The organism is Agromyces sp. CCNWLW203, assembly GCF_036576125.1.
Lineage (GTDB): Bacteria > Actinomycetota > Actinomycetes > Actinomycetales > Microbacteriaceae > Agromyces.
The window spans coordinates 1-54,885 of the sequence record NZ_JAZHYX010000005.1 but is presented as its reverse complement, the minus strand read 5'-3'; the positions used below and the strand labels follow the sequence as shown (position 1 = coordinate 54,885).

Genomic DNA, 54,885 nt, shown 5'->3' with positions numbered 1-54,885 from the left:
AGCTCGCCGAGCTGCGCGGGCGCCTGCTCGACGGGCTCGGCATCGACCGCCACGGCGCCGCCCGAGGCATCGAGACGACCACGACCATCCCGCACTACCCGTTCTGACCGGCGCCCACAGCAACCGCGCCACCGCAACGAACCCGCCACCAGAGAAGGAGTCCCCCGTGACCCGCACCCCGTTCTTCCGCACCGCGCTCGTCGCGGGCGCGACAGCCGCAGCGGCGGCCCTGCTGCTCTCCGGCTGCGTCGCCGGCGAAGGCCAGGCCGCCGAAGCCGAGCCCGCCGCGAGCGGCGAGGCCGTCTCACTCGAGGGCCAGACGCTCAACATCGACTTCGCGACGTACAACCCGCTGAGCCTCATCATCAAGGACCAGGGCTGGCTCGAAGACGCCGGCCTGACGGTCAACTGGGTGCAGTCGGCCGGCTCGAACAAGGCCAACGAGGCGCTTCGCGCCGGAGCGATCGACGTCGGATCGACCGCCGGCTCGGCCGCGCTGCTCGCACGTTCGAACGGTTCGCCCATCCAGGTGATCGACATCTACTCGCAGCCCGAGTGGGCCGCCCTCGTAGCGCCCGACGGCTCGCCGATCACCTCGGTCGAAGACCTGAAGGGCAAGCAGGTCGCGGCGACGAAGGGCACCGACCCCTACTTCTTCCTGCTGCAGTCGCTCGAGGCCGAAGGCCTCTCGGCCGATGACATCGTCGTGCAGAACCTGCAGCACGCCGACGGATGGGCGGCGCTGCAGAACGGCTCGGTCGACGCGTGGTCGGGCCTCGACCCGATCATGGCCGGCGCCGAGGAGCAGGGCGCGACCCTCTTCTACCGCAACGTCGACTTCAACAGCTACGGCTTCCTGAACGCGACCGAGACGTTCATCGCCGACAAGCCCGAGGTCGCGCAGGCCGTCGTCGACGCTTACGAGCAGGCGCGCGCATGGGCCGCCGAGAACCCCGAGGAGACGGCGCAGATCCTCGCGGACGTCGCCGGCCTCGACCTCGCCGTCGCCACGAAGGTCATCGACGAGCGCTCGAACCTCGACGTCGACCCGGTGCCGGGCGACGCGCAGGTCGAGGTGCTCGAGAAGATCGGCCCGATCTTCGTCGAGCTCGGCGACGTCGCGACGCAGGCCCAGGTCGACGAGGCGCTCGAGACGATCATCAACGACACCTTCGTCACGAAGGCCGACGCCGGCCGCTTCGAGTAGGCGATCACGATGACGGATGCCTCGCAGCGGACGGATGCCCCACCGAGGGCGTCGTCCGTCGACAGCGAGTTCGCCGCCCCGGTCTCGCAGGAAGGCCTCGCGGTCGCGGTCGCCGGCCCCTACGGGTCGTCGAGCATCGATCGCCGGCCGAGCAGCGGCGAGCGCGAGGCATCCGTCACCACCACCGGCGGGCGCCCGCGCGCCCGCCTCGTCGACCGCCGCTGGTTCCGCATCGTCGGCGGCGCGATCATCCCGCTCGCACTGCTCGCGATCTGGCAGTGGGTCTCGACGTCAGGGCTCGTGCCGCTCTCGCAGCTGCCCTCGCCCGAGATGGTGTGGCTCGCCGCGGTCGACCTCGCCGAGCGCGGTGTGCTCGGCCTCTACGTCGCGATCTCGACCCAGCGGGTGTTCCTCGGCTTCGCCTTCGGCGCGGCGATCGGGCTCGCACTCGGCGCGGTCGTCGGCCTCTCGCGGCTCGCCGACGTGCTGCTCGCCCCGACGCTCGGCGGCATCCGCGCCGTGCCATCGCTCGCCTGGATCCCGCTGCTCATCCTCTGGTTCGGCATCGGCGAGGACTCGAAGGTCATCCTCATCGCGATCGGCGCGTTCTTCCCGGTCTACACGATCGTCTCGGCATCGCTGCGGCACGTCGATCGCCAGCTGATCGAGGCAGGCCGCGCATTCGGACTGCACGGGGTCGCGCTCTTCGCGACGGTGCAGTTGCCCGCGGTCGTGCCGTCGGTGCTCTCGGCCCTCCGCCTGGCCCTCGCCCAGTCGTGGCTGTTCCTCGTCGCGGCCGAGCTCATCGCGTCGTCGATGGGGCTCGGGTTCCTGCTGAACGACTCGGGGCAGAACGGACGCATCGACCGCATCTTCCTCGCGATCATCCTGCTGGCGCTCCTCGGCAAGCTCACCGATTCGGTGGTCGCGCTCATCGAGCGATGGGCCGTGCGCCGCTGGGCGTGACCGCTGCCCGGCATCGCTTCAGCACGCGCACGCTGGCATCATGGAGCGATGACCGACGTTCGCCTCATCCCTAAGACCGATGCCGAGACCGCCGAGTGGTTGCCCGTCGCGATGGCGGCGTACGAGGAGGCGCGGCGCTCTGCCGGCGACAGCGCCGAGCTGGCGGCCACCGCACGCCGGGCGTCGCAGGACCAGTTCTTTCCCGATGGGCGTCTCATCGACGGACACCTGCTCTTCACCGTCGACGCCGACGGAGAGGACGCCGGCTGGCTCTGGATCGGCCCGATGACCGACTCGGCCAATTGGTACGTCTGGGACGTCGCCATCCACGAGTCGCATCGCGGCCGCGGGCTCGGGCGACGAACGATGGAACTCGCTGAAGAGGTGGCACGCGAGCATGGTGCCCCGAACCTGCGCCTGAACGTGTTCGCATACAACGAGCCCGCGATCCGGCTCTACACGAGCCTCGGTTACACGGTGGGCGCGATGCACATGGGCAAGTCGCTCTGATCGGCGCGGCCGATCACTCCAGGCGCTTGCGCATCCTGATCGACGTCGTCTCGTACCCGAGCGATTCGTAGAGCCGGTGCGCCGCGGTGTTGAACCCGAACACATGCAGGCCGATCGAGTGCGCGCCCTGCGCCCGCGCGTACTCCTCGCCGAGCCGCATCGCCTCGCGCCCGAGGCCGCGACCGCGTTGACCGGGCTCGACGAGCACGTCCCAGATCCACCAGGAGCTCTCGTCGCCGCTCGTGTCGGGCCCGATCCAGAGGTAGCCGACCACGGCGTCGCCGTCCATCACGTCGAAGACAGCGTGGCCCGGCGAGAGCTCGCCGTTCGGGAACGACTCGGCCATGCCCTCGGCCGCCTGGCGAGCCGCCTCATCGGCCGACTTGCCCGTCGTCACGAGATCTGCGGCGTACTCGGCGGCACTGCGATCGATCCACGCCGGCAGGCGGTCGAGGTCGATCGGTCGGAGCGAAGCGGTCATTGCCGAAGCCTGTCACACACGATGAGCGGATGCCGCGGCATCCGCTCACCCGATCGCCGGCGTCTCACCAGGGCTCGTCGGCGCGGGGCAGCAGCGCTCGCATCTTAGCCACGCTGTCAGGGAAGCAGGCGTCGAGGATCTCGGTCGCCGAGAGTTCGTCGCCGTAGTCGCCCGTCAGTCGAAGGCCGACGACCGCGTTGATGAGCATGCCGGTGGCCATGAACCGCCGGGTCTCCTCCTCCGAGAGTCCGGCCTCCTCACGCGCGAAGCTCCAGATCTCGCTGAAGCCTCGGCGGGCGACCCTTCCGATGACCGGCTCGCCGCCGAGCGTCGTCGACCCGGCGATCACGGGCAGCATGCCGCGTTCCGCGAGCAGTTCGGTGTACGCCGTTCCCATGCGCTCGACGCGACCCTCGACGGGCCCGGGCAGCGCGGCACGGAATTCGGCGAGAAGCCGGGCGTACGCACGCTCGATGACCTCGACGAAGAGCTTCTCCTTCGTGCCGAAGAGGCGCACGACATAGGGCTGGCTGACACCGGCGGCGCGGGCGACCTCGTCGGTGGTGGTGCCGACGTAGGTCTTCGCCCCGAACACGGCCGTTGCGGCCTGGAGGATGAGCTCGCGGCGGTCGGCCGCCTTCATGCGCGGAGCCGTGGGAGCCGATTCGACCGTCATGGTTGACATGTTATCAGTCGATTACTACAGTTCGATGTAATCATCCGATAACAACAAGGAGCTCGGTCGTGTCCACCACTCTCGATGCCGCAGTGTCCGTCTCGCCGCGCACCGGCGGCACCCGACGACCGAGCCCGATCTGGCTCGTGCTCGTCGCCACCGCGCTGCCGATGTTCATGGCGACGCTCGACAACCTCGTCATGACCAACGCACTGCCCGTGCTGCACTCGGAGTTCGGGGCCTCCGTCGAAGAGCTGCAGTGGTTCATGAACGCCTACACGCTCGCCTTCGCGAGCACGATCCTCATGGCCGTCGCCCTCGGCGACCGGTTCGGGCGACGCACCGTCTTCATCATCGGCATCGTCGTCTTCACCCTGAGCTCGGCTCTCGCGGCGCTCGCCACCGATCCGGGCCAGCTCATCGCGGCACGCGCCGCGCAGGGCTTCGGCGCTGCGGCGATCATGCCGCTCTCGCTCACCCTGCTCGCCGGCTCGGTGCCGATCGCGCGCCGCCCGCTCGCGATCGGCATCTGGGGCGGCGTCTCGGGCCTCGGCGTCGCCGTGGGCCCGCTCATCGGCGGCGCGATCATCGAAGGCTGGGCCTGGCAGGCGATCTTCTGGGTCAACGTGCCCATCGGCGTTGCCTCGATCGCGCTCGCGCTCCTCGCCCTGCCGAACAGCTTCGGCGCTCGGCTCCGCGCCGACGTCGTCGGCCTCGTGCTCTCGGGCGTCGGCCTGCTGGGTCTCGTCTACGGCATCGTCCGCGGCAACGACGCGGGCTGGTCGAGCCTCGAGGTGCTCGGCAGCCTCATCGCGGGCGGCGTGCTGCTCCTCGCATTCCTCGCGTGGGAGTCACGCGCCTCCGCGCCGCTCCTGCCGCTCCGGCTCTTCCGCGACCGCAGCTTCAGCGTGGCGAACGTCGTGGGCTTCGGGTTCAGCTTCGGCGCATTCGGATCGATCTTCCTGCTCATCCAGTTCCTGCAGGTCGTGCAGGGCTCCAGCCCGTTCGAGGCGGCGCTGCAGACGTCGCCGTGGACGCTCGCGCCGATGATCGTCGCCCCGCTCGCGGGGGCGTTCGCCGGTCGCATCGGCACGCGCACGCTCATTGTCGCAGGGCTCACGGCGCTGTCGGGCGCGCTCTTCTGGCTCTCGCAGCTGCTCGACGCCGCCACCCAGTTCTCGGCCTTCGTCGCGCCGTTCATCCTCGCGGGCGTCGGCATGGGGCTCGTGTTCGCGCCGTCGGCGACGGCCGTGCTCGCGACCATGAAGCCGAACGACCACGCGAAGGCGAGCGGCACCAACTCGATGCTGCGCGAGGTCGGCGTGGCACTCGGCATCGCCGTCTCGACGGCGGTCTTCACGGGCGCGGGCGGCTCGCTCACGCCGGCGGACTACGGCGTCGGCGCACAGCCGGCGGTCATCGTCGGCGCAGCCGTGCTGCTCGCGTCGGCGCTCGTCGCCCTGCTGCTGCCCGCCGGCCGCACTGCGCCGACCATCGCTGCACCCGCGCCCGTGCGCGAGCCCGTCCCCGCGGCCTGACTCGGGGGCGAACGACGAAGTCCCCGCCGGCGAACCGGGCGGGGACTTCGTGCGAGTCGGTCCGAATGACCTAGTAGGTCGAGATGTTCGGGTTCGACGCGATCACCGAGGCGAACACGATGAAGAGAATGATGCCGAGCACGATCGAGGCGAAGCCGATGATGATCGCGGCGATCGCGAGGCCGCGGCCGCGCTCACCGGTCTTCTTCACCTGGCTCAGGCCGATGAAGCCGAGCACGATCGCGACGATGTTGAAGCCGATGATCGACAGCACGAAGCCGACGATCGAGAGGACGTTCCACTTCTCGGCGGGCGCCGACGGTGCAGGCACGGGGGCGGGAGCGGGAGTGGTCATGAGTGAGGTTTCCTTGCTGTTGGAATCGACGAGTTGCCGAACCGCATCCTGACAGCGACCGTGAGCGCCTGTCAATGGTGAGCACTGCCCGTATTGCGGCATGCGACGCGGAGTACGCGCTCAGTGCGCCGACCGGGGCACACAAGAGGCCCCGGCGCTCGGCCGGGGCTTCGGCGAACGCGCCCCTCAACGGAGGCGCTCGGATGATGCGCCGTGCTCGAGCTCGAAGTGCCGGCGCTGCGCGTCACTCGCGCTCAGCGCGGCAGCGTACTTCGCGAGGCGCTGCCCCTGTACGTCGGCCGGCGACGGGCCGACCTCGGCGCGGGCCTCCGACTGCTTCGCGGTGCGGATCACCTCGACGGACAAGGCCGCCTGCACCGACGTGGCGGCGGCGCGGAGTTCGGCGCGCATGGCAGCGGTCTCCTGCCGTACCGATTGCTGCAGCTCGTGCTGCGACTGCGGCAGGTTGGCGGGCTGGGCATCGTTGCCGCGCAGGCCGGCGCATGCGGTGAGTGCGACGAGGAGGGCCACTGTTCCGATGGCGACGGCTCCCGTCTTCGTGGTGGACATGATCTGGTTCCTTCCATTCGTGAACTGAATATCCCTCACGTTATGGAAGCGCCGACCGGGCGCCATCCGGACCCGCACCGGTCTCGCAGCCGAATCCGGCGCCCCTCCGAACACGTGCTCGCACCGGCCCGGCTCAGTGGCAGCACCCGCTCCAGCCTCGAAGAACGACCACGGCGAGGGCCGATTCGACCCCGCTGCGCGCGATGGCGATCTCTGCCGCGAAATCTTGCGCCCACGCAAGATTCCCGCGCCGGGGCACAACCAATCGCGGAGCCTCGGCTCGTAGCCTTGAGGAGCACGGCGATTCGCGCCGCGCACATTCCAGACGCACTCACCCCTCATCGAGGATCGGAGGTTCACATGTCGAGCAACACCACGATCGACGCCATCATCGGCGAACCCGAGGTTCTCGAGGACGCCGTGACCGCCGCCGACCTCGCACTCGCCGAGGGCGTCGAGACGGATGCCGCGTGGCTTCGCCTCAAGGAGTCGGCGACCGCCCTCCAGTCGTTGCAGGTGAAAGACGGCTCGGTGCCCGAGGCGAGCGACCGCGACGCCGCATCCGAGCTCGTCGACGCGATCGTCGAGTCGATCGAGGCGCTCGCTCCGCGGTTCCCGCACGAGGCCGAGTACCTCGCGGCATCCGTCGTCGACTTCCGCCGTTGGCAGGCCGAGGGCTTCGGCGTGCCCGACTTCCTCGACTCGCTCGTGGTGTTCCAGCCGCAGCGGCACCGCATCGACGGCATCCGCCACCTCGTGGTGTTCCCGATGGTCACGCAGAACGGCTCGCCCGACCGGCACGTCGAGGCGCTCGTCGTCGAGACGATCTGGCCCGAGTTCATCGCAGAGCTCGAGGCCGGCGACTACGGCAACAAGCTCTTCGTGAGCCTGCGCCTCGTCGACTTCACGCCCGGTTACGACACGAACTCGGCGGTGCTCTTCCCCGAGACGGTCGCGATGCGCGAGATCCCGCCCTTCACATGGGGCGCGATCTTCCAGGACCGCGAGGCGGCGCGCTACCGCAGGGTCGTGCGCGCGGCATCCGAGATCACGAAGCTCGAGCTGCCCGCCGACGCGGCGGCGCTGCTCGATGACCAGGAGCTCGCCGAGCGCACGTTCGTGATGTGGGACATCATCCACGACCGCACGCACATGCGCGGCGACCTGCCGTTCGACCCCTTCATGATCAAGCAGCGCATGCCGTTCTTCCTCTACTCGCTGGAAGAGCTGCGGTGCGACCTCACCGCGTTCCGCGAGTCGGTGAAGATCGAGCGCGGCCTGCGCAAGCGCGCCGACGCCGGCGAAGAGCTCACCGAGGTCGAGCAGCAGCTGCTCGAGCACGGCAAGCTCGTGCAGTACGCGGTGATCTTCGACCGCATCTTCCGCTTCGCGATCACGGGCTCGCGCGTGCGCAACTACGACGGGCTCGGCGGCCAGCTGCTGTTCGCGTGGCTGCACCAGAAGCACGTGCTCGACTGGACGGACGTCTCGCTGAGCTTCGACTGGGACGCCGTGCCCGATGCGGTCGTCGAGCTCGGCGATGCGATCGACGAGCTCTACTGGAAGTCGATCGACCGCCCGAAGACGGTGCACTGGCTCGCCGCGTACGAGCTCGTGACGAGCGTCGTGACGCCGAACCCGGCGTCGGTGTGGGCCGAGGGCCTGCCCCGCGAGGTGCTGGCCGGCCCGCCGAAGGGCTACACCGACCTCGTGATGGACGACGAGTTCCCGCTGTCGATGTTCTACGAGGCGCTCGACAAGAAGATGAAGCCCGTCATCGAGTCGACCGTCGGCATCACCGCCGCCGACGCCTGACGAGCGATTCACCCGCCGGTCGAGTAGCCGACGAAGGAGGCGTATCGAGACCCCGTAACGTGGTCTCGATACGCTTCGCTACTCGACCGGCCGGTAGCTTCGCTACTCGACCGGCGGAACTCGAAGAGGAGCAAACATGACCGACCTCGCGAATCGCACCGTGCTCATCGCGGGCGCGACGAGCGCCTCGGGCCGAGCGGTCGCCCGCGCCCTGCTCGACGCCGGCGCGCGCGTGGTCGCCGTGGGCAGCGACGAGTCGCGCATCGAGGCCCTCGAGGCCGAGCTGCCCGGAGTCATCGGCGAACACGCCGACCTCACCGACGGCGACGACGTGCTCGAGCTCGCGATGCGCGTGCACGCCCGCGTCGGCGACGTCGACGGCGTCGTGCACCTCGTCGGCGGCTGGCGCGGCGGCGGAGGCATCGCCGGCCAGACCGAAGAGGACTACCGGGTGCTCGAGCGCTCGTTCACGGCGCTCCGATACGTCAGCCGTGCGTTCTGGGACGACCTCGTCGCCTCCCCAGCCGGCCGCATCGCGATCGTCTCGTCGACCACGGTCGAGCGTCCAACGGCGGGCGGTGCGAACTACACCGCGGTCAAGGCGGCGAGCGAGTCGTGGATGCGCTCGCTCGCGCAGGGCTTCGGCAAGGCGGGCGACACCGCCGCGGCCGTCACCTTCCGCGTGCAGTCGCTCGCGGGCCTCGAAGGTCGGCTCGCCGAGGCAGTCCTCGAGCTCTGGGGCACGGATGCCGCTGCGCTGAACGGCCGCGTCGAGACGCTGTCGGCCGAGGCCTGAGTCGTCTAGCCGCCGAGCGGACCGATGCGCAGCGTGGACGTCCCGTCGGCGCAGACCGGGATCGACTGCGCCACCGCGACGCCCGGCCCGGCCCCGTCGGACGTGATGTACGCGCGAAGCGTCGTCGACGTCGTCGCCGGGCAGCCGTATGGCCCCGGCTGGCCGCCGTGCAGTTCGGAGACGGCCATCCCGCCATGCGCCGTGAGCACGACCAGCGACGACGTCGCTCCGAACGCTCGGGCGGGCGCGCCGAGCCGCACGCCGTCGGCGCTCTGCGCGATGAGTCCCGGCCACCCGTCGAAGGAGCAGTCGGCCGCCGAGGTGTTCGTGAACACGAGGTCGCCCATGAAGCTGCCGGCGCCTGAGTCCTGCGGACGCTCCCGGTACGCGAGGGCGAGCTGCTCGTCGATGCAATGCGTCGGCATGGCGACGGCCTCTGGCGCCGGCACAGGTGCCTGCCGAAGCTCGGGTGACGGCACCGGTGCCTCGATGATCTGACCGACTTCGAGCCTGATGTCGGTGTCATCGACGCTCGATGCGACGGCATCGGGAACGGGCGTTGCGGCGGAAGCGCCGGATGCGTCGGGCGCCCGTGTCGCCCGCGGCGTCGGCGCTGCAGCGGTCGCCCCTGCCGCGACGGTCTCGGCCGTCGGGTCGGGGTCGGTTCCCGTGCATCCCGCGAGCGCTCCGCAGAGGAACACGCCCGCAACGGCTCCCGCAAAGAACCTGTTCTGCCGCATGACGCGCTCCGCCCTCCGCACGAATTGCGCGGTCGGCACAGGCTATCGGCCGCCGTTCGGTCGCGACAGAGGGAAAACCCTGATGTGGAGACTTCGACCGGCGTCTCGGGATCAGCCTTCAGGGACCGTCGCTTCGGGCACCGTCGCATCGGGCGCCTCGGTCTCGGCAGGCGGAGGCGGCGGAGCCGCCCCGGGCGGCACGACCGGGTTCGCCTGGTCCTCGCGAACGGCCTCGCCGAGGCATCCGTCGTTCTCGCCGTCGCCCTCGAGCGCGAGACGCCAGGCGATCTCGCCGTCTTCAGTGAGCCCGTCGGGCATCGCCGGTGCCGTCGAGGTCGGGTCACGCGGCTCGGTGGTCCACCACTCCCACTCGCGGTACTCGTGACCCGCCGTGACCATGCACTCGCGCACGAGCTGCTGGAAGCCGAGCCAGGCCTGCTGCTCGTCGGGCGTGGGCATCGGGTCGGCCACCGGCGGGTGCGAGGTGCTCGGCGGGGGCGTCGGGGCGGGGTCGGGGCGTTGCGACGCGCTCGGCGGAGTCGTCGGACTCGGCAACGGTCCGTCGTCGCTGTCGGCGCCGTCGGCCGGCACGTGCTGGTCGCCGCCCTGCGCCCGCCCCTCGTCGACCTCGAAGCCGGCGGCACCCGTCGCGACGGGCTGCGGCGAGCGCGCGTCGTAGAGCACCGGTGCGCCGGTCGTGGCGGCTGCGACGCCGATGAAGATCGAGCCGACGAAGAGGGCCGCGACGGCAGCGCTGATGAAGACGGTCTTCCGCATCGGGCACCTCCCGCCGCGATTCGGGAACGACCGCTCGGTCGCTCGGGCGTGTCCGAGCCATGCTACACGCCCCCCGAACGGGGGGGAGCTGCGAACGACTCCGGTCAGCCGACCGGTGGCCCCGCCTCCGTGATCTCGTCGGGGCCGTCGCGCGACTCGCCCGTCGCGACATCCGCCGGCGAACCCTGTCGACGGCTCAGCCACAGGAACGGCACGGCGAGCGCCTGGATGCCGCCGCTGACGACCAGCGATCCCGGATAGCCCCAGAGGTCGGCCGAGCGGCCGAGCACGGGCTGGATCACGGCGCCGCCTGTACTGCCGAGCAGTGAGTCGAACGAGAGCACGGTCGCGCGCTGCTGCGACGGGATCATGTCGTTCAGGTACGCCTGCTGCACCGGCCCGGCGGCCGCGTCGACGAGGCCCCAGACGGTGAGCAGCACGAGCGCGATCCAGAAGTTGCGGTTCACGCCGAGGGCGAGCAGCACGAGGGTCGAGACGACGAGGCTCAGGATGATGGTCGTCGTGCGCTTGCGGAAGCGCCGGCGCACCCACGGCGCAACGAGTCCGCCGATCACCTGCGAGCCCGACAGGATCGCCGCGGCGAGTCCCGCGATCGAGTAGGCGCCCGTGTCGCCCCAGAGTTCGACGAGGTAGGGCTGCAGTGCGTAGAAGACGTAGAAGCCGACGCCCGACGTGAAGAACGAGGCGAACATGACGTAGCGCACGGGCCGCCGCCCGAGCCCGTACTTCAGCGAGGCGTTGAAGACCTCCTTCGTCGCCCGGATCGGGTGTGCGCGGCCCGCGGGCGTGAAGCCGAGGTCGTGCATCACGAGCGCGGCGACGACGAACATCACGACGAGGATGCCGGCGCGTATGAGAAACGGCACGCCGAGGTTCGTGGCCTGTGCGACCACGCCGCCCGCGATGGAACCGAGGAACATCGCAGCCCCCGAGAAGGCGAGGCCCCGCCCGAAGACCTTCTCGAGCCCGCCCGTGTATCCGGTCGCGGCGAGCGCGTCGACGAGCCACGCCTCGACGGCGCCCGAGAAGAACGTGAAGCCGAGCCCGAGCAGCACCGAGACGATCGCCCACATCCAGAACGGCGAGTGCGCCACCCAGAGCAGGTAGTAGAGCACGGTCGTCACCGCGAGCGTGATGGTGCCGAGCAGGTACGAGACGCGCCGCCCGAGCGTGTCGGCGACGACCCCCGTCGGCACCTCGAAGATCACCATGCCCACCGAGAAGAAGGCGTTGGCGGCGAACGCCTCGAAGTTCGAGAGGCCGGCGTCGAGCAGGAAGAGCGTGTTGACGCCCCAGATGAACGAGGCGGCGAGCGTGTTCCCGATGAGCAACGTGAAGTAGGCCGCCTGCACCCGGCGCGCCGCCGGGTTCGGTGCCGTCTCCTCACGCGTCGCACGTTCGGCCATGCGACATATCTTGCTCGCTTCGCGCCGGCACCGCCACGGTCGCCCTTGAGGTGGAAGCGAGCGGATGCGGCTGCGGCGCGCTGCTCGACGCGGCATCCGTTGCCCCGCTACGCTCGCGGCATGATCCGCTTCCTCATCCGCACGGCGATCTCCCTCGTGACCGCCGCCCTCGGCCTGCTCATCGCGTCGTGGATCCTCCCCGACTTCCACATCGAGTGGGGCGGGTTCCTCGTGGCGACCCTCGTCTTCACGATCGCCCAGGCGGTGCTCGGCCCGTTCATCTTCAACGTCGCCCGGCAGCACGCCTCTGCGGTGCTCGGCGGCATCGGCCTCGTCTCGACATTCGTGGCGCTGCTCATCGCCTCGCTCTTCCCGGGCGGCATCACGATCGACGGCTGGGTGACCTGGATCCTCGCGACGCTCACGGTCTGGATCGTCACGGCGCTCGGCACGTGGCTCCTGCCCCTCATCTTCCTGAAGGAGAAGGTCAAGGGCGCCAAGGCCTGAGCTGCGGCATCCGCTGAGCTCAGCTCGCGCTGGCGCTGCGGGCGCGGCTCAGTGCATGTTGTCGTTGCCCGACTCGTGCACGGCCCGGCCCCAGCAGCCCGCGTCCTCCCAGCGATAAGCGGCTCCCCCACCGGAGTTGCCGTGCAGCGCGAGGGTCCACTCGGCGCGCTCGGCCTCACTGAGATCGAGCGGCTGGGCCTCCGACCCGTCGGGGTTCCACCACTCGAAGTAGAGGTACTCGTGCCCGGCCTCGGTCATGCAATCGCGCACGCGCTGCTGGAACTCGAGCCAGATCTCGCGCTCGGTCGCCGCTTCGGGGTCGACCGGCGTCTCCGTGGCGCTGAGCGGCTGCCCGGCTGCGCGCGCCGCCGCCTCGGCCTCGTCGCCCTTCGTGGCGCAACCACCGCCGGGGTTGTAGATGTCGGGGCCGTAGAGCGCCTGCGTCCAGAGGATCGAGGTCTCGTAGTCGAGCCCGGTCGGCTGCGGGCTGCCGCCGAGCCACCACTGCCACTCGAGGAAGTCGAAGCCGGCGTCGGCCATGCACTCGCGGATCACGACCTGCTTGCCGAGCCACTCCGAACGCGCCTCGGGCGTCACGTACTGGTCGCTCAGCGGGTCGAGGTAGGGGTTGTAGTCGGCGGCGTTCGTATCGGTGCCCGATGCGGCGGCGAGCTGCGAGCTCTGCTCGCCTGCGGCGGGCGCGGCATTCGAGGTCGTGTCGGACTCCGGTTCTGGGCCGTCGTCGTGCGCAGAGGAGACGAGCTCCGCACGGGGCTGGTTGGCGCTGTAGGCGGCCGCGCCGAGCGCAACCACGGATGCTCCGCCGAGTACGGCGCCAGTGATCGCGGCGATCGCGGCGATGCGTTGCACGTTCACGCGGTGATTCCTTCCGGTCGGAGGCGGGGCGAATCGCTCGCCCGCCGGCGTCGCTCGGCCCAGAGGCCCCGGTCGGCGGGCAGCCACCAGGCGGCCATCGCCACGAAGAAGATCACGCCGGCCGCGGCCAGCACGCGATTGATGAGCATCGCCTGGCTGAGCGCCGAGGTGTAGAAGTCGGTGAGCGTGACGCTCGTGGCGATGAGCGTGTACATGCCGAAGCGGAGCAGCACGTAGCTCGCCACCGCGAGCCAGAGCGCGCCGAGCCAGCGCGCCTCGGGCACCATCGTCAGCGCCGAGCCGATGAGCGCGAGGCCGAGGCCGACGAGGCCCGCCGCGACGAGGTCCCATGCGCCGACCCATGAGCCGTCGAGGATGCCGGAGCCGACCCGCACGACGATGAGCACGCCCCAGGCGAGCAGCAGCGCGGTCGCGACGTGGGCGAGTGCCGGCATCGCGAGCGGGAACGTGCCCGCCGGTGCCGTGAGCGCTGCCGCGTGCAGCCGGGCGGACCGCCACGCGAGGTCGGCAGGGACGCCGCGCGCGGCACGCCAGAGGATCGACGACCCGACGCCCGGGTCGGAGCCGGCCGCGGCGCGCTCCTCGAAGACGTCGGACTCGAGTTCGGCGATGCGATCGGCGGCGATATCGCCCGGCAGGTCGCGCGTGTACCAGCGGCCCCAGGCGAGCACGGCGCGATCGCTGCGATGAGCGGATGCCGCGGGCCCGGCGGTCATGCGAAGGCCGCCTTGCCCTGCACGGCGACGACTCGTCGCGCTTCGAGTTCGGCGCGGTACGCGAGCTCCCCGGCGCCGGTGACGCGATAGAGCCGGCGTCGCGGTCGCCCCTCGGATGCACCGATCGCGGCGTCCTCCCAGACGGATTCGAGCAGGCCCCGCTCGCTCAGCCGGGCGAGCGCCTTGTAGAGCGTTCCGTGGGCGGTGAGCGCCGCGGCATCCGCTCGCTCGGCGATGCGCTTCGCGAGCGCGAAGCCATAGAACTCGCCGTCATCGCCCTGCAGCTCCATGCCGGCCGCGAGGATGTCGACCTCGAGGTCGACGAGTCGTCCTTCACGTCTGCGCGCCATGGGGAAAGAATAGGAAGATATCTTCCCCAGGGCAAGGGTCTTGCGCAGAACGGCGCGGTGGGCCTTACGCGAACGCGCAGTACTGAGCACGATTCGGTTTTCGGTGCACCTCGGGTTAGCCTGCTCGAACCATCCGCGAACCCGACGCGGATCCGTACCGGGAGCCCCCACCCATGCGCAAGCGCACCGTCGCGCTCATCGTCGTCGCCGCCGTCATCCTCGCCCTGCTCGGCGGGGCCTACTGGGCCGGCCGGCACCTCTTCTTCGAACCCACCGCGAGGGGCGTCGACTCGGTCGTCGCCGAACTCGACGGCGAGCGCGTGCTCGGCGTCTTCGCCCACCCCGACGACGAGCAGACCGTCAACGGGTTGTTCTTCCGCGCCCATCAGGGCGGGGCGTACACGGCGATGATCACCGCCACGCAGGGCGAGGCCGGGCACCAGACGCCCGTCGTCGCGCGGCAGGAGGATCTCGGCGACATCCGCAAGGCCGAGGCGCTGAAGAACAGCTTCAACCTCGGCGTCGACCGGCACGTCGTGTGGGACTACTCCGACGGCGGAGTGCCCGAGGCAGGCGAAGACGAACTCGTCTCGCGCGTGGTCGCCGAGATGAAGCGCGTGCGTCCCGACGTCGTCGTCGGCTTCTGGCCCGAGAGCGGCGCGACCGGGCACGCCGACCACATGGAGATGGGTCGAATCACCGAGCTCGCGATCGCCGAACTCGCGGCGTCGGGCGGCTCGTACTCCGGGCCGAAGCACCTCGTGTACACGATCAGCCCTTCTGGCGCGCTCTCGGTCTTCGGCGGCGAGGCGGGCGCGTTCGTCGTCGCGAACCAGCCGAAGCCCGAATACGCGATGAGCGCCGAGGTGGCGAAGAAGCACGAGGGGTGGACGATCCATGCCTCGCAGTCGAACTACATGCAGGAGTCGTACATCCTGCCGACGTGGCTCATCTACGCCCTCTGGGACCAGGAGTTCTACCACGTGCGCGATCTCGAGGCCGATCCGCTCGGCTGAGCCGGTCGGGCCGGTTGAGCCGAGGGCAGCGGATGCCGCGGCTCACGTCGTGACGGGGGAATCTCGGCGCTGCGACCGGTGATCCGACGGGCGTTGGGGCAGAATCGTGCCGTGACCGAGACTGCGCACTCCGACCCCGTCGACGACTCGAATGCGAACGCGCCGGCGGACTCTGCTGCCGCCTCCGCAGCCGACGAGTCGCAGCACCGGCGGGAGGTGATCCGCAAGCGCGTGATCGACGCGATCGCCGTGTTCGTGCTGTCGGCGGTCGCCGTGCTCACTGCCTGGTGCGGATTCCAGTCGTCGAAATGGGGCGGCGAGATGTCGATCGCGTTCAGCGAGGCTTCGAGCGCTCGAGTGCAGTCGATCGACTTCGCGAGCCAGGCGCGCGACGCGCGTGCGAACGACCAGGCGATCTGGGTGCAGTGGGTGCTCGCAACCGACCAGGGCGACGCGCGACTGGCCGGCTACATCGAACAGCGGTTCTCGCCGGAGTTCGCCGCGGCGTTCGACGCGTGGAACGCCGGTGGCCGAGAAGCTCGCGGCCCGTTCGCGCTCGACGCCTACGTGCCGCCGGGAACGGAGGAGGCCGCCGCGCTCAGCGACCGCGCCGACAGCAGGTTCCACGACGCACTCGAGAACAACCAGCGGGGCGACAACTACTCGATCCTGACCGTGCTCTTCGCCCTCGTGCTGTTCCTCACCGCCATGTCGCAGCGCGAGCTTCAGCCCTGGGTCGTGCGCACGCTGCTCGGGCTCGCGATCACCGTCGCGGTCGTCGGCGTCGTGATCCTGCTGACCTTCCCCATTCGGATCTGACCGGACGATCGTCGGGCCGGCGGAGCCGCGGGGTCGCCATCCCGCAGGAGATTCGCGGTCATGACCCCGCATGTGCGCCGATGAGGCGAGATCTCCTGAATTCCGAGCGCCGGCCGCGCTCGACCGAGCACCGCGAGCCGCGACATCCGCTCGTCGGCTCGCTCAGAACCGACGCGCGAATGGTTCCGGTTTCCGCATGCGCACGAGCAGCACGATCGGAATCAGCACGTACGGCAGGTTGAACGCGAGGAACTTCGCGGGGTTCGTCGTCTGCCACTCGGGCTCGCCGAAGAACTCGACGCCGAACACGATGATGCCCGTGATGCGCTGCGACGACCGTCACGATGCTGTCGAGTCGGCCGACGATGCGCCACGTCCCGCGAATCCGTCGGCGGGCTCCGCGATCCGCAGCTGCACGCCCGCCGCGGCCAGCCGGTCGAGTTCGCCCCGATCCGCGCGCACATCGGTGACGAGGGTGTCGATGCGCTCCGTGGGCACCGTCTGCACCATGGAGTCGACGCCTACCTTCGTGTGGTCGGCGAGCACCATGACGCGCTTCGCGGAGTCGACCGCGGCACGGTCGATGCTCGCCACGTGCATGTTCGGGGTGCTGAGCCCGTTCGCCGCCGTGAGGCCGTTGCCCGAGAGGAAGACCTTGTGGAATCGCAGGCGGGAGACTGCCTTCTCGGCCTCGCCGCCGATCACGCCACGGATGCTGCCGCGAAGGATTCCGCCGATGAGCAGCACCTCCACATCGGTGGAATCGACGAGCGCGCTCGCAACGAGCACCGACGTCGTCGCGACCATCAGGCGCCGATGGGTGAGCCGTTGCGCGAGCGCCTGCGTCGTGGTGCCCGGGCACAGCATGATGACATCGCCGTCGTCCACGAGGTCCGCGGCGACCGCCGCCATCGCCAGTTTCTCCTCGGCCGCCACCACGGCCTTCTCGCGGTAGCTCAGCTCGTCCATGCTCGATCGTCCGACGGATGCCCCGCCACGATGCCGCACGACGAGACCGGCCTCGTCGAGCGCTCTCAGGTCACGGCGGATCGTGATCTCCGAGGCACGAACCATGCGCGAGAGGTCTGTGACCGACGCGGAGCCGTGCACGGACAGCGCCGAGAGGATGACCTGGCGTCGTTCCTCGGTGAACATCCGACCTCCCTGCACGATGCCGACGGACGGCGCTTCGATCGTTCAAGCCTAGGCGCGGAAGGCACGAGGGGCACCGGAATGTGGCATCCGGTGCCCCTCGAGATCAGCTCGCGTCGCAGGTGACCTTCGCGTCCGCCCAGTCGGCGTGGTCGAAGTTCTTGCCGTTCGTCGCCTCGTCGGCAACGAGCCGAAGACGCTGCACCCCGGTCACGTCGACGCTGAGCGGCACCGCGCCCTGGTCGTTCGTCAGCACCGCGGTCTCGGTGAGGAGCACCCCGTCGCCGTAGACCAGGAACTTCACCGAGCCGATGCCGCTCTCCCCGGGCGTCTCGAGCACCTCGTCGTCGATTCCGACGACGGCATCGAATGCCGAGCACGTGCCACCGAGCCATGCCGTCAGCGAACCCGTCGCGTGCATGCCGACGCCCTTGGGATACGAGACACCGGCGATCTCGATGGTGCGACCGTCGTTCGCCGCCGCCTGCCCGTTCGACAGATCCCGCTCGACCGGACCGTAGCCGTTCGACTGCTCGAGCCATTCGAGATCGGAGATGAAGTTCAGCCCGTCGAGCGGCTCGGGCGTGACCCAGAGGGTCGACTGGCTCGCCGCGGTGCGCAGCTCGCTGCCGACGCGATACGCGACCTCGACCGGGATCTCGACGGTGCCGCTCGCTCCGTCCTCGGGGACCGTGAGGGTCCAGGATGCCTCGAGCGCCTCGCCTGCCGGAAGCGTCTTCGCTGTCACGGTCGTGCCGTCGAGCGTCCAGCCCTCGGGAACGACGGGTGTGATCGCGACCTTCTTCGCGTCGGTCTCGACCGCGAAGGACGTCTTCAGCTCGACCGTCGAGCCAGGCGCGACCTCGGCCGCGGACGGCTCGACAGTGAGGTCCACCGCGGCCCACGGCTCGGCCGGCTCCAGGCAGCTCTCCCGTCCCGGCTTGTCGAGGCAGACGACCGCTGCGAACCCGCCGTTGGTCGCCGTCGGGATGGTGAGGGTCTGATCCTTGGTCGTGTGCGTCGTGGTGAGCACCGTCGCCGAACCATTGGTCCCGTCATCCGTCAACAGGTCGACGATGAGGTGCTTGCCGCCGAACTGCTCGAGCGGCAACTGCAGCGGCTCGCCCGATCCGGCGCGCATGCCGCCGACGTACCAGCGGTCACCAGCACGTCGTGCGAGCACGACGTCGGACGCGGGCGTGCCGCTCACGAGCTGCGTCTCGTCCCAGTGCGCCGGGAGGTTCTGCAGGAAGCGCTCCGCGTTCGGTTCGGCGGCATAGGCCTCCGGCTTGTCCGAGAGGTGTTGCCAGCCCGACTCGTAGACGATGCTCATGGCCACCTCGTGGGCCTTCGACGAGTTGCCGTTGCCGCGCGAGAACGTGACGGGCGTCCAGTCCATTGACCCGACGACGTTGCGCGTGAACGGAACCATGAGGCTCCGGGCGGGGCTGATGCCGTTCTCGGCGCCGCGCACCGCCTCGTAGCTCATGATGTGCGGCCAGGTGCGCTGCAAGCCGGTCGGCAGCGATGAGCCGTGGAAGTTGATCATGAGCCGGTTCGCGGCGGTGTCGGCCGCGATCAGGTCGTACCACTGGTGGATCGCCTGGCTGTCGGTGTCCATGAAGTCGACCTTGATGCCCTTGACGCCCCACGATGCGAGGCGGGGCAGCCACTCGTCGCGTTGCTCCTGCGTGCGGAGGTCGCGACTGTGGAACCACATGATGACGTCGACGCCCTTGGTCTCGGCGTACCGCACCGTGCGCGGCACCCAGCTCGCGTCCCAGCCTTCGTCGAGCAGCACGTACTCCCAGCCGTTCCGGGCCGAGAGGTCGACGAAGTCGCGTTGGCGCGCCTCGTCCTTGGGGCTGTTCCAGTCGGTGAGCCAGCTCCAGCTGGACACTCCGGGCTTGATCCACGAGGTGTCCTCGCCGCTGAGCTGGTTCGGCGTCGCCAGGTCGTCGACGATGGTCGACTCGACGATCGTGTCGAGGCCGCCGACGATCGCGACGCGCCATGGCGTCGAGAGCTCGCCCGTCGACGTCACTGGGGCGCCCTGGAAGAGGTCCACGCCGTATCGCAGGGTGCCGGCGGCGTGCGCGAGATGCGAACCGGAGTAGTCGCCGTGCAGATCCGCCTCAGTGAGGAGCACGTACTGCTCGCCCTGCTGGAACAGCGCGGGGTACCCGACGCTGCCGGTGCCGTTCGAGGCGGTCGCGGTGGTCTGCATCCATTCCGCCTCGTAGTTCACGGCGTAGGAACGCTGCATCCACGCGGCACCATCCATCGGGAGTTCCCACGCGCCCGACTCGTCGTCGACCCGGTGCTCACCCTCGCCTGCGACGAGATAGCGGTACGCTGCGCCGTCGTCGGAGAGCCGCACGGCGATGGAGAAGTGCGCACCCGCCTCATTCGCGAACTCGAAGACCGACTCGCTGAACGTGTAGGCGCGCTCCTCCTCCTTGCCGGTGACCATGGTGTACGAATCGCTCACCACGTCGTCGGTGCGGCCGACGAACGTCAGCCCGTCTCGGAAGTCGCCGTCGCTGCCCGTGAGTCCGAGTCGCGTCGCCTGCACGAGCGCCGTCGTTCCGTTCATGACGTCGAGTGCCACACGGCCAGCGGAATCGAGCTTGAGGACACCGTCGATCGTGGAACCCTCGGGCCCGTCGATGGCCCATTGTTCGACGACGACCGGCTCCTCGGGAACCTCGTCGTCGCAGACGAGCTTGGCGTCGCCCCAGTCGGCGTGGTCGAAGTTCTTGCCGTTGGTCGCCTCATGGGCGACGAGGCGCAGGACCTCAACGCCCGTGACATCCGTCGCCAGATCGACCGCGGCATCGTTGCCGGTGACCACACCCGTCTCGGCGAGCAACGCGCCGTCGCCGAACACCTGGAACCGCACGGTGCCGATCCCCGACGTGACCTCGTCGTCGAGGCCGACCTTCGCACTGAACGCCCTGCAGTTCGCTCCGAGCTCGACCGACAGCGCGCCCGTCGCGTGCATGCCGATGCCCTTCGGGTAGACGGCGCCACCGATGGTGATCGGTTTGCCGTCACCGGCGGCGGATTCTCCGTTCGAGGAGTCGCGCTCGATCGGCCCCCATCCGTTCGACTCGTTCAGCCACGGAAGGTCGGAGACGTACACGTCACCGACCGGCACGTCGGCGAATGCCGGGCTGGTCGACACCGCGACGAAACCGCCGCCGATGAGTGTTCCTGCGACGACGACAGCGGCGGTTCTGCGCCGGTGATGGTTCAAGCGAGGCACGAGGTCTCCTTCGACAGTCGTGATGGCCTTCGCACGAGGGCCCGGGCCAAGGGTAGGAAGGCGTGATCGAATCGGTCAACATGGTGATCGAAGTCGACCAGGACGCCGCGCGAAACGATCAGTTCCGGTCACTCGCGCGGCGCTACGGGGCTCGCCCCTTCCGCTCGCCCATCCGTCTCGGCTGCAGCACTTCTCCGCCGAGCGGCGGAGCCGCCGAGCCCAACGGCTCGCTAGCGTGGAGCGATGACCGCCAACGCAGCGCCGCCCGTCGTCGAGGGCATCGAGTGGGTGCGCCCGCGGCCGGGCCGACGCGCCCTCCGCAACGATGTGATCCTCGCCCTCGTGCTCGCCGCCGGCACCGCGGCGACGGTCGTGCTCTACCGCATCGCCGGGTGGGGACAGGGCGACGGGGAGGGCGGGGGCGCTCCGTGGTGGGGTTCGGTGCTCTGGGTCGCCGCGATGACGTTGCCCTTGGCAGCCAGGCGCCTCCAGCCCGAGCTCGTCGCGCTCGTGGCATCCGCGACCTTCATCGTCGGCGGTATCGTGCCCGTCGGCGACGCACTCTTCAGCAACATCTGCCTGTTCGTCGCCATCTACACGGTCGGCGCGTGGGGTCGTAGCCGACGTCGCGCGACGATCGTGCGCGGCGTCATCGTCGCCGTCATGTTCGGGTGGTTGTTCTGGGGGCTCATCTACTACTCCGCAGTACAGGACCACCTGCCCGACTTCTCCCGCGAGGGAACGGTCTCGCCGTATCTCGCGTACGGCCTCATCAACGTGCTCACGAATCTGCTCTACTTCGGCGGCGCGTGGTACTTCGGCGACACGGGCTACCGTTCGGCCAGGTCGCGCGCAGAGCTCGAGCAGCGCACCGCCGAACTCGCCTCCGAGCGCGAGCGCACGCGCGCACAGGCCGTCGCGATCGAGCGGTTGCGCATCGCCCGCGAGCTGCACGACGTCGTCGCCCACCACGTCTCGGTGATCGGCGTGCAGGCGGGAGCGGCGCGACGCGTCCTCGCGAAGGATCCCGATGCTGCTGCGGCTGCGCTCTCGTCGATCGAGTCGAGTGCCCGCGACGCCGTCGACGAGTTGCACGGCTTGCTCGGCACGCTCCGCGGTGATGCAGAGACCGGCTCGGTCGCTGTGCTCGACCACGCCCTCGGCCTGGCCGGCACCCGCACGGGCTCCGGCGACGACGAGCCCGCGACCACGAGCACGTCGACGCGAGGCATCGCCCGCCTCGACGACCTCGTGGCGGAGTGCGCGGCCGGCGGCCTGCCGACGACGCTCTCGATCGTCGGCGACGCGGTGCCGATCTCCGCGGTCGTCGACCTCAGCGCCTACCGCATCGTGCAGGAGGCGCTCACGAACGTGCGGAAGCACGCGGGCGCCGCCGCGACGGCTGAAGTCCGCGTGCGCTGGTCTGACGAGTCGGTCGAGGTCGAGGTGACCAACACGGGCCCCGTGCTGCGACCGTCGAGCGAGACGGCGACGGATGCCTCGAGCCGGCGTCTCGGCCAGGTGGGCATGCGCGAGCGGGTCGCCGCGGCCGGCGGTCGCCTCGAGCTCGGACCCCGCTCGCGGGGCGGGTACCTCGTGCGCGCCGAATTCCCGCTGCGCCGTACCGAAGAGGTGAGCGCATGAGCATCCGCGTGCTCGTCGTCGACGACCAGTCGCTCGTGCGCGGCGGGTTCCGCACGATCCTCGACTCCGAAGACGGCATCGAGGTCGTCGGCGAAGCGGCGAACGGCGAAGAGGCGATCGCCGCAGTGGCGGCGCTCTCGCCCGACGTCGTCTGCATGGACGTGCAGATGCCGGGCATGGACGGACTCGAGGCCACTCGTCGCATCACCGCCGACGAGGCATCCGCTGCCGCCGTGCTCGTGCTCACGACCTTCAACCGCGAGGACTACCTGTTCGCGGCGCTCGAGGCAGGGGCGAGCGGGTTCCTGCTGAAGAACTCGAGCCCCGAGCAGCTCATCGAGGCGGTGCAGGTGGTCGCGAGAGGCGACGCACTGCTGTCGCCCGACGTCACGCGACGCGTGATCGAGGCCGTGGCGAGCCGGGCCGCCGTTCCCGGAGCAGGAGTGACGGACTCAGCGGCATCCGGAACAGGTACCGACGGCCTGCAGCGCGGCGCAGCTCCTGCCTCCGGAACGCCCGCCCTCGACACCCTCACCGACCGCGAACGCGAGGTGCTCGAACAGCTCGCCGCCGGCCTCTCGAACGCCGAGATCGCCGAACGGCTCTGGGTCGGCGAGGCGACCGTGAAGACGCACGTCTCGAAGGTGCTCATGAAGCTCGGCCTTCGCGACCGCGTGCACGCCGTCGTCTACGCGTACGAGCACGGAGTGGTGCGCGCCGGGCGCTGAGCCGGTCGGGCCGGCCGGCGCCGATGCTCGTCAGGCGACGGCGTGCGGCGAGCGCTGCGCCCCGCTCGAGCCGGGATCAGCGGCATCGCTCCCGAGTTCGACGATGGCGTTCGCCGCGTCGACGTGCACGATGCGCGGCTCGAACGCGCGAGCGTCGGCGTCGGCGAACTGCGCATACGAGATGAGGATGACGAGGTCGCCCTCGTGCACGAGATGCGCCGCCGCGCCGTTGATGCCGAGCACGCCCGAGCCGCGCTCGCCCTCGATGACGTAGGTCTCGAGTCGGGCGCCGTTCGTCACGTCGACGATCGACACCTGCTCGCCGGGGAGCAGGTCGGCGGCGTCCATGAGGTCGCGGTCGACCGTGACGGAGCCGACGTAGTGGAGGTCGGCGTGCGTGACGGTGGCGCGGTGGATCTTCGACTTCAGCATGGTCCTGAGCACGGCATCCAGCCTACGGATGTCGCGTGGGCGCCGAGGCCCCCACGGTCCGACCTCCTCGGCCGAGCTCACGCAGTTGCGCCGTGCGCTCGCTCGGGGTGTTGCCCGTGTTGACGGTGCCGCGCGGTTCGATGAGCATCGCCGAGACCTCGCCGTCGGCACGCGGGCAATGCTCGACGCCTCGTGGCACGACGTAGACGTCGCCCGCGCCGAGCTCCACGTCGCCGTCGCGCAACTGGATCACGAGCCGTCCCGAGACGACCATGAAGAACTCGTCGGTGTCGGGGTGCGAGTGCCACGTGAACTCGCCCTGTGCCTTGAAGACCTTTACGTCGTAGTCGTTCACGGTCGCGAGCCGATGAGGCTGCCAGTGCTCGGAGAAGGAGTCGAGGGCGGCCTGCAGGTTGCGCACGTCGCGCACGTCATCGGTCATCGCGCCATTCTCCTCGCTTCTCCCTGCTCCCGCGGTGAACCCCCTTGACGCGAGCACGCACTCGTCGTAACGTAAGCGAGTCATTAATTAAGGAGTTGCTTACATGCAGCAGGGGCCCGACGAGCTCAGCCTCGTGTTCCAGGCGCTCGCCGATCCGACGCGACGCGAGATCCTCTCGCGCCTCCGCGGCGGGCCGACGACCGTCGGCGAACTGGCCGAGCCCTTCGCGATGAGCCGGCCCGCGATCTCGCAGCACCTCAAGGTGCTCGAGCGCGCCGGGCTCATCGAGCGAACCGCGTCGGCCCAGTGGCGCACCTGCTCGCTTCGCACCGAGCCGCTCGACGAGGCATCCGCCTGGGTCGATCGGCACCGCGGCGAATGGAACGAGCGCTTCGACCGGCTCGACGAGCGACTCCGCGAGATGAAGGGATCGACGGATGCCTGAGCAGACCGCCTCCGCAACCAAGCAGTTCACCATCACGCGCGTCTTCGACGCACCCCGCGAGGTCATCTGGCGCGCCTGGACGGACCCCGACGAGGCATCGGCCTGGTGGCACCCGGCCGAGGTCGTGACGCCGCGCGAATCGGTGGAGCTCGACGTGCGCCCCGGCGGGCGCTACCGCTACACGATGATCGCCCCCGACGGCTCGGAGTACCCGACGGCGGGCGTCTACCGCGAGGTCGTCGAACCCGAGCGACTCGTCTTCACGTGGGGCTCGCCGGGCGACGACGACGCCCCCGTCATCACGGTGACGCTGTCCGATCTCGGCGAGCGCACCGAGATGACGTTCCACCTCGCGGGCATCGCCGGGGCGCCCGGCGACGAGAACGTCTACGACGGCTGGGCGAGCGCCTTCGACGTGCTCGACGAGCGCCTCGATGCGCGACCGAACGACGGAGGCCAGCGCTGATGGGCCGGCTCACGGTCGAGCAGATCGTCAGCGTCGACGGGTACGCGGCCGACCTCGACGGCGGACTCGACTTCATCGGCGTCGCCCGCGGCGGCAACCCGAACGACCATGACCAGCTCGCGTTCCTCGCCGACGTCGACGCGATCCTGCTCGGCGCCAACACGTACCGGATGTTCGCCGACTACTGGCCGGTCGCCGACCCCGAGGTCGAAGTGGTCGCCGAACCGATCAACCGCCTGCCGAAGTTCGTGATGTCGAACACCCTCGAGACGGCGCCGTGGGGCGACGGATCGATCGAGATCCTGCGCGGCGCCGCGCCCGAAGCTGTCGCCGAGCTCAAGAGCCGTTACGAGCACATCGTCGTCTGGGGCAGCCTCATGCTCGCCGACGAACTCTTCCGGGCGGGGCTCGTCGACGTGCTTCGCCTGCGCGTCGTGCCGGTGCTCATCGGCGCCGGGCGTCCGTTCACCCCCGCCGACCTCGGCGACCGCCCGCTCGACCTCGACCATGTGGCCACGCATCCGAGCGGGCACCTCGGCCTGACCTACCGCCTGGGCTGACCTGCCGGCAGGGCTGACCGAGCTCCTACCTGCGATCCGCGGAGGCCTCGTCGCCGGCGCTCGGCGGGGCATCCGCTTCGGCCACATCCGCGGCGTCGCCGGCGACATCCGACCGTTCCGCCTCGGATGCATCGGCCTGCGGCTCTGACGACGCGCCACCCAGATACTCGGCCGAGAGCAGCCGGTACGAGCGGGTGCCGAACGCGAGCAGCGCGATCACAACCATCGCGAGCCCGCTGAAGAGGAACACGAGCGCGATACCGCGCGCGTCGCCTTCGCCGAGCAGCCAGCCCCAGGTCGCCTGCCCGTCGCCCGACTCCATGTAGGGGATGATCCAGAACTCGGCGATCGGCGCGATGAGGAACGCGGTGATGGGAGCGGCCGCCGCCTCGAACGCCTGCGCGAAGCCGAACACCCGGCCCTGCCGTCGGAACGGAACGACCTTCTGGATCACCGTCTGCTCCGCCGCCTCCACCGCGGGGATGAGGGACATGTAGACCCAGATGCCGACCCCGTAGAGCACCCACCACTCGCGGATGGTGAAGAGCGCGCCGAGGAGCCCCATGCCGATGACCACGAGCAGCATCGTGCGGATCGGGTTGCGCCCGAGACCCCATTTCGCGATCGCGATGCCGCCGATGATGAACCCCGAGGAGGCGACGCCGAGCACGAGGCCCCACGCCTCGACCGGGAAGAGGGTCAGGCCGTACGGATCCATGAGCGCCATGTAGACGCCGCCGATGAGGTTGTTGAAGGTCGAGAACACGATGAGGGCGAAGAGGCCGGGCGCACTGCGGATCGCAGCGATGCTGCCGCGCAGGTCGATCGCCGGCGGATGGTCTCCGTCGACCACCGGATGCGCCTCGGGAATGTGAACGAAGAACAGGTGCACGAGGGCGACGAGGGTGGCCGCGATGGCGATCGCGAGGGTCCAGCCCATGCCGAGCATGCCGATCGCGAGCCCGCTGAAGACGCTCGTGACGAGGAACGCGAGCCCCTGCACGGTGCCGACCATGCCGTTGGCGTTCGCGTGCCGCTCTTCGGGCACGAGCAGGGTCACGGTCGTCGACAACGCGATGTTGCGCATGTTCTCGACGACGGCGCCGAACAGGATGATGCCGGAGAACAGCCAGAACCACGGGCCGCCGAGGTCGAGCAGGGCCGCCTCGGGCTGGGTGAGGTAGAGCACGCCGGCCACCGCGAACGAGCCGAGGGACACGAGGCTCGAGAACACCATGACCCGGTGCTTGCGATGGCGATCGACGATCGTGCCGAAGAAGATCGAGAACAGCGCGATGAGGAGCATGTACGCTCCGCCGATGACACCCGTGGCGAGCACCGACCGCGTCTCGAGATAGACCCAGAAGGTGAGCGCGAACCACAGGAAGCTCGTCGTGACGTTCGCGATCATCGTGTTCGCGAGCACCTGCACGAAGGTGCGCATTCCGTCGGGCGGCGGCACGACGGCGGAGGGCGCGCCTTGGGCAGGCATCCCCGCGGCAGGCGCCGTTGCCGACGCTTCGCCCACGCCTCGTGCACCCGACTCGTCGTTCACCCTGCGAGGATAGCCAGCCCCTGCGACATCCGGAACCCCTCCCCCGCATGGCGGAGGCAGGAGCAGACGAGCAGGCCCGAGACCCCAACAGACCCGTCGCGCGACGGATGCCGCGGCCCCGCGGCATCCGTAGCCTGAGGCCATGCTCGAACTCCACGACGTCACCAAGCGCTACGGCGAGCGCCTCGCCCTCGACCACGTGAGCTTCACCGTCGGCGACGGCCGGCTCACCGGGTTCGTCGGCGGCAACGGCGCCGGCAAGACCACGACCATGCGCATCATCCTCGGCGTGCTCGCCTCCGACGGCGGCACCGTCACCCTCGGCGGCCAGCCGCTCACGAGCGCCGACCGCCGCCGCTTCGGCTACATGCCCGAGGAGCGCGGCCTCTACCCCAAGATGCGCGTGCTCGAGCAGACCGTCTACCTCGCCCGCCTGCACGGCTGGAGCGCGGCCGCCGCGCACCGCAACGCCCTCGAGCTGCTCGAGCGCCTCGGCCTCGGCGAGCGCACGAACGACACGATCGAGTCGCTCTCGCTCGGCAACCAGCAGCGGGCCCAGATCGCTGCGGCGCTCGTGCACCGCCCCGAGGTGCTCGTGCTCGACGAGCCCTTCTCGGGCCTCGACCCGATGGCCGTCGAGACGGTGCAGGGCGTGCTGGCGGATGCCGCGGCATCCGGTGCCCCCGTGCTCTTCTCCTCGCACCAGCTCGACATCGTCGAGCGGCTCTGCGACGACCTCGTCATCATCGCGGGCGGGCGCATCGCCGCGGCCGGCAGCCGCGACTCGCTCCGCGCCGAGCACGGCTCCGATCGATGGGAGCTGCTCACCTCGGGCGATCTCGGCTGGCTGCGGCAGCAGCCCGGCATCCGCGTCGCCGACTTCGACGGGGGCTGGGCCGTCTTCGAGGCCGAGTCGGATGCCGCGCGGCAGGCCGCCCTCGCCGAGGCTCTGACCCGCGGCGACGTCATCAGCTTCACTCGCGAGCACACGACGCTCGCCCAGATCTTCACGGAGGTCGTGCAGTGACTCTCGACACGAGCGCATCGCGCACGAATAGCAGCACCGGCGCCGATCGCAGCACTCCCGGCTTCGCCCCGACCGTCAGGCTCATCGCGGGGCGCGAGATCACGATGCGCATGCGCAGCAAGGCGTTCCTCATCTCGACGGGCGTGCTCATGCTCGCCGTGCTTGCATCCGTGCTCCTCGGCGGAATCTTCGGCTCGCAATCCGAGCTGCCGAAGGTCGCGGTGGTCGCCGGCGCGACCGACGTGGTCGAGGGAAACCCGGCGCTCGAAGCAGTGCCGGCCGCCGATCAGGACGCCGCCGAGCAGATGCTGCGAGACGGCGACGTCGAGGCGATCGTGGCCCCCGCAGCATCCGAGCCGCTCGGCATCGTGGTGCTGGGGCTCGAGTCGACGCCGAACGACGTGGTCTCGGCCCTCTCGGTGCGCCCGACGGTCGAGCTGCTCGACCCGGGCGCGGTCGACCCGATGCTCGCCTACTTCGTGGCGTTCGGCTTCGGCATCGTGTTCTTCATGTCGGCGCTGACCTTCGGCACGACGATCGCGCAGTCGGTCGTCGAAGAGAAGCAGACGCGTGTCGTCGAGATCCTGCTGTCGACCGTGTCGGCACGGGCGCTGCTCACTGGCAAGGTGATCGGCAACAGCGTGCTCGCGTTCGGGCAGATCCTCGCGATCGCGGTGCTCGCGCTCCTCGGGCTCATGCTCACGGGCCAGCGCGTGCTGCTCGGCGGCCTCGGCCCGTCGGTCGTCTGGTTCATCGTGTTCTTCGCGATCGGCTTCGTGATGCTCGCCGCGCTCTTCGCCGCGACGGCCGCGCTCGTCTCGCGTGCTGAAGACATCGGCACGGTCACGACGCCCGTGACGATGCTCGTGATGATCCCGTACTTCCTCGTGATCTTCTTCAACGACAACCCGACCGTGCTCGCGATCATGAGCTACGTGCCGTTCTCGGCACCGGTCGGCATGCCGATGCGCGTCTTCCTCGGCAGCGCCGAGTGGTGGGAGCCGTTCCTGTCGCTCGCGATCCTGCTCGCCACGGCGGCGCTCGCGGTCGTGATCGGCGAGCGCATCTACCGCAGCTCGCTCTTGAAGACGGGCGCGCGCGTGCCGTGGGGCGAGGCGCTGAAGGGCTGAGGCGAGGGGCGTGCACGAGGTGAGCGGATGCCGCGGCGCGCAGTTGTCCGGACAACTCGGGCGTCTCGCCGCCGGGCGTTCACCCGAGCGCGCACTGGGTACGTGAGACTGCGTGCGTGCCGGGCGACCGCCCGGCACGCACGCCCAGCTCTGGAGACCATCCATGCACTCGACGAAACGCACCGTCCTCGCCGTCTCTACCGCCACCCTCTACACGCTGCTCATCTCAGCGCCGATCGTCGCGAACGCGACCCCCTCCGTGACGACCGTCGCCGAAGACCGCGCCGCCAAGACCCTCGTCATCGGCATCGACGGCGCGTCGTTCGACTTCCTGGCCCCCGCCGACATGCCGAACCTCGACGCGCTGCGCGACCAGGGCGTGACGGCGGCCAGCAACCTCTACGCCTCGCCCATGGCGGGCACCGTGTCGGGGCCCGGCTGGTCGACGATCGCCACGGGCGTCTGGCCCGACAAGCACCGCGTCACCGACAACAGCTTCAGCAACCCCGCCTACGCGACGTACCCCGACTACCTCAGCCGCATCGAGGCGGCGGACCCGGCGCGCGAGACGTACGTCGTCGGCACGTGGTCGCCGATACCCCAGACCATCTTCGGCCCGGCCGTCGACGAGCGCGTCGCGGGCGGCAATGACGCCGGCACCACGGCCCGCGCCGTCGAGAAGCTCTCGACCGGCGACCCCGACGACGTCTTCGTGCACCTCGACGAGGTCGACGGGGCGGGCCACTCGGTCGGCACGAATGGCGCCGCCTACGGAGCGGCGCTCGCCCGCGCCGACCAGCAGATCGGGCAGATCCTCGACGCCGTCGACGCCCGCGCCACGCGCGCCGACGAGGACTGGCTCATCGTCGTCACCGCCGACCACGGCCACACCCCGACCGGCGGCCACGGCGGCAGCACGCCCGGCGAGCGCAAGACGTTCGTGATCGCCGCGGGCGCCGGCATCGAACCCGGCTCGGTGCGGCACGACGTGAAGCTCGTCGACATCGCCCCGACGGTGATCGCCGCCGCCGGCATCGCCGCCGACTTCGCGTGGAACCTCGACGGCACGGCGATCGGCGAACTGGCGGCCGACGACTTCGACTCGGTGCGCGGCGCCCTGCAGACCCAGGTCGACGAGACCAGGCCCGGTGCCACCACGCTCGGCTGGACGCACACCGCTCCGGCCGACTGGAGCATCGACAACTCGGCGATGCCCACGGGCGGCGTGACCGAGCTGCGCGGCTGGACCTTCACGACCGACGAGTTCTGGACCAACGTCGAGCTCGGCCAGCTGCGCGAGACGAGTGTGCGGGGCCGCGACGTGTTCGCGGTCGCCGACTCCGACGAGTGGGACGACAAGGCGCACGCTGCGGGCCAGTTCGACTCGACCCTCGTGAGCCCGGCCTACCCGCTGAACGGCGCAACCACGGCGACCCTCGCCTACGCGACGAACTACCAGATCGACGGCCCGCAGACCGGCGAGGTGTTCGTGAGCTTCGACGGCGGCGCACCGGTGCTCGTGAAGTCGTACACCACCGCGACCAACGCCCACGAGCGGCTCGCGGTCAACGTGCCGGCGGGCGCGACCACGGCGCAGTTCCGGTTCCGCTACACGGGCACGAACAGCTTCTTCTGGATGGTCGACGGCGTGCGCCTCGAGCAGGCGGCGGCACCGTCGCTCGAGGTGTCGGCCGAGGCCGAGACGCGACTCATCAAGGGCAAGGTCGTCGTGGCGGTCAAGGCGACGAACCACTCACCGGTGCCCGTCGCTCTGACGCTGACGTCGGCGTACGGCACGAAGACCTTCGCAGAGGTGGCGCCCGGCGCGAACGTCGTGCACGCGTTCACGACCCGCAAGGCCAGCGTGCCGGCCGGCACCGTCGCGGTGCAGGCGACCGCGACCGTCGACGGCAGCCCGGTCACGGTCTCGGTCGACGCCGCGTACGCTGCGGCATCCACTCACTGAATCACTGCCGGTGCTCCGCCACTCGGCGGGGCATCGGCACCGTTCGGGCCGACTCGCGACTCCTCGGCGACGGCCGGGAAATGGGAGGATGGTGCAGTGACTGAACAGCTCCACGACATCACCGTCCGCGGTTTCGCCTCCGACAACTACTCGGGCGTGCACCCCGAGGTGCTCGCGGCGATCGCCGCCGCCAACAACGGGCACCAGGTCGCCTACGGCGAAGACGTCTACACCGAACGCCTGCAGCAGGTCTTCGCGCGGCACTTCGGCGAGGGCGTCGAGGCGTTCCCCGTCTTCAACGGCACCGGGGCCAACGTCACGGGGCTCCAGTCGATGCTCCCCCGCTGGGGCGCCGTGATCTCGGCGAGCACCGCGCACATCAACTCCGACGAGGGCGGCGCCCCCGAGCGCGTCGGCGGCATGAAGCTGCTCACCGTTCCCGCACCCGACGGCAAGCTCACGATCGACCTCATCGACCGCGAGGCCTGGGGCTGGGGCGACGAGCACCGCGCCCAGCCGCTCGTCGTGTCGATCACGCAGACCACCGAGCTCGGCACGGCGTACACCGCCGCCGAGGTGCGCGCGATCGCCGACCACGTGCACGAGCGCGGCATGACCCTGCACATGGACGGCGCACGCCTCTCGAACGCGGCCGCCTCGCTCGACCTCCCGCTCCGCGCCTTCACGCGCGACGCCGGGGTCGACGTACTGAGCGTCGGAGGCACCAAGAACGGTGCGCTCGGCGCCGAGGCGATCGTGGTGCTGAACCCCGAGGCATCCGTCGGTCTCAAGTACCTGCGCAAGCTCAACATGCAGCTCGCGTCGAAGATGCGCTTCACCTCGGCGCAGCTCATCGCGCTCTACGAGGGCGACCTCTGGATCGAGAGCGCCAGCCACGCGAACGCGATGGCCCGGCGCCTGCGCGACGCGCTCGACGCGGGCATCGCCGCCGGCGAGCTGCCGGGCCTCGGCTTCTCGCAGGAGACGCAGTCGAACGGCGTCTTCGCGACGCTGCCGGCGGGCGTCGCCGACCGGCTTCGCGAGCGGTTCCGCTTCTACGACTGGGATGCCGCGCGCGGCGAGGTGCGCTGGATGTGCTCGTTCGACACGAGCGAGGCCGACATCGACGCGTTCGTCGCCGGCATCCGCGAGGAGCTCGCCGCGGCGGCGGCGTAGGCCGGAGCGGCCGTACCGAGCCGGGCCCGACTGAGCTTCGACCCGGACCGCGCGCTCGCCTACTCGGGCGCGAGCACCTCGGTGTCGCGGTTCAGCGAGCGCTTCTGGAAGTAGTCGCGCGAGCCCGGGAAGAGCGCCCACACGAACATCAGCACGACGCCGAGCAGCAGCGAGCCGATGCCGACGATGAACGCGCCGCCGACACCGGCGAGCTGCGAGTAACCGTAATCGGGGTCGAGCATGTCGATCGCCGACTGCACGAACGCCCACGCCATGAAGATGCCGCCGAGCAGCGGGAACACGAGGCGGTAGAAGGTGTTGCGCACGCTGTCGAAGAGGCTCGCGCGGAAGTACCAGACGCACGCGAAGCTCGCGATGGCGTAGAAGAACGCGATCGCGAGGCCCATCGAGAGCAGCGAGTCGGCGAGCACGTCGGCCGAGACGAGGTTCATGCCCGCGTAGTAGACGATCGCGATGACGCCGACGAGGGTCGTCGAGAACGTCGGCGTCTTCGACGCCTCACTCACCTTCGCGAACCGGGCGGGCAGCGCCTGGTAGACGCCCATCGCGAAGGTGCCGCGAGCGGTCGGCAGGATCGTGGTCTGCGAGGAGGACAGTGCCGAGATCGCTACCGCGATCACCAGGAACCATCCCAGTGGGCCCATCGCCATGCCGGCGAGCACCGAGAACACGTCGTCGGCGTGCGCCTCGTTCGCGAGGCCCGTGCCGGTGTCGCCGAGACCGGCGTACATCATCGCGACGACGGTGATGCCCACGTAGGTGACGAGCAGGATCACGGTCGTGAGGGTTGCGGCGCGGCCCGGGGTGCGGCGCGGGTCCTTCGTCTCCTCGGTGAGGGCGAGGCAGGTGTCCCAGCCCCAGTAGATGAAGAGCGCGAGCAGGATCGCCTGCACCATGCCGGTGCCGTCGGCGAGGAACGGGTTGAACCAGTCGAGCGACACCGGGGTCGCGTCGGGTGCGTTGCCCGAGAAGTAGCCGACGAGGCATCCGATCACGAATGCGGCCATCGCGAGGTATTGGATCACGAGCAGTACCTGCTGCATGCGCTCGCCGATCTCGACGCCGCGCAGCGACACCCAGGTCATGGCGGCGATGATGACGCATCCGAACGCCGTCACGATCACGCGATCCTCGGCGAGCGAGCCGTCGCCGAGCAGGCTGAGCAGGTAGACCGAGGCGATCTCGGCGAGGTTCGCCATGACGAGCACGCCGGCGACCGCGATGCTCCAGCCCGCCATCCACCCGGTGCGCGGACCGAAGGCCTTCGCGGCCCACGTGAACACGGTGCCGCAGTCGGGCACGGCGTTGTTGAGCTCACGGTAGGCGAACGCCGTGAAGAGCATCGGCACGAACGCGAGGATGAACGCGATCGGCGCCTGCGCTCCGACGGCGATGATGACGTAGCCGAGGGTCGCGGCGAGTGAGAAGAGCGGCGCGGTCGAGGCGATGCCGATGACGGTCGAGCCCCAGAGTCCGAGCTTGCCGATCGCGAGGCCCTTCGTGGGCGCGGGATCGGTGGTGGGTGCGGCGCTCGCCGTCGTGGTGCTCATCGGGTGCCTTCTCGTCGTCGAGGGTGGAACGCACGCGGGCGGTTCCGACAGGTGGGACGGATCGAGCCTACACCGACCGACCAGACGGTCGGTGCCGACCGAATCCAGTGCCGCTCAGGCTGGAGTGCCGCTCAGGCCCGGGTGCCGCTGGACTGCATCGCCTCGAATGCGACGATCAGTGCCTCGACGCGATCGGGCGTGAGCACGTCCTCCCCATCAGCCAGGTTCATGAGCGCGTTGTGGTTCATACCGTCGCCGGCGAACAGCACCATGAGCGCGAGCCCCTCGTCGCCCGTCGCGGCGGCGAGCACGTCGAGCCACTCACGGCGGCACTCGCGGAGCACCTGGAGGGCCGCCTCATCGCCGGTCTGCGCGATGCGGTACCCCGCCTCGATGAGGAGTTCGAGCTCGCTCTCCCGGTCGAGCGACGACACGAGGTAGTACCGCACAGCGCCCTCGGGCGCCGTGCGCATCCGGTCTGCGTCGCGTCGGGCCTGCGCCCGCAGCTCGACGAAGAGGGCCGCCTGCAGGGCGGCGACCGAGGCGAAGTGGTGCAGCGCTCCCGACTTCGAGAGGCCGGCGCGACTCGCGACGGCCTCGAGGGTCGCACCGCGGATGCCGCGCTCGACCATGAGACGCGTGTAGGCCGAGAGCACTCGGGCGGCCGGGCCCTCGAGGGTGATCATCTGCTCATCGTACGAGGGACGCCGAGGCGGTCGCGCCGTGCTGGAGCCGTGCTGGGAATGCCTCACAGTTCCATGCGTTGCAATGGACTGGGACGACGACGACCCGGCATCTGTTTCCCCCATCTCTCGAAAGCTGCGCACCATGACACTCGTCACCGATCTCACGTCCCGCAAGGCCGACACCACGGCACCGCTCATCGACCCGCTGGTCGACCGCTGGAGCCCCCGCGCCTTCGACCCGGACGCCGTCATCGACGCCGAGACCCTGCGCACCGTGCTCGAAGCCGCCCGCTGGGCACCGTCGGCGAACAACTCGCAGCCCTGGCGCTTCATCGTCGCCCGCCGCGGCACCCCCGCGTTCACCATCGCGCACGATGCGATGGCGGGCTTCAACCAGGCCTGGGCCGACTCGGCGGCGGCACTCGTGCTGAACATCGCCGAGACCGCCGACGACGAGGGCACGCCCCGCCCGTGGGCACGCTACGACCTCGGACAGGCCGTCGCGCACCTCACCGTGCAGGCGCAGCACGAAGGCCTGCACACCCACCAGATGGGCGGGTTCGACGCCGCGAAGCTGCACGCCGCGTTCGACCTCGCCGACAACCTCGAAGTCGTCTCGATCACCACGATCGGCGTGCTCGGCGACATCGACGCCCTGCCCGAGGTGCTCCGCGAACGCGAGAGCGCCCCGCGCCTGCGCAAGCCCCTCTCGGAGCTCGTGCTCATCGGCGAGTAGCGGCCGCTGCGCTACGCGTCGACCGGATCGACGACCGAGATCGGCCGCGTCGGTGGCTCGTGCCGCACCGGCGTGGCCGCCATGACGCGCTTCAGGCGCCACGCGGCGACGACGGCGAGCACGCTGAGCGCGAGGTGCATGCCGAGGAACGCATCGCCGAGCCCGGCGCCGAGCAGCACGCCCGCGACGAGCGGTCCGGCCGCTGTGAACGCGGTCTGCAGCGCCGACATCGCGCCGAGCGTGCTGCCGACCATGCCCTTCCGCGCGAGCGAGGCGATGAGCGGGTTCAGCACGGGGCTGTAGATCGTCTCGCCGACGGCGAAGATGCCGTAGGTCATGACGAACATCGCCGAGGCGACGCCGGGCGCGAGCTGGGCGCTCGCGAGCACGACCCACGCGGCGACCCAGATGGCACCGACGGCCATCAGCAGGGCGGGCGCGCTGTACTTCGCGGTGAGGCGCACGACCACGACCTGCAACGCGACGATCACGATGCAGTTCACGGCCGCCGCGGTGCCGACCGCGACCGGGTCCACCTCGAGCACCGTGATGCCGTAGGCGGGCATGCCCGACTCGAACTGCGCGTAGAAGCCGAGGGCGAGGGCGATCATGACGACCGAGGTCCACCGCAGCGCAGGGTTCGCGAACACCAGGCGGAAGGCGCTGGGGCGACGTTCGTCGCCGAGGCCGACCGCTGCCGCCTCCGCCGTGAACTCGGGGCTGCGCCGGGCGCCGCGGCCGGCGAGGGCGATGATCGCCGACGACACCGCGAAGCCTGCGGCCGCCATGAGGAACCCGACGTCGAGCCCGTCGTGCCGACCGAGGTCGATGATCTGCCCGGCGAGGAACGCGCCCGCGGCCATGCCGAGCGCCTCACCGGTGAACTTGTACGCGAAGACCTTGCGGCGGTCGTCGGTCGACGACCACTCGAGCGCGAGCACCTGCTTGGCGGGCACCGCTGCGGCGAGCCCCAGTCCGAAGACGAGCATGCCGCCGAGGAAGACGGCGGGACCGTCGGCGAAGATGAGCGACGCCGCTCCCGCTGCGCCGAGCAGCTGCGCGGCGACCGCGACGTGCACCGGGTTGAACCGGTCGGCGAGACGCCCGGCGACCGGCGCCGCGACGAGCGCCCCGACCGAGAAGAGCGACGACGCGGCGGCCGCCACGAGGGCGCCCCAGCCGCGGGTGTCGGCCGCGTAGGCGTACTGGTAGGGGAGCACGGCGCCCCAGCCGAGCATGCCGATGCTCGATGCGAGAATGAGCAGCTTCGCGCGCATGGCACGCCCACCTTTCCGAGGGTCCTGGTCTCGAGTGAGACGGATGCCTCCCCCTGCACTTGCTCGAAGAGGAGGCGATGATTCGAACACGAACTATTCGATATCGAAATATTAGCAACCGAACATCCCATGCGAGAATTCCCACATGGCCAAACGAACTCCGTCAGCGCAGGAACTGCACCGCCGAGCCGTCGCGACCTACGTCGCAGCCGGCGGCGAGGAGTCCGTGCAGCGGGTCATCACAGCCGTGCAGGGCCTCACGAAGAAGCTCGACCAGTGGTACGTCAGGCAGCTCGCCGACCTCGACGTGAGTTCCGGTGAGTGGGCCGTCGTCACCTCGCTCGCGAAGGCCGGCGAAGCACTCACGCCGAGCCAGCTCGCCGAACTCACGAACGTCGCGCCGTCGTCGATGACGCATCGCCTCGACAAGCTCGCCGACCGCGGCCTCGTCGAGCGCGCCGCCGACCCCGACAACCGCACCCGCATCCTCGTGAGCCTCACCGAGGAGGGATGGGGACTCTTCAGTCAGGCGATCCGCGACTCCGACGTCGTCGAGTCCGACGTGCTGCAAGACCTCGGCGACGCCGAGCGCGCCGAGCTCGCGCGCCTGCTCGAGGTCGTCATCGCGAGGCTCGACGACATCGACGCGTGATCAGGCCCCGACGGAGCTGAACTCCGCAGCGCCGTCGCGTGAATCAGGCGCAGGTGGGCCGGAGCGGCCCCGCGTTCAGCCGACTTGGTCTCGCAGATGGGCACGCAACTGCTCCACGACGAGATCGTGGTCGGCGAGCTCGGGCAACCCCGACACGCCGACCGCGCCGATGACCCCGGCCTCGCGGATCCGGATCGGCACGACCCCGCCGTGCGCCGCGAACTCCCTCGGGTCGAGCCGGGCGTGCACATCGAAGTCCTCGCCCTTGGCGCGGAACTCCTCGCCGACGAGCATCGACGCCCGACCGAACCGCTGGACGACACGATGCTTGCGATCGAGCCAGCCGTCGTTGTCGGCGCTCGCGCCGGGCAGGGCGACATGGAACACCCGCTGCTGCCCGAACCAGATCGCGATCGCGACCGGAAGCCCGGCCTCAGCGGCCGCACTGCGCAGGCGCCCGCCGAGCGTCCACGCGTCATCGAGCGTGAACCGGTCGAACTGCAGTTCGGATTCCTCGGCGATGAGCCGTTCCAGGAGCTCGGTCACGGGCGCAGCAGCACCTTCGTGGCGCGCCGCTCGTCCATCGCCGCATAGGCCTCGGCCGCGTCGGCGAGCGGCAGTTCGAGGTCGAAGACGAGCCCGGGCTCGATCGCGCCCGACCGCACCTCGGGCAGCAGCTCCTCGATGTAGCCGCGCACGGGTGCGACGCCGCCGTTCACCCCGACGTTGCGGTTGAAGAGCGGCCGCACCGGCAGTTCGGGCCCGCCGTTCGGCACACCGACGTAGCCGACCATGCCGCCGGGGCGGGCGGAGCGGATCGCCTGGTCCATCGACTCCTTCGTGCCGACGCACTCCAGCACCCGGTCGGCGCCGAGGCCGTCGGTCAGCTCCTGCACCCGCGCAACGCCCTCTGCGCCGCGCTCCTCGACGATGTGCGTCGCGCCGAATCGACGGGCGAGCGCCTGGCGTTCAGGATGCCGCGACATCGCGATGATCGTCTCGGCACCGAGTCGCTTCGCCGCGATGACCGCGCAGAGGCCGACCGCACCGTCGCCCACGACGGCGACCGTGTCGCCCGCCGAGACGCCGGCCGAGACCGCGGCGTGGTGGCCGGTGCCCATGACGTCGGCGAGGCTCAGCAGGCCCGGTACCTCCTCGTCGCCGACCGGCCCCGGCACGACGACGAGGGTGCCGTCGGCGAGCGGCACGCGCACGCGCTCGCCCTGGCCGCCGTCGGCGAAGGCCCCGGCCCGGTCGTCGGAGCCCCACCATCCGCCGTTCAGGCACGAGGTCGAGACGCCGTTGCGGCAGTTCGCGCACGTGTTGTCACAGACGTAGAAAGGGGCGATCACGAAGTCGCCGACGGCGATCGCCGCGACATCCTCGCCGACCGCCTCGACCACGCCGATGAACTCGTGCCCGATGCGGTGCGGCTCGTGCGTGGGCGTCACGCCCCGGTACGGCCAGAGGTCGGAGCCGCAGACGCACGCGGCGACGACCTTCACGATGGCGTCGGCGCCGGTCGCGAGCACCGGGTCGGGCACGGTTTCGACACGGATGTCGCGGGGCGCGTGGATGACGGTGGCGAGCATGCACCGAGCCTACGACGCACTGCGGCGTTGATCGAGACCAGTTCGAACCACGAACGGGGCCGACCGCGGCAGCGGTCGACCCCGTCGAGGTGTCAGTGGCTGACGAACGTCAGCGCCTGACGAGCGTCAGCGCCCGATGGCGGCGAGCGCGTTCACGATGCCCTGGCCGTAGAACCCGTTCTTCGTGGGCGATCCCTCGCACGTGTGCGTCGAGGTCGCCGTGGTGCCGTTCGGCAGCTGCCGCACGTAGGTGAACTCGGCGGGCACGGGGCACGCCGTGTCGACCGCCGACGAGAGCAACTTCGCCTCGACGGCGTCGGGCGACAGCGTCTTGCCGCCGTGCTCCTTGTCGCGCTTGCCGAACTGGCCGACGATGAGCGTCGCGACGCCCGCGGCGTGCGGCGAGGCCATCGAGGTGCCCTGCAGGTACTGGTAGTAGCCGCAGTTCTCACCGGATGCGTCGCAGCTCTCGACGGCCCACGGCACGATGACGTCGCCGTTCTCGTCGATCGCGCCCTCGGCTTCGGCGAGCGCGGTCGGGTACGCCGCGAGGATGCCGGCGGCGTAGTCGCGAGTGCCCTCGGCGGTGTCGTAGACGTCGCCGCCGGGAGCCGCGACATCGACGTAGCCGTTGCCGTAGTCGGAGTAGTACGACTTGCGCTCACTCGGGCCGGTGCTGCTCACCGTGATGACGCCGGAACCCTCGCTCGGCATCGAGATGCACGAGGCCGGGTCGAGCAGGTCGCGCGTGTAGGCGATCTCACCGGGCACGCTCGCGAAGTCGGGGCTCGAGGCGTCGCTGATGACCTTCGTGTAGTCGGTCGCGCCGTTGCCGGCCGCGGAGACGAGCGTCACGCCGTTGCCGCGCGCGTAGTCGAGGGCGCGCTGCATCGCGGTGATGACGGTCTGCTGCTCGGCCTGGTCCTCGGGCGAGTCGGCGGGGTGCGAGGTGCAGTTGAACAGCCACGGGTCGACGTAGTAGCTCATGTTGACGACGTCGATGCCGTGGTCGCCCGCGTAGGTGAGGGCGTCGAGCGAGGCCTGCAGGAAGAAGTAGCCCGAGTCCTGGCCCGCGCGCAGGTTCACGATGGTCGCGTCGGGCGCGACGCCCGCGACGCCGATGCCGTTGATGGGCGAGGCGATGGTCGAGGCGACGTGCGTGCCGTGACCGTTCTCGTCGACGTCGGCGGCGTCCTCGCACGACTGGTCGGGCTCGTCGGCGCACGCGCCGTCGATCGGGTCGCCGTTGGCGTCGGTCTCGATGTCGACCGTGAAGTTGCGGCTGAGGTCGGCGTCGAAGTTCGGTGCGATGTCGGGGTGGGTTCCGTCGACACCGGTGTCGAGGATTCCGACGAGCACGCCGCGGCTCTTGTCGTGGCGGTAGGAGCCGTCGACCGTGGCGTCGATGGCCTGCATGTCCCACTGCAGGTCGGCGAGCGGTTCGGCGAGCGGCCGGCCGTTCGACGGGCGCGTCGCGGGGGCTCCGGCGGCCGCGGCGTTCTCGCCGGCACCCCGCAGGTCGGCCTTCGCAGCGTCGAACTTCTCGGCGGCGCCGGCGCCCTTCTGCGCCTTCGGCACGTCGGCGATGACGCGGTTCAGCGCGGTGCCCTCGATGACCGACTGGGCGGCGGCTTCAGCGGCGAAGCCGGCCTCGGTGGTCACGACGGTCGCGACGCCGACCTCGGTGTTCTCGGCGATGATCGTTCCGCCGGCGGCCGCGACGGCTGCTCGGGTCGCCTCGGTCGAGGCGCCTTCAGCGAAGAGCACGACGTACTGCTGTTCGCCGCTCACCTCGTCGCCGCTCGAGTTCGCCGCACCGGCCGGGCCGGCGACGATCGCCGTCAGGGCGAGCGCCAGCACAGAGGTGGTTGCGATGGATTTGAATCTCAACATGTTCGTCCAATCCGTGGGCAGTCAATGAGCGCGATCCTTCCATGCGCCGCGAACGAGGGGCAAGAGCGACGCGCGAAGCTCCCGGGTATCCGCGTGGACGAGCGACCGAGCGCACGTTCCAGGGTGCACGGGCAAGAATCGTGCGTCGGCGACCCCGACGCCCCCGCCTCACACGTGCGGCACGAACTCCTGCCATGCGAGTCGCTTCTCGCGGCGAGGGTCGGGTTCGACGCGGTCGCCGCGATCGAAGACGAGGGTGCGCCGGCCGGCCTCGTCGTAGCGTGGCCAGTCGTCGAGGGGCGCTCCGGATGCCGCGAGCGCGACCCAGTGCGCCTGCATGCGCCGCCCGACCGCACGGAACATGCGCCGCCCGCCGAGCAGTGTCAGCCCGGCGCCGGTCAGCGTGTCGAACTTCTCGAAGAGGGCGAAGAGTTCGAGACCGTGCGTCGCATCGAGACCGAGGAGCCGCGGCATCCGTGGGGCCGCATCGAACCGGTACATCCAGGTGGGCGCGTAGCGCGAGTGCCGCTCGGCCGCCTTCACCGAGGGGAACCAGAACGTGAAGTCGCCGGCGAAGTCGGCTGCGGGTCGCCGCTCGGGAAGCCCGGGGTACTGCCGCTTGATGGCCTTGCGGGAGCGCTTGCGAGTGTTCGCGAAGATCGCGCGGATGCGCGGTTTCGTGGTCGGCAGGATGCTGATGCGCCCCTCGAAGAGCGAACCCTCGCGGTCGTTCGTGCCGATGATGAGCGGCACCCGGTGCGCGAGTCCGTCGCGGAACGCGTCGAGGGGGCGGTGCGGCAGGAAGGCGCCGTCGATGACCGGCGCGAGGCTGATCGTGCCGGGATCCTCGTCGGGCGTGCGGGTCGTCAGGGCGGTCGTCGCCTCCGCGAGCTGCATGGCGTCTGCGGTGCACAGCATCGTCGCGGCATCCTCGACCGATTCGCTCTCGAGGTCGTCGTCGTCGACCACGCGACTGAGCAGCTTCACGTACTCGCCCGCCCAGCGCGCGGTCGTCTCGGGCAGGTAGACCGCGTTCGCGGGCGAGCTCTGCGCGATCGCGCGGGCGAACAGCCCCTCGGCAGCGGGAACCGTGAGCAGCGTCGTCACCGAGTTCGCGCCGGCGGACTCGCCGAAGAGCGTCACACGGTCGGGGTCGCCGCCGAACGAGCGGATGTTGCGGCGCACCCATTCGAGTGCGGCGACCTGATCGCGGAGGCCGAGGTTCGCCTCGATCGGGCGTTCGGGCGTCGAGTAGGCTCGGAAGTCGAGCCAGCCGAGTGCCCCGAGACGGTAGTTCAGGCTGACGTAGACGACCCCGTGCTCGCGCACGAGTCGCTCGCCCTGGCGCGGGTACTCGCCGGAGGATCCGACGCTGTAGGCGCCGCCGTGGATGAAGACCATCACGGGGCGGCCGGGCGACCCGGCTGTGGCGCTTGCCTCCGCCGCTTCGTCGGGGGCGATGACGTTGACGCTCAGGCAGTCCTCGCTGCGCACGAGGCCGGGCGCGGCGCCGATGAACTGGCCCTTCCGCTTCTGCGGCGCGACCGGGCCGAACTCGGCGGCATCGCGAACGCCGTCCCATCCGATCGCCGGCCGCGGCGCCCGGAAGCGCGCCTCGTCACCGGTCGACGCGGCATACGGGATGCCCCGCCAGCAGCGCACGCCGTGCCGGCGCACCCCGCGCACCGCGCCCGTCTCGGTCTCGACGACGAGCGCGCGTTCGACGTGCACTCCTGCCCCCAGCAGCATGGCTGGAGCCTACGCCCGTCGGGTGAACGGAAGGCGTCGGCTCAGGAGCCCGAGGAGCGAGCCGACAGCCGCGTCGGCGAGGGAACGAGCATGCGCAGCGCCCAGCCGAAGAGGATGAACACCACGCCGACGCCCGCGGCGAAGAAGGCGACGCCGAACGAGACGACCGAGGTGAAGAGCGAGGCACGCAGGAACGACGCGTTCATCATGGTGTCGCGCACCGGGTCGTCCTGCGCGAGCTCGGCGTAGGTCTTGCCGCCGCTCGCCTCGAGCGCGTGCATGTTGATGACCCCCGCCTGGATGAAGGCGTCGATCGGGCCGTCGACGACCTTGCCGGCGAACATCGGCGCGTCGTCGGGAATCGTGATGTTCTCGGCTCGCAGCTGGGTCGAGACGGCGATCCAGACGACGACCGCCACGACGATCATCGCGATGCCGCCCACGACGCCGGCCAATCCGATCAGGCGGATGCCCCGTCGCTGGCCGTGCGTCAGCACGACCTCGCCGATCTCGTCTCCGTTGTTCACTGCAGACATGTCGCCCTCCCCCGGGATCGAACCGCTGTCGCCACCATAACGGGGCGGATCCGGGCCTCGGTGGACCCGGCCCGGCGGGGTGGATCGCGCGGGCCTCGTGCGAGTGGCGGAATGTCGGCGGCCTCGGCAAGAATGCTGCAAGTGATCAGTGCGAGGACGTTCTGGGGCGCCCTGCCCACCGAGGGCCGGTGGCTGCTGTCGACCGTCGCCATCCAGACGCTCGGCCGCGGACTCACCCTGCCGTTCACGATCATCTACCTGCACGAGGTGCGTGGCTTCGACCTCGGCCTGTCGGGCGCGCTCATGAGCCTCATCGCGGTCGTCGGGCTCATCGTCACCGGCCCGGGCGGTACGCTCATCGACCGGTTCGGCGCCAAGGCCGTGCTGCTCGCCGGGCTCGTCTCGATGATCGCCGGCTGCACGCTGCTCGCGTTCGCGACGCATCCGGCCGTCGCCGCCGTCGCACTCGTGCTCATCGGCGTGAACTTCGGCGTCTCCTGGCCCGGGTTCAACGCGCTCATCGCCGCCGTGGTCTCGGGCGACCTGCGCCAGCAATACTTCGGCGTCAACTTCGCGCTCGTGAACCTCGGCATCGGGGTCGGCGGCATCATCGGCGGGTTCTACGTCGACGTCGACTCTCCCGAGACCTTCACCGTGATCTTCCTCATCGACGCCGCGAGCGCGCTGATTCCCATGGCGCTGCTCCTCGGCCCGCTCCGCCACGTGCGCACGCAGTCCGAACCGAGCGAGGAATCGGCCGCGGCGGGGGGCTATCGCGAGATCATCCGCCAGCCCGCCGTGCTGTGGCTCACGCTCCTCACCTTCATCGCCATGTTCATCGGCTACGGCCAGATGGAGGCCGGGTTCCCCGCCTACGCGCGTCAGGTCGCCGAGGTCTCGACGCGGGTGATCGGGCTCGCGTTCGCGGTCAACACCGCGGTCATCGTGCTGCTGCAGTTCACCGTGCTCGCGAGAATCAGCGGCCGGCGGCGCACCCGGGTGATGCTCGTCATGGCGGGCGTCTGGGCGACCTCGTGGCTGATCCTCGGCGCTGCCGGGCTCCTGCCCGACACGCTCGCCGCCGCTCTCGGAGTGCTCGCGTTCATGGGCGTCTTCGCCTTCGGCGAGACCCTGCTGCAGCCGACGGTGCCCGCGATCTACAACGACCTCGCCTCCGACCACAACCGTGGCCGGTACAACGCGATCAACTCGGCGGCGTTCCAGGGCGGGGCGATCGCCGGCCCGATCGCCGCGGGCCTGCTGCTCGACCATGGCCTCGACGCCGTGTACATCGCGGTGATGGTCATCGGCTGCCTCGGCATCGGCGCGCTGGCGCTGGCCCTCGAGCGACGCATCCCGCCGAGCGTGAACGGCGTGCGGGCTCCCGAGCCCGAGAGCGACGTCGCCATCGAGTGACGGGCGCGCAGTACGGCGCGGCATCCGCTCGGTGCTTCGAACGGATGCCGCAAGGCGCCGCCTACTCGACCGGCAGCTCGGCGCGTGCCACCGTGAGCGAGTCGCCGTCGTCGGCCAGGCCGACCACGACGGTGTCGCCGTCGCGCACCTCCCCCGTGAGCAGCGCCCGGGCGAGCCGGTCGTCGATCTCGTGCTGCATGAGGCGGCGAAGCGGCCGCGCACCGTACAGCGGGTCGTACCCGCGCTCGGCGAGCCAGGCTCGCGCGTCGGGCGTGACGCCGAGCTGCAGCCGCCGCTCGTGCAGTCGCGCCGACAGTCGGTCGATGTAGAGGTTGACGATCTCGGCGAGCTCGTCTTCGCTGAGCGCCGAGAACACGACGATGTCGTCGAGCCGGTTCACGAACTCGGGCTTGAACGCCTGCCGCACGGTCTGCAGCACGGCCTGCTCCTTCTCGTCCCAGCTGAGCGACGGGTCGATCAGGTACTGCGAGCCGAGGTTCGAGGTGAGGATCAGGATCGTGTTCCTGAAATCCACCGTGCGACCCTGGCCGTCGGTGAGGCGCCCGTCGTCGAGCACCTGCAGCAGCACGTCGAAGACCTCGGGGTGCGCCTTCTCGACCTCGTCGAAGAGGATCACCGAGTAGGGCCGACGACGCACGGCCTCGGTGAGCTGGCCGCCCTGGTCGTAGCCGACGTACCCGGGGGGCGCACCGACGAGCCGGGAGACCGAGAACTTCTCGCCGTACTCCGACATGTCGATGCGCACCATGGCGTGCTCGTCGTCGAAGAGGAAGTCGGCGAGCGACTTCGCGAGCTCGGTCTTGCCGACACCCGTGGGGCCGAGGAACAGGAAGGATCCGGTCGGCCGGTTGGGGTCGCTGATGCCCGCGCGCGAGCGGCGCACGGAGTCGGCGACCGCCGCGACGGCGCGCTTCTGGCCGATGAGGCGTTTGCCGAGCTCCTGCTCGAGGTGCAGCAGCTTCTCGGTCTCGCCCTGCAGCAGCCGGCCGACGGGGATGCCCGTCCACGCGGCGATGACTTGGGCGATGTCCTCTTCAGTGACCTGCTCGTTGACCATGCGGGGCTCGTCGGGAGCCTGCTCGGCCTGCTCGGCCGCCTCGAGGTCGCGCTGCAGCCGGGCGATCGTCTCGTACTCGAGCTTCGAGGCCTTCGCGTAGTCGGCCTCGCGCATTGCGCGATCGCGCTGGGTGACCGCGTCGTCGAGCTGCTTCTTCAGGTCGCCGACGCGGTTCAGCGACATCCGCTCGCGTGCCCACCGCTCCTCGAGCCCGGCGAGCTCGCGCTCCTGCTCGACGAGCGTCTCGCGCAGCTTCGCGAGCCGCTCCTTCGACGCGTCGTCCTTCTCCTTCTTGAGGGCGAGCTCCTCGAGCTTCATGCGGTCGACCTGGCGCTTCAGCTGGTCGATCTCGACGGGGCTCGAGTCGATCTCCATCTTGAGGCGCGACATGGCCTCGTCGACGAGGTCGATCGCCTTGTCGGGCAGTTGCCGGGCAGAGATGTAGCGGTTCGACAGGGATGCCGCGGCGACGAGTGCGGCGTCGGAGATCGTGACCCCGTGGTGGGCCTCGTAGCGGCCCTTGAGCCCGCGGAGGATCGCGACGGTGTCTTCGACGCTCGGCTCGCCGACGTACACCTGCTGGAAGCGGCGTTCGAGCGCGGCGTCCTTCTCGATGTATTCGCGGTACTCGTTGAGCGTGGTCGCGCCGATGAGTCGCAGCTCACCGCGGGCGAGCATGGGCTTCAGCATGTTGGACGCCGCGACGGAGCCCTCGCCGCCGCCGGCACCCATGAGCAGGTGCAGCTCGTCGACGAAGGTGATGATCTCGCCCTCGGCGTCGTTGATCTCCTTGAGCACGGCCTTCAGCCGCTCCTCGAATTGGCCGCGGTACATGGCACCGGCGACGAGCGCGGAGATGTCGAGCGAGATGAGCTGCTTGTTCTTCAGCGACTCGGCGACGTCGCCCGCGACGATGCGCTGCGCGAGTCCTTCGACGACGGCGGTCTTGCCGACGCCCGGCTCGCCGATGAGCACGGGGTTGTTCTTCGTGCGGCGCGTGAGCACCTGGCTGACGCGGCGGATCTCGGCGTCGCGCCCGATCACGGGGTCGAGCTTGCCCGCCTTCGCGATCTCGGTGAGGTTGACGCCGTATTGTTCGAGCGCCGACTTCTGCTCCTCTTGCGTGCTCGGCGCGCCCTGCATGTTGGCCACAGGCTCTCCCTTCGTTCAAAACTTGAGTGTACTTAACTCAACTTTGCCGAGAGGGCTGGTATTCCGACTTCCGCGCCGAATCTCCCCCACCGGTCACGCTAGACGGATGCCGCGTGGCGCGCCAGTGATCGACAGGCCGGGTCAGCGCATCAGATCTACGGAGAGCACGGTGGTGCGCACGATGCCGGCGGGCGTCGGCGACTCGAACCGCACCGGCATGCCAGGGAACGCCCGGGCGAACCAGAACGACTCGACCGGCGCGTCGGTCACATCGCCCTCGCGCGTGTCGTAGCGCACGCATTCGAGCCGCCCCATCGGAAGCTCGAGCGTCTCCTCGGCCACCGTCGTTCGCTCGGCCGGAAACGCGGCGTGCCACTGCAATTCGAGCCACGTCACACGACCGCTCACGACCTGACCGTCGACCCCGCCGTCGAGGGTCGCACGCCAGCGTTCGAGCGTCGCGCCCTCTGCGTCGCAGTCGCTGAAGCGGTTGACGCGCTCGAACCGGGTGCCGTCGGGTTCCTCGATGAGGATGCGGATCGTCTTGCCCGTGCCGGTCGCGTCGCGGATCTCGTCGGCAGTGAAGGGTGTCGGCAAGAGTCCCGGCCCGAGCACATGGGAATCGCCGTCGTCGCGGTCGCTCATGCACGACAGTCTGCGTCATCCGCCGTCGTCTCGACAGGGTCGCGGCGCCTGAACTCCGCCGATCTACTCGACGGGCGTCGCGTACACCTAGCGCCGGCGAACGAGCGCGCGGACGGTGATCACGATGCCGGCGATGCACCATGCGACCAGCACCACGAGGTCTCGGCCGCTCGCCTCGAAGCTGTCGGCCGCGAGCCCGGCCCGCAGAAGATCCGCGCCTGGGCGCAGCGGGAGGAAGTCGTGCACCGTCTGGAACCACTCGGGAAGCTGGCTCGCGGCGAACGTGATCGGCGAGAAGAGCAGCACGAAGAAGACCAGCACCTGAGAGACCAGCTGCGCGAGCATCGGCTGGAGGCTCACCGCGATCGCGTACCCGACCGCCGTCGCCATCACGGTGACGAGGACGGCAGCGGCGATGAGGAGCGGCCAGTCGAACGAGAAGTCGAGGTCGTACCTGAGCCAGCCCACGACGATGGCGACGGCGATACTCGGCAACGCGATGATGAGCCATACGGTGAGATCGGCTGCGAACAGGAGCGGGCGGGCAAGCGGCAGCGCGCGCATGTAGTCGAAGCTGCCGTCGGCGCGGGCACGTGAGACCCCCTGAGGCACGATCACCAGCCCGATGGTGAGGAGCAGGACGGTGGGCGCTCCGGTGGAGAGGAACATCGCCGTCGCCGAATCGATGTCGGGGATGAGGAACCCGAACCCGATGATGATGCCGGCGGCGAGGAGGGCCTGGATGATGATGACGAGCGGCAGCAGGCTGCCGATCTGCGCGAGAGTCCAGCGCAGCAGCGTGGTGTAGCTGGTCCAGGGGCTCACGTTCACGGGATCGGGCATCGACCGAGGTGCCGCGCCGAGTTCGGTCGACGCGGTCGCGGTGGGGAGCTCAGACATTCGGGGCCTCCAGGGGGACGGGAGCGGTCGTGGCGTGCGGAGCGGCGTCGTCGCTCCCGCGGGAGGCGAGAGCGAGGTACGCGTCCTCGAGTGTGGTCGGCCCGAGCGAGTAGCCATCGAGCCGGTTGCGGGTCCGTAGCGCCGTCGCCCAGGCGACCGCCGGTGCCGCCTCGCTCGCAGGAACCGTCATCAGCACGCGTCGCCCGGTACGCACAAGACGCAACGGGGCGACCGGAAGGCCGCGGGCATCCGCGGTGGGGTCCGATCCACCGGGCGGAAGTTCGAGTTCGAGCCTGAGGTCGCCGTCATGCGTGCCGCGAAGATGGGCGGGCGAGCCTGAGGCGATCACCTTGCCGCGGTTCAGGATGACGAGGTCGTCGACGATACGCTCCGCCTCGACGACGTTGTGAGTGACGAGCAGCACGCCGGCGCCATCGTCGCCCCGCCGTCGAACAGCGTTCCAGAGCAGGCGGCGCCGCGAGGCGTCGATGTCGTTCGTCGGCTCATCCAGGACGAGCAGGGGCGTGGGGGCCACGACGGTCATCGCGAAGGCCGTGAGGCGTCGGATGCCTCCTGACAAGCCCCGACCCTCGGGCAGCGCACGCTCATCGAGCCATTGCGCGATGTCCAGTTCCTCGGCCAAGCCGGTCGCGGCGGCTCGCGCGTCCCGGTTCGACAGGCCGCGGATGCGCCCGGCGATCTCGATCGCCGTTCGCGGTGTCAGCCCGTCGATCGGCGCCTGCGCCTGCGGCTGCATCGCGACGTGCCGTCGCGCGCCGGCCGGGTCGGCGACCGCGTCGGTGCCGCCGACGTGGATGGTCCCGGCATCCGGCCGGAGCAGGCCGACGATCTGCGAGACGAGGGTGGTCTTTCCGGCGCCGTTATGCCCGAGCAGGCCGACGACTTCGCCGGGCCTCACCCGCAACGACACCGCATCGTTCGCGACGGTTGCGCCGAAGCGGCGGGTGAGGCCGGCAATATGCAGGACATCTCGGTCCATGGAATTCTCCCCAAAATACTATTGGTATCTGAATACCGAGGGTATTCAAATACCCGAAGCATGTCAATATGGCGACCCGCCGTATGATCTGTGCATGGCCACCCCTGCTTCTCCCCGCTCTCGGCAGGAGAGCCAGCGGCACACGCGCGATGCGCTGGTGCTCGCGGCGCGCGCAGTGTTCGCCCGCGACGGGTACCACGGCGCGAACCTCGAGCTCATCGCTCGCGAGGCCGGCTTCTCCAAAGGCGCTGTGTACTCGAACTTCGACGGCAAGGCTGCGCTCTTTCTCGCCGTGATGGACGCGAACCTGGAGACGGCGCTCGCCGACGGCTCATGGGATCTCTTCGAGCAGCCCGACGATCCCGACTCCGGACGCTACGCGAGCGAAGAGGTCGTCGAGGCGATCCGCGGTTTCGCACTCGCGTCGCTCGAGTTCATCGCGACGGCCGCACGCGACGAGCGCCTCGCGGTCGAGCTGGGAAAGCGAATGACCCTCTTGACCGACGCCTATGTCGCAATCGCCCAGGAGTCGCGCCCCGAGGACGAGATCCTGTCCACGAACGAAGTCGGGGCGCTGCTCGCTGCGCTCGATCAAGGCGCCGCCCTGCTCACCCTCAGCGGCAGCGCCGCGCTCGATCAGCGCGTGACGCGCGCCGGCATGCGGCGCCTGCTGGATCCGAGCCGCGCGGGCGAATACGAAGACGACGGCACCGCGACCGGACCCGCAATGCACGACCGGGTCATCCAGCGCAGGATCGCCGACGCGATCGAAGGCCAGCTGTCCCCCGAAGAACGGCGAGCATAGGGCGGGCGATCCGCCGTCGGTCCCGCCAGCCGCAATGCGAGGGACGCGCGATGGCGGCGATAGGCGCGTGCCGCGTCATCCGCCGCCATGTGGACTCGATCACGGCGTATTCAATGCTTTCTCATACGTTCGTCGGCAATGCTCGAAGTCCGACCGTGGGGAGCACGCATGCAGAAGCGCACGAAGATCATCACCACCTCGATCATCGCGGGAGTACTCGTGCTCGGCGGGGTCGCCGCCGTCGCGGGGCCGATCGTGTACCGCGACCTCATCGTCGGCGAGGCCGAGTCGGCCCCGTCGGTCACGGTCGCCCCCTCCGCGACGGCCGAGGCCGGAGCCGGAGCCGGAGCCGGAGCCGAGGCATCCGATCTCACGGGCGACTGGACCGTGGCCGACGGGTCGTTCGCCGGCTACCGCGTCGACGAGGTGCTGAACGGCACCGACGTGACGGTCACCGGCCGCACCTCCGACGTGACCGGCGGCTTCACGGTCGACGGGCTCAGCCTCACCGCCGCGTCGCTCGAAGTCGACGTCGCCTCGATCGCCACCGACTCGGGCAACCGCGACGAGTACTTCCGCTCGAACGCGATGCGGGCGAGCGAATTCCCGACGGCGACTTTCGTGCTGACCGAGCCGGTCACGGCGGCCGCCGCTCCGACCGTCGGCGAAGTGCAGACGGTGCAGGCCACGGGCGACCTCACGCTCGCGGGCGTCACGCGCAGCGTGACCGTCGATCTCGAAGCGGTCTGGAACGGCAGCGACGGCCAGGTCGCCGGCAGCATTCCCATCACCTTCGCCGACTTCGGCGTCGAAGCGCCGAACCTCGGCTTCGTCTCGGTCGAGCCCGACGGGTTCGTCGAATTCTCGCTCGTGCTCGCGCGGGGCTGAGCCTGCCCGGCCGCTGAGCCGACTCGGCGGCGGTGTGGCAGTCTTCAGCGATGGACGCATCCGTTGACCAGCCGCAGATCGGGAGCATCACCGTCGAGCGCGCAGCCCTGAGCGAGCACGGGACAGAGCTCGCAGCCCTGCTCCGAACGCTCGATCTCGACGTGTCGACCGAAGCGCTGCCGACCGGCACTCCCCCGTCGGGGTGGCGGGTGCTGACCAGCCTGGAGTACGCGATCGTGCTCGGCAGCCCGGTCGGTGATGGATCGAGCTGGTGGCGCATCGCGCAGGTGTCGCCGCCTCGAGACGGCTCGCCCGCCCGCATGCAGGTGCACCCCGAGCCGCAGGCGCTCCGGAGGAGTCGCGCCGAGCGCAGTCTGGGCCTCGTGCTGCGCTGGCCCGAGGTCACGCGCACCGAGCCCGACTTCGACCAGCTCGCCGTCGACGTCGTCAACACGGGGGATGAGCGTTGGCGGCCCGATGGCGACTCCTTCAGGGCGATCGGGTTGATCACCCGGCCGGGCGACGCATTCGGAGCCATCTACTTCGGCTTCGTCGGCGGCGGGCCGCCGGCGTTCGCACTCGACCCGGGCGACTACACCCGGGTGGCCGTGCACATCGACCCGAACCAGTGGAAGGATCTGGAACCGGGGCGCCACGAGCTCTCCGCATGGCTCATCGACCTCGGCGTGCGAACCGAGACACCTTTGGAGGTCGACCTGACCGCCGAGCTCATCGAGGCGCACCAGCCGCCCGCCGGTCGCCGGCAGCCGCCGGCCCCCGACCGAGGCCACTTTCAACCCATGGGGAACTCTCCAGTGAGTCGGATGCTGCAGCGGTCAGGGGATGAGGAGCGTGCGGAGCGCTTCGCCGGATTCGAGATCGTCGAACGCCTCGGCGGCCTCGGCGAGCGGGCGGCGCGCCGAGATCAGCGGATCGAGCTTGAGCTGGCCGTCCATGTAGCGGTCGACGAGCGCGGGGATGTCGATGGAGGGCCGGACCGAGCCGTAGTTCGAGCCGAGGATGCGCTGGTCGGCCTCGGCGAGCACGAGCGGCTCGAACGAGGCCTTGGCGCCCGTGGGCGGCAGTCCGACGATCACGGCGGCGCCGCCGAGGCCGAGCATGCGGATCGCCTGCTCGGTCGTCGAGGTGCGCCCGATCGCGTCGAACGCGTAGTCGACGCCGTCGGGGATGAGGGCGAAGAGCGCCTCGACCGCGTCGACTTGCGAGGCGTCGATCTGGTCGGTGGCGCCGAACTGCACGGCGAGCGCGGTCTTGTCGGCGCGCACGTCGATCGCGACGATCCGCTCGGCGCCCGCGAGACGGGCGCCCTGCACGACGTTGAGGCCGACGCCGCCGCATCCGATGACGACGACGGTCGAGCCGGGCTCGACGGCGGCGGTGTTGAGCACCGCGCCCACGCCGGTCGCGACGGCGCAGCCGACGACGGCGACGACGTCGAGCGGTGCGTCGTCGCGCACCTTCACGGCACCGGATGCCGGCACGACGACCTCTTCGGCGAACGACGAGACGCCGAGGTAGTGGTGCAGCGACTCCTCGCCCTGCGAGAGCCGCGAGGTGCCGTCGAAGAGCACGCCCTTCGGGGCGACGACCGTGGCGACCTTCTGGCAGCGGGCCTCGTGGCCCGAGCGGCAGTAGCGGCACTCGCCGCACGGCGGTACCCACGAGAGCACCACGTGGTCGCCGACGGCGAGCGACGTGACGCCCTCGCCGAGCTCGACGACCACGCCGGACCCCTCATGACCCATGACGAGCGGTGCCGGGGCGTCCCATTCCCCTCGCTTCACGTGCAGGTCGGAGTGGCAGACGCCCGCCGCCGCGATCTTGACGCGGACCTCGCCGGCTTTCGGGGCGGCGAGGTCGACATCGGCGACCTCGATCGGCGTCTCCGGTGCGCGGAAGACGATGGCTTTCATGATGCTCCCTTGGATCAGTGCTGGGGTACGCCCCGATGCTAGGCAGGCTCGAGGCCCCGAGTCACTGTGAAGAATGTCGAGAGGTCAGCGGATGCCGCGGCATTTCGTACACTCGAAGGCATGGCCCGTGACGTGCTCTCGATCGCCCGCGTGCTCGGCGGCGAGCTCATCGGCGGCGGCACCGCCCCCGCGACGCCGGTCGACGCCGCGCTTCGGCTCGAGGAGTTCAGCGTCGTCGGCCACCCCGGCTTCGCGACCCTCGTCGTCGCCGGAGCCGAGCACCTCGTGTCGGCACTCACCGCCGGCGGTCCGCGCGCCGACACTTTGGCCGGCGCCGTGCTCGTCAGCCACGGCGCCACGCGCGCGCTCCGGCGTGCCGTCGAGTCGGCGGGTGCCACGGCGATCGTCGGCGCCGAGGCATCCGACGCGGTGCTGCATCCGCTGCTCGTAGCCCTGCTCGCGACCGACCAGGCCGCTGAGGACCGGCTCGTGACCACCGGCACGAAGGTGCTCACCCAGGTCGCGCGGCGCGGCGGCGTCGCCGCGGTCGTCGCCGAGCTCGCCCACCGCATCGACGGGTGGGCGGTGCTGCTCGATCCGCACGGCCAGGTGATCTCGACCGCGGGCGCAGGTGGACTCCACGTGCAGGACGCGGTCGCCGTCGCGTTCAGCCGGCCGGTGCGCGTGCGGCACCCGGGCCTGCAGGTGCATCCCGTGGGCGCCGGCGAAGACCTGAGCGCCTACCTCGTCATCTCCTCGCGCGAGGCGTCGATGAGTCGGGGCCGCGACCTGGCATCGCAAGCGGCGGCGCTGCTCGACCTGATCCTGCGCACGCACGACCGCACGACGACCGAGCGACTCGGGCGCGAGGTGATGATGGGCACCCTGCTCGAGGGCGGGCCGGCCGCGGCCGGACTCCTCCGCCGCTGGGGCGTGCACGAGAGCTCGCTCACCGGGTTCGCGCTCACCGCCCGATCGAAATCGGTCGACCTCGAACGCCTCGTGACCCGCTGGCTCGACGAACTCGGCAGCGTGCACCTCATCACCGAGGAGGCGGGGCACCTGCTCGGGTTCCTCCGCGACGATCGCGTCGACGACCTGGTGCGCAGGGTCGAGGGCGTCACGGCCGATGCCCGCACACCGCTCCGGCTCGGGCTCGGCTCCGCCGCGGCATCCGATGCCCTCGCCCGCACCGCCACCGAGGCGAGGCAAGCGCTCGACATCGCGGTCACCGATGGCCGCACCGTATCGCGCTACCAGGCGCTGCCCACCGTGGCCCTCGTGCTCGACCGGCTCGACTCCGGCGACAACGCCAGGCTCGCCGAAGTGCTCGACCCGCTGCGCGGTGACGACGGCCTGCACGGCGAACTCAGCCGCACCCTGCGCGTCTACCTCGCCGAGCACGGCTCATGGGGCGTGGCCGCCGAGCAGCTCGGCGTGCACCGTCAGACGCTCACGAACCGCATCCACCGCGTCGAGGAGCTCACCGGCCTCTCGATGGGCAGTCCCGACGATCGCACCGCAGCGTGGCTCGCGATCCGCGCGCTCGAGCGCTGAGGAGTCGGTGAACGGCGAGCCGCCCACCCCATCGGAATGACTCGGCGCAGCGTGGGGTTATCGTCGAGGAGACCATCGAGGAGGATCCATGCCATTGGAAGGCGAGTACGGGCCGAGCACGTCCGCGTGGGCGCGGAAGCAGGCCGAGGCGTTCGAGGCGTCGAACGGCGAGTCGTCGAACACCCTCAGGGGCATGCCGATCATCGTGCTCACCACGGTCGGGGCGAAGTCGGGCAAGCTCCGCAAGACCGCCCTCATGCGCGTCGAGCACGACGGCGAGTATGCGATCGTCGCCTCGCTCGGCGGTGCGCCGAAGCATCCGGTCTGGTACTGGAACGTGAAGAAACACCCGCACGTCGAACTGCAGGACGGCGGCGAGAAGCACGACTACGAGGCGCGCGAGCTCGAGGGTGAGGAGCGCGAGGCCTGGTGGGCGCGCGCTGTCGAGGCCTACCCGCCCTACGCCGATTACCAGGTGAAGACCGAGCGCCTCATCCCCGTGTTCAAGCTGACGCGCGTCGTGCTCTGACCCCCGGCTTGGGCGTTAAACGAAAGAGAGCCGCCCAACTTTGGGCGGCTCTCTTCGTAATGTTTGTCCGGCGGTGTCCTACTCTCCCACAGGGTCCCCCCTGCAGTACCATCGGCGCTGCGAGTCTTAGCTTCC

56 protein-coding genes and 1 rRNA gene (1 of these 57 only partly in view) are annotated in these 54,885 nt (G+C 70.2%); 26 read left to right on the top strand and 31 right to left on the bottom strand.

Translation table 11 applies throughout. From position 1 onward, the window contains the following. The 4 genes in view from VPH61_RS12435 to VPH61_RS12420 are tightly spaced (at most 59 nt apart) and all read left to right on the top strand, a layout consistent with a single transcriptional unit that may run on beyond the window. Positions 1 to 107, top strand: partial view of an ABC transporter ATP-binding protein gene (locus VPH61_RS12435; RefSeq protein ID WP_332063816.1) — the 3' end only. 712 nt of this gene lie to the left of the window's left edge; only the last 107 of its 819 coding nucleotides appear in the window; its start codon lies off the left edge, out of view; its stop codon occupies positions 105 to 107. Positions 108 to 166: 59 nt separating this feature from the next. After that, complete coding sequence (locus tag VPH61_RS12430; protein WP_332063815.1) at positions 167 to 1,207, top strand: aliphatic sulfonate ABC transporter substrate-binding protein; 1,041 nt, start codon at positions 167 to 169, stop codon at positions 1,205 to 1,207. A gap of 9 nt (positions 1,208 to 1,216) precedes the next feature. Further along, positions 1,217 to 2,173 carry an ABC transporter permease gene (locus VPH61_RS12425; protein ID WP_332063814.1) on the top strand — a complete coding sequence of 319 codons (957 nt, stop codon included), beginning with the start codon at positions 1,217 to 1,219 and terminating at the stop codon, positions 2,171 to 2,173. A gap of 48 nt (positions 2,174 to 2,221) precedes the next feature. Continuing rightward, positions 2,222 to 2,683, top strand: a complete 462-nt coding sequence (locus VPH61_RS12420) for a GNAT family N-acetyltransferase (protein WP_332063813.1) — start codon at positions 2,222 to 2,224, stop codon at positions 2,681 to 2,683. A gap of 13 nt (positions 2,684 to 2,696) precedes the next feature. On the opposite strand, the gene VPH61_RS12415 is transcribed toward VPH61_RS12420, so the two are convergent. Together VPH61_RS12415 and VPH61_RS12410 are read right to left on the bottom strand one after the other, a co-directional pair. After that, positions 2,697 to 3,164 carry a GNAT family N-acetyltransferase gene (locus VPH61_RS12415; RefSeq protein ID WP_332063812.1) on the bottom strand — a complete coding sequence of 156 codons (468 nt, stop codon included), beginning with the start codon at positions 3,162 to 3,164 and terminating at the stop codon, positions 2,697 to 2,699. Positions 3,165 to 3,228: 64 nt separating this feature from the next. Then, complete coding sequence (locus VPH61_RS12410; protein WP_332063811.1) at positions 3,229 to 3,849, bottom strand: TetR/AcrR family transcriptional regulator; 621 nt, start codon at positions 3,847 to 3,849, stop codon at positions 3,229 to 3,231. Between the two features lie 161 nt (positions 3,850 to 4,010). On the opposite strand from VPH61_RS12410, the gene VPH61_RS12405 reads away from it, so the two are divergent. After that, complete coding sequence (locus tag VPH61_RS12405; protein ID WP_442879100.1) at positions 4,011 to 5,378, top strand: DHA2 family efflux MFS transporter permease subunit; 1,368 nt, start codon at positions 4,011 to 4,013, stop codon at positions 5,376 to 5,378. Positions 5,379 to 5,448: 70 nt separating this feature from the next. Here VPH61_RS12405 and VPH61_RS12400 read toward each other — a convergent pair whose 3' ends face one another. Next, positions 5,449 to 5,733 carry a DUF4190 domain-containing protein gene (locus tag VPH61_RS12400; protein ID WP_332063809.1) on the bottom strand — a complete coding sequence of 95 codons (285 nt, stop codon included), beginning with the start codon at positions 5,731 to 5,733 and terminating at the stop codon, positions 5,449 to 5,451. 186 nt (positions 5,734 to 5,919) lie between these two features. Beyond that, entirely contained in the window at positions 5,920 to 6,303 is a 384-nt protein-coding gene (locus VPH61_RS12395; protein ID WP_332063808.1) for a hypothetical protein, read from the bottom strand. 360 nt (positions 6,304 to 6,663) lie between these two features. On the opposite strand from VPH61_RS12395, the gene VPH61_RS12390 reads away from it, so the two are divergent. Further along, entirely contained in the window at positions 6,664 to 8,118 is a 1,455-nt protein-coding gene (locus VPH61_RS12390; protein WP_332063807.1) for a DUF6421 family protein, read from the top strand. A 136-nt stretch (positions 8,119 to 8,254) separates the two neighbouring features. Next, positions 8,255 to 8,914, top strand: a complete 660-nt coding sequence (locus VPH61_RS12385; protein WP_332063806.1) for an SDR family NAD(P)-dependent oxidoreductase — start codon at positions 8,255 to 8,257, stop codon at positions 8,912 to 8,914. Positions 8,915 to 8,919: 5 nt separating this feature from the next. Here the strand turns inward: VPH61_RS12385 and VPH61_RS12380 are convergent, their stop codons facing one another. The 3 genes from VPH61_RS12380 to VPH61_RS12370 form a co-directional block, all read right to left on the bottom strand. After that, on the bottom strand, positions 8,920 to 9,654 hold the full coding sequence (locus VPH61_RS12380) for a DUF4232 domain-containing protein (protein WP_332063805.1): 735 nt from the start codon (positions 9,652 to 9,654) through the stop codon (positions 8,920 to 8,922). 111 nt (positions 9,655 to 9,765) lie between these two features. Continuing rightward, complete coding sequence (locus tag VPH61_RS12375) at positions 9,766 to 10,431, bottom strand: hypothetical protein (protein WP_332063804.1); 666 nt, start codon at positions 10,429 to 10,431, stop codon at positions 9,766 to 9,768. 104 nt (positions 10,432 to 10,535) lie between these two features. Next, positions 10,536 to 11,858 (bottom strand): MFS transporter, encoded by a 1,323-nt coding sequence (locus tag VPH61_RS12370; protein WP_332063803.1) that lies wholly within the window; start codon positions 11,856 to 11,858, stop codon positions 10,536 to 10,538. A 120-nt stretch (positions 11,859 to 11,978) separates the two neighbouring features. Here VPH61_RS12370 and VPH61_RS12365 point away from each other — a divergent pair, with 120 nt between their 5' ends. Continuing rightward, positions 11,979 to 12,365: a phage holin family protein gene (locus tag VPH61_RS12365; RefSeq protein WP_332063802.1), complete on the top strand. Its 387-nt coding sequence runs from the start codon at positions 11,979 to 11,981 to the stop codon at positions 12,363 to 12,365. A gap of 48 nt (positions 12,366 to 12,413) precedes the next feature. On the opposite strand, the gene VPH61_RS12360 is transcribed toward VPH61_RS12365, so the two are convergent. The 3 genes from VPH61_RS12360 to VPH61_RS12350 are packed head-to-tail and all read right to left on the bottom strand — an operon-like array spanning position 12,414 to position 14,328. After that, a complete protein-coding gene (locus VPH61_RS12360) occupies positions 12,414 to 13,241 on the bottom strand; it encodes a hypothetical protein (RefSeq protein WP_332063801.1) in 828 nt (275 codons plus the stop codon). After that, entirely contained in the window at positions 13,238 to 13,978 is a 741-nt protein-coding gene (locus VPH61_RS12355; protein ID WP_332063800.1) for a hypothetical protein, read from the bottom strand. Before VPH61_RS12355 ends, VPH61_RS12360 begins: the two co-directional genes overlap by 4 nt. Further along, entirely contained in the window at positions 13,975 to 14,328 is a 354-nt protein-coding gene (locus VPH61_RS12350; protein WP_332063799.1) for a PadR family transcriptional regulator, read from the bottom strand. The genes VPH61_RS12355 and VPH61_RS12350 overlap by 4 nt, the downstream gene beginning before the upstream one ends. Positions 14,329 to 14,501: 173 nt before the next feature. Here VPH61_RS12350 and VPH61_RS12345 point away from each other — a divergent pair, with 173 nt between their 5' ends. Both VPH61_RS12345 and VPH61_RS12340 read left to right on the top strand, forming a co-directional pair. After that, the gene (locus tag VPH61_RS12345) at positions 14,502 to 15,344 is read left to right on the top strand and encodes a PIG-L deacetylase family protein (RefSeq protein WP_332063798.1); all 843 of its coding nucleotides are present in this window, start codon (positions 14,502 to 14,504) and stop codon (positions 15,342 to 15,344) included. Between the two features lie 111 nt (positions 15,345 to 15,455). Beyond that, the gene (locus tag VPH61_RS12340; protein WP_332063797.1) at positions 15,456 to 16,163 is read left to right on the top strand and encodes a hypothetical protein; all 708 of its coding nucleotides are present in this window, start codon (positions 15,456 to 15,458) and stop codon (positions 16,161 to 16,163) included. 162 nt (positions 16,164 to 16,325) lie between these two features. Here the strand turns inward: VPH61_RS12340 and VPH61_RS12335 are convergent, their stop codons facing one another. From VPH61_RS12335 to VPH61_RS12325, 3 genes are all read right to left on the bottom strand, one after another. Continuing rightward, entirely contained in the window at positions 16,326 to 16,472 is a 147-nt protein-coding gene (locus tag VPH61_RS12335; protein ID WP_332063796.1) for an EXPERA domain-containing protein, read from the bottom strand. 30 nt (positions 16,473 to 16,502) lie between these two features. Beyond that, entirely contained in the window at positions 16,503 to 17,318 is an 816-nt protein-coding gene (locus VPH61_RS12330; protein WP_332063795.1) for a DeoR/GlpR family DNA-binding transcription regulator, read from the bottom strand. Positions 17,319 to 17,421: 103 nt separating this feature from the next. Beyond that, positions 17,422 to 20,583, bottom strand: coding sequence for an NPCBM/NEW2 domain-containing protein (locus VPH61_RS12325; RefSeq protein WP_332063794.1), 3,162 nt, complete (start codon positions 20,581 to 20,583; stop codon positions 17,422 to 17,424). A 243-nt stretch (positions 20,584 to 20,826) separates the two neighbouring features. Here VPH61_RS12325 and VPH61_RS12320 point away from each other — a divergent pair, with 243 nt between their 5' ends. Together VPH61_RS12320 and VPH61_RS12315 are read left to right on the top strand one after the other, a co-directional pair. Further along, a complete protein-coding gene (locus VPH61_RS12320) occupies positions 20,827 to 22,227 on the top strand; it encodes a sensor histidine kinase (RefSeq protein ID WP_332063793.1) in 1,401 nt (466 codons plus the stop codon). Further along, on the top strand, positions 22,224 to 22,955 hold the full coding sequence (locus tag VPH61_RS12315; protein WP_332063792.1) for a response regulator transcription factor: 732 nt from the start codon (positions 22,224 to 22,226) through the stop codon (positions 22,953 to 22,955). The genes VPH61_RS12320 and VPH61_RS12315 overlap by 4 nt, the downstream gene beginning before the upstream one ends. A 30-nt stretch (positions 22,956 to 22,985) precedes the next feature. Here the strand turns inward: VPH61_RS12315 and panD are convergent, their stop codons facing one another. Continuing rightward, positions 22,986 to 23,399: an aspartate 1-decarboxylase gene (gene panD, locus VPH61_RS12310; RefSeq protein WP_332063791.1), complete on the bottom strand. Its 414-nt coding sequence runs from the start codon at positions 23,397 to 23,399 to the stop codon at positions 22,986 to 22,988. Positions 23,400 to 23,409: 10 nt separating this feature from the next. Next, positions 23,410 to 23,829, bottom strand: coding sequence for a cupin domain-containing protein (locus tag VPH61_RS12305; RefSeq protein ID WP_332063790.1), 420 nt, complete (start codon positions 23,827 to 23,829; stop codon positions 23,410 to 23,412). 103 nt (positions 23,830 to 23,932) lie between these two features. On the opposite strand from VPH61_RS12305, the gene VPH61_RS12300 reads away from it, so the two are divergent. The 3 genes from VPH61_RS12300 to VPH61_RS12290 are packed head-to-tail and all read left to right on the top strand — an operon-like array spanning position 23,933 to position 25,300. After that, positions 23,933 to 24,274 carry an ArsR/SmtB family transcription factor gene (locus tag VPH61_RS12300; protein ID WP_332063789.1) on the top strand — a complete coding sequence of 114 codons (342 nt, stop codon included), beginning with the start codon at positions 23,933 to 23,935 and terminating at the stop codon, positions 24,272 to 24,274. Beyond that, complete coding sequence (locus tag VPH61_RS12295; protein WP_332063788.1) at positions 24,267 to 24,740, top strand: SRPBCC family protein; 474 nt, start codon at positions 24,267 to 24,269, stop codon at positions 24,738 to 24,740. The genes VPH61_RS12300 and VPH61_RS12295 overlap by 8 nt, the downstream gene beginning before the upstream one ends. Beyond that, positions 24,740 to 25,300 carry a dihydrofolate reductase family protein gene (locus VPH61_RS12290; protein ID WP_332063787.1) on the top strand — a complete coding sequence of 187 codons (561 nt, stop codon included), beginning with the start codon at positions 24,740 to 24,742 and terminating at the stop codon, positions 25,298 to 25,300. The genes VPH61_RS12295 and VPH61_RS12290 overlap by 1 nt, the downstream gene beginning before the upstream one ends. Before the next feature lie 25 nt (positions 25,301 to 25,325). Here VPH61_RS12290 and VPH61_RS12285 read toward each other — a convergent pair whose 3' ends face one another. Then, a complete protein-coding gene (locus VPH61_RS12285) occupies positions 25,326 to 26,744 on the bottom strand; it encodes an MFS transporter (RefSeq protein ID WP_332064101.1) in 1,419 nt (472 codons plus the stop codon). Between the two features lie 253 nt (positions 26,745 to 26,997). On the opposite strand from VPH61_RS12285, the gene VPH61_RS12280 reads away from it, so the two are divergent. The 4 genes from VPH61_RS12280 (at position 26,998) to VPH61_RS12265 (ending at position 32,154) form a co-directional block, all read left to right on the top strand. After that, positions 26,998 to 27,882, top strand: a complete 885-nt coding sequence (locus tag VPH61_RS12280; protein ID WP_332063786.1) for an ABC transporter ATP-binding protein — start codon at positions 26,998 to 27,000, stop codon at positions 27,880 to 27,882. Then, a complete protein-coding gene (locus VPH61_RS12275; protein WP_332063785.1) occupies positions 27,879 to 29,012 on the top strand; it encodes an ABC transporter permease in 1,134 nt (377 codons plus the stop codon). The genes VPH61_RS12280 and VPH61_RS12275 overlap by 4 nt, the downstream gene beginning before the upstream one ends. A gap of 163 nt (positions 29,013 to 29,175) precedes the next feature. Then, a complete protein-coding gene (locus tag VPH61_RS12270) occupies positions 29,176 to 30,978 on the top strand; it encodes an alkaline phosphatase family protein (RefSeq protein WP_332063784.1) in 1,803 nt (600 codons plus the stop codon). 96 nt (positions 30,979 to 31,074) lie between these two features. Continuing rightward, a complete protein-coding gene (locus VPH61_RS12265; RefSeq protein WP_332063783.1) occupies positions 31,075 to 32,154 on the top strand; it encodes a threonine aldolase family protein in 1,080 nt (359 codons plus the stop codon). Between the two features lie 59 nt (positions 32,155 to 32,213). Here VPH61_RS12265 and VPH61_RS12260 read toward each other — a convergent pair whose 3' ends face one another. Beyond that, a complete protein-coding gene (locus tag VPH61_RS12260; RefSeq protein WP_332063782.1) occupies positions 32,214 to 33,725 on the bottom strand; it encodes an APC family permease in 1,512 nt (503 codons plus the stop codon). 131 nt (positions 33,726 to 33,856) lie between these two features. After that, positions 33,857 to 34,411 (bottom strand): TetR/AcrR family transcriptional regulator, encoded by a 555-nt coding sequence (locus tag VPH61_RS12255; RefSeq protein ID WP_332063781.1) that lies wholly within the window; start codon positions 34,409 to 34,411, stop codon positions 33,857 to 33,859. Positions 34,412 to 34,553: 142 nt separating this feature from the next. Between VPH61_RS12255 and VPH61_RS12250 the strand changes: the two genes are divergently transcribed. After that, a complete protein-coding gene (locus VPH61_RS12250) occupies positions 34,554 to 35,147 on the top strand; it encodes a nitroreductase family protein (protein ID WP_332063780.1) in 594 nt (197 codons plus the stop codon). A gap of 11 nt (positions 35,148 to 35,158) precedes the next feature. On the opposite strand, the gene VPH61_RS12245 is transcribed toward VPH61_RS12250, so the two are convergent. Next, entirely contained in the window at positions 35,159 to 36,424 is a 1,266-nt protein-coding gene (locus VPH61_RS12245; protein WP_332063779.1) for an MFS transporter, read from the bottom strand. Between the two features lie 145 nt (positions 36,425 to 36,569). On the opposite strand from VPH61_RS12245, the gene VPH61_RS12240 reads away from it, so the two are divergent. After that, positions 36,570 to 37,076 carry a MarR family winged helix-turn-helix transcriptional regulator gene (locus VPH61_RS12240; protein ID WP_332063778.1) on the top strand — a complete coding sequence of 169 codons (507 nt, stop codon included), beginning with the start codon at positions 36,570 to 36,572 and terminating at the stop codon, positions 37,074 to 37,076. Positions 37,077 to 37,151: 75 nt separating this feature from the next. Here the strand turns inward: VPH61_RS12240 and VPH61_RS12235 are convergent, their stop codons facing one another. From VPH61_RS12235 to VPH61_RS12215, 5 genes are all read right to left on the bottom strand, one after another. Then, a complete protein-coding gene (locus VPH61_RS12235) occupies positions 37,152 to 37,622 on the bottom strand; it encodes a heme-degrading domain-containing protein (protein ID WP_332063777.1) in 471 nt (156 codons plus the stop codon). Continuing rightward, positions 37,619 to 38,668 (bottom strand): zinc-dependent alcohol dehydrogenase family protein, encoded by a 1,050-nt coding sequence (locus VPH61_RS12230; protein ID WP_332063776.1) that lies wholly within the window; start codon positions 38,666 to 38,668, stop codon positions 37,619 to 37,621. The genes VPH61_RS12235 and VPH61_RS12230 overlap by 4 nt, the downstream gene beginning before the upstream one ends. 126 nt (positions 38,669 to 38,794) lie before the next feature. After that, entirely contained in the window at positions 38,795 to 40,561 is a 1,767-nt protein-coding gene (locus VPH61_RS12225; RefSeq protein WP_332063775.1) for a S8 family serine peptidase, read from the bottom strand. Positions 40,562 to 40,729: 168 nt separating this feature from the next. Next, positions 40,730 to 42,310: a carboxylesterase/lipase family protein gene (locus tag VPH61_RS12220; protein WP_332063774.1), complete on the bottom strand. Its 1,581-nt coding sequence runs from the start codon at positions 42,308 to 42,310 to the stop codon at positions 40,730 to 40,732. Between the two features lie 41 nt (positions 42,311 to 42,351). Next, positions 42,352 to 42,846 (bottom strand): aromatic ring-opening dioxygenase LigA, encoded by a 495-nt coding sequence (locus VPH61_RS12215; RefSeq protein ID WP_332063773.1) that lies wholly within the window; start codon positions 42,844 to 42,846, stop codon positions 42,352 to 42,354. Between the two features lie 132 nt (positions 42,847 to 42,978). On the opposite strand from VPH61_RS12215, the gene VPH61_RS12210 reads away from it, so the two are divergent. Then, positions 42,979 to 44,262 (top strand): MFS transporter, encoded by a 1,284-nt coding sequence (locus VPH61_RS12210; protein ID WP_332063772.1) that lies wholly within the window; start codon positions 42,979 to 42,981, stop codon positions 44,260 to 44,262. A gap of 61 nt (positions 44,263 to 44,323) precedes the next feature. Here VPH61_RS12210 and VPH61_RS12205 read toward each other — a convergent pair whose 3' ends face one another. From VPH61_RS12205 to VPH61_RS12190, 4 genes are all read right to left on the bottom strand, one after another. Then, a complete protein-coding gene (locus VPH61_RS12205; protein WP_332063771.1) occupies positions 44,324 to 46,492 on the bottom strand; it encodes an ATP-dependent Clp protease ATP-binding subunit in 2,169 nt (722 codons plus the stop codon). A gap of 141 nt (positions 46,493 to 46,633) precedes the next feature. Continuing rightward, positions 46,634 to 47,137 carry a hypothetical protein gene (locus tag VPH61_RS12200; RefSeq protein WP_332063770.1) on the bottom strand — a complete coding sequence of 168 codons (504 nt, stop codon included), beginning with the start codon at positions 47,135 to 47,137 and terminating at the stop codon, positions 46,634 to 46,636. Positions 47,138 to 47,224: 87 nt separating this feature from the next. Beyond that, positions 47,225 to 48,037 carry an ABC transporter permease gene (locus tag VPH61_RS12195; protein WP_332063769.1) on the bottom strand — a complete coding sequence of 271 codons (813 nt, stop codon included), beginning with the start codon at positions 48,035 to 48,037 and terminating at the stop codon, positions 47,225 to 47,227. Next, a complete protein-coding gene (locus VPH61_RS12190; protein ID WP_332063768.1) occupies positions 48,030 to 49,037 on the bottom strand; it encodes an ABC transporter ATP-binding protein in 1,008 nt (335 codons plus the stop codon). Before VPH61_RS12190 ends, VPH61_RS12195 begins: the two co-directional genes overlap by 8 nt. On the opposite strand from VPH61_RS12190, the gene VPH61_RS12185 reads away from it, so the two are divergent. Both VPH61_RS12185 and VPH61_RS12180 read left to right on the top strand, forming a co-directional pair. Next, positions 49,036 to 49,842: a TetR/AcrR family transcriptional regulator gene (locus tag VPH61_RS12185; RefSeq protein WP_332063767.1), complete on the top strand. Its 807-nt coding sequence runs from the start codon at positions 49,036 to 49,038 to the stop codon at positions 49,840 to 49,842. The two genes, VPH61_RS12190 and VPH61_RS12185, sit on opposite strands and share 2 nt — an antisense overlap. A 168-nt stretch (positions 49,843 to 50,010) precedes the next feature. Then, positions 50,011 to 50,730: a YceI family protein gene (locus VPH61_RS12180; protein WP_332063766.1), complete on the top strand. Its 720-nt coding sequence runs from the start codon at positions 50,011 to 50,013 to the stop codon at positions 50,728 to 50,730. A 44-nt stretch (positions 50,731 to 50,774) separates the two neighbouring features. Here VPH61_RS12180 and VPH61_RS12175 read toward each other — a convergent pair whose 3' ends face one another. Together VPH61_RS12175 and VPH61_RS12170 are read right to left on the bottom strand one after the other, a co-directional pair. Continuing rightward, positions 50,775 to 51,521 carry a hypothetical protein gene (locus tag VPH61_RS12175; RefSeq protein WP_332063765.1) on the bottom strand — a complete coding sequence of 249 codons (747 nt, stop codon included), beginning with the start codon at positions 51,519 to 51,521 and terminating at the stop codon, positions 50,775 to 50,777. A 45-nt stretch (positions 51,522 to 51,566) separates the two neighbouring features. Next, entirely contained in the window at positions 51,567 to 52,664 is a 1,098-nt protein-coding gene (locus VPH61_RS12170) for a Zn-dependent alcohol dehydrogenase (protein ID WP_332063764.1), read from the bottom strand. Positions 52,665 to 52,784: 120 nt separating this feature from the next. Between VPH61_RS12170 and VPH61_RS12165 the strand changes: the two genes are divergently transcribed. Both VPH61_RS12165 and VPH61_RS12160 read left to right on the top strand, forming a co-directional pair. Beyond that, entirely contained in the window at positions 52,785 to 54,221 is a 1,437-nt protein-coding gene (locus VPH61_RS12165) for a PucR family transcriptional regulator (RefSeq protein WP_332063763.1), read from the top strand. A gap of 88 nt (positions 54,222 to 54,309) precedes the next feature. Next, complete coding sequence (locus VPH61_RS12160; RefSeq protein WP_332063762.1) at positions 54,310 to 54,750, top strand: nitroreductase family deazaflavin-dependent oxidoreductase; 441 nt, start codon at positions 54,310 to 54,312, stop codon at positions 54,748 to 54,750. 65 nt (positions 54,751 to 54,815) lie between these two features. On the opposite strand, the gene rrf is transcribed toward VPH61_RS12160, so the two are convergent. Beyond that, positions 54,816 to 54,885: ribosomal RNA gene (gene rrf, locus VPH61_RS18855) — 5S ribosomal RNA — on the bottom strand; the annotation flags it as partial.

What these genes read in the sequence shown, in the direction of transcription:
- VPH61_RS12375 (WP_332063804.1), bottom strand. Translation starts at nt 10,431, where the DNA reads ATGCGGAAGACCGTCTTCATCAGCGCTGCCGTCGCGGCCCTCTTCGTC.
- VPH61_RS12195 (WP_332063769.1), bottom strand. Translation starts at nt 48,037, where the DNA reads ATGTCTGAGCTCCCCACCGCGACCGCGTCGACCGAACTCGGCGCGGCA.
- VPH61_RS12290 (WP_332063787.1), top strand. Translation starts at nt 24,740, where the DNA reads ATGGGCCGGCTCACGGTCGAGCAGATCGTCAGCGTCGACGGGTACGCG.
- VPH61_RS12315 (WP_332063792.1), top strand. Translation starts at nt 22,224, where the DNA reads ATGAGCATCCGCGTGCTCGTCGTCGACGACCAGTCGCTCGTGCGCGGC.
- VPH61_RS12405 (WP_442879100.1), top strand. Translation starts at nt 4,011, where the DNA reads ATGTTCATGGCGACGCTCGACAACCTCGTCATGACCAACGCACTGCCC.
- VPH61_RS12255 (WP_332063781.1), bottom strand. Translation starts at nt 34,411, where the DNA reads ATGATCACCCTCGAGGGCCCGGCCGCCCGAGTGCTCTCGGCCTACACG.
- VPH61_RS12260 (WP_332063782.1), bottom strand. Translation starts at nt 33,725, where the DNA reads ATGAGCACCACGACGGCGAGCGCCGCACCCACCACCGATCCCGCGCCC.
- VPH61_RS12300 (WP_332063789.1), top strand. Translation starts at nt 23,933, where the DNA reads ATGCAGCAGGGGCCCGACGAGCTCAGCCTCGTGTTCCAGGCGCTCGCC.
- VPH61_RS12200 (WP_332063770.1), bottom strand. Translation starts at nt 47,137, where the DNA reads ATGAGCGACCGCGACGACGGCGATTCCCATGTGCTCGGGCCGGGACTC.
- VPH61_RS12160 (WP_332063762.1), top strand. Translation starts at nt 54,310, where the DNA reads ATGCCATTGGAAGGCGAGTACGGGCCGAGCACGTCCGCGTGGGCGCGG.
- VPH61_RS12380 (WP_332063805.1), bottom strand. Translation starts at nt 9,654, where the DNA reads ATGCGGCAGAACAGGTTCTTTGCGGGAGCCGTTGCGGGCGTGTTCCTC.
- VPH61_RS12225 (WP_332063775.1), bottom strand. Translation starts at nt 40,561, where the DNA reads ATGTTGAGATTCAAATCCATCGCAACCACCTCTGTGCTGGCGCTCGCC.
- VPH61_RS12165 (WP_332063763.1), top strand. Translation starts at nt 52,785, where the DNA reads ATGGCCCGTGACGTGCTCTCGATCGCCCGCGTGCTCGGCGGCGAGCTC.
- VPH61_RS12365 (WP_332063802.1), top strand. Translation starts at nt 11,979, where the DNA reads ATGATCCGCTTCCTCATCCGCACGGCGATCTCCCTCGTGACCGCCGCC.
- VPH61_RS12295 (WP_332063788.1), top strand. Translation starts at nt 24,267, where the DNA reads ATGCCTGAGCAGACCGCCTCCGCAACCAAGCAGTTCACCATCACGCGC.
- VPH61_RS12320 (WP_332063793.1), top strand. Translation starts at nt 20,827, where the DNA reads ATGACCGCCAACGCAGCGCCGCCCGTCGTCGAGGGCATCGAGTGGGTG.
- VPH61_RS12280 (WP_332063786.1), top strand. Translation starts at nt 26,998, where the DNA reads ATGCTCGAACTCCACGACGTCACCAAGCGCTACGGCGAGCGCCTCGCC.
- VPH61_RS12395 (WP_332063808.1), bottom strand. Translation starts at nt 6,303, where the DNA reads ATGTCCACCACGAAGACGGGAGCCGTCGCCATCGGAACAGTGGCCCTC.
- VPH61_RS12345 (WP_332063798.1), top strand. Translation starts at nt 14,502, where the DNA reads ATGCGCAAGCGCACCGTCGCGCTCATCGTCGTCGCCGCCGTCATCCTC.
- VPH61_RS12350 (WP_332063799.1), bottom strand. Translation starts at nt 14,328, where the DNA reads ATGGCGCGCAGACGTGAAGGACGACTCGTCGACCTCGAGGTCGACATC.
- VPH61_RS12390 (WP_332063807.1), top strand. Translation starts at nt 6,664, where the DNA reads ATGTCGAGCAACACCACGATCGACGCCATCATCGGCGAACCCGAGGTT.
- VPH61_RS12330 (WP_332063795.1), bottom strand. Translation starts at nt 17,318, where the DNA reads ATGTTCACCGAGGAACGACGCCAGGTCATCCTCTCGGCGCTGTCCGTG.
- VPH61_RS12220 (WP_332063774.1), bottom strand. Translation starts at nt 42,310, where the DNA reads ATGCTGCTGGGGGCAGGAGTGCACGTCGAACGCGCGCTCGTCGTCGAG.
- VPH61_RS12370 (WP_332063803.1), bottom strand. Translation starts at nt 11,858, where the DNA reads ATGGCCGAACGTGCGACGCGTGAGGAGACGGCACCGAACCCGGCGGCG.
- VPH61_RS12180 (WP_332063766.1), top strand. Translation starts at nt 50,011, where the DNA reads ATGCAGAAGCGCACGAAGATCATCACCACCTCGATCATCGCGGGAGTA.
- VPH61_RS12215 (WP_332063773.1), bottom strand. Translation starts at nt 42,846, where the DNA reads ATGTCTGCAGTGAACAACGGAGACGAGATCGGCGAGGTCGTGCTGACG.
- VPH61_RS12400 (WP_332063809.1), bottom strand. Translation starts at nt 5,733, where the DNA reads ATGACCACTCCCGCTCCCGCCCCCGTGCCTGCACCGTCGGCGCCCGCC.
- VPH61_RS12410 (WP_332063811.1), bottom strand. Translation starts at nt 3,849, where the DNA reads ATGTCAACCATGACGGTCGAATCGGCTCCCACGGCTCCGCGCATGAAG.
- VPH61_RS12250 (WP_332063780.1), top strand. Translation starts at nt 34,554, where the DNA reads ATGACACTCGTCACCGATCTCACGTCCCGCAAGGCCGACACCACGGCA.
- VPH61_RS12425 (WP_332063814.1), top strand. Translation starts at nt 1,217, where the DNA reads ATGACGGATGCCTCGCAGCGGACGGATGCCCCACCGAGGGCGTCGTCC.
- VPH61_RS12385 (WP_332063806.1), top strand. Translation starts at nt 8,255, where the DNA reads ATGACCGACCTCGCGAATCGCACCGTGCTCATCGCGGGCGCGACGAGC.
- VPH61_RS12170 (WP_332063764.1), bottom strand. Translation starts at nt 52,664, where the DNA reads ATGAAAGCCATCGTCTTCCGCGCACCGGAGACGCCGATCGAGGTCGCC.
- VPH61_RS12230 (WP_332063776.1), bottom strand. Translation starts at nt 38,668, where the DNA reads ATGCTCGCCACCGTCATCCACGCGCCCCGCGACATCCGTGTCGAAACC.
- VPH61_RS12190 (WP_332063768.1), bottom strand. Translation starts at nt 49,037, where the DNA reads ATGGACCGAGATGTCCTGCATATTGCCGGCCTCACCCGCCGCTTCGGC.
- VPH61_RS12185 (WP_332063767.1), top strand. Translation starts at nt 49,036, where the DNA reads ATGGAATTCTCCCCAAAATACTATTGGTATCTGAATACCGAGGGTATT.
- VPH61_RS12420 (WP_332063813.1), top strand. Translation starts at nt 2,222, where the DNA reads ATGACCGACGTTCGCCTCATCCCTAAGACCGATGCCGAGACCGCCGAG.
- VPH61_RS12245 (WP_332063779.1), bottom strand. Translation starts at nt 36,424, where the DNA reads ATGCGCGCGAAGCTGCTCATTCTCGCATCGAGCATCGGCATGCTCGGC.
- VPH61_RS12240 (WP_332063778.1), top strand. Translation starts at nt 36,570, where the DNA reads ATGGCCAAACGAACTCCGTCAGCGCAGGAACTGCACCGCCGAGCCGTC.
- VPH61_RS12285 (WP_332064101.1), bottom strand. Translation starts at nt 26,744, where the DNA reads ATGCGCACCTTCGTGCAGGTGCTCGCGAACACGATGATCGCGAACGTC.
- VPH61_RS12355 (WP_332063800.1), bottom strand. Translation starts at nt 13,978, where the DNA reads ATGACCGCCGGGCCCGCGGCATCCGCTCATCGCAGCGATCGCGCCGTG.
- VPH61_RS12210 (WP_332063772.1), top strand. Translation starts at nt 42,979, where the DNA reads ATGCTGCAAGTGATCAGTGCGAGGACGTTCTGGGGCGCCCTGCCCACC.
- VPH61_RS12270 (WP_332063784.1), top strand. Translation starts at nt 29,176, where the DNA reads ATGCACTCGACGAAACGCACCGTCCTCGCCGTCTCTACCGCCACCCTC.
- VPH61_RS12415 (WP_332063812.1), bottom strand. Translation starts at nt 3,164, where the DNA reads ATGACCGCTTCGCTCCGACCGATCGACCTCGACCGCCTGCCGGCGTGG.
- VPH61_RS12305 (WP_332063790.1), bottom strand. Translation starts at nt 23,829, where the DNA reads ATGACCGATGACGTGCGCGACGTGCGCAACCTGCAGGCCGCCCTCGAC.